General features: G+C 71.6%; 56 protein-coding genes and 1 tRNA gene. 24 read left to right on the top strand and 33 right to left on the bottom strand.

Translation table 11 applies throughout. The annotated features are described in order from the left end of the window. The first annotated feature begins 128 nt into the window (after positions 1 to 128). The gene (locus tag VFC33_15930) at positions 129 to 440 is read left to right on the top strand and encodes an STAS domain-containing protein (GenBank protein HZR14728.1); all 312 of its coding nucleotides are present in this window, start codon (positions 129 to 131) and stop codon (positions 438 to 440) included. A 40-nt stretch (positions 441 to 480) separates the two neighbouring features. Continuing rightward, positions 481 to 1,179: an ANTAR domain-containing protein gene (locus VFC33_15925; GenBank protein ID HZR14727.1), complete on the top strand. Its 699-nt coding sequence runs from the start codon at positions 481 to 483 to the stop codon at positions 1,177 to 1,179. 49 nt (positions 1,180 to 1,228) lie between these two features. Here VFC33_15925 and VFC33_15920 read toward each other — a convergent pair whose 3' ends face one another. Together VFC33_15920 and glnA are read right to left on the bottom strand one after the other, a co-directional pair. Then, positions 1,229 to 1,798, bottom strand: coding sequence for a hypothetical protein (locus VFC33_15920; GenBank protein ID HZR14726.1), 570 nt, complete (start codon positions 1,796 to 1,798; stop codon positions 1,229 to 1,231). A 206-nt stretch (positions 1,799 to 2,004) separates the two neighbouring features. Next, entirely contained in the window at positions 2,005 to 3,456 is a 1,452-nt protein-coding gene (glnA, locus tag VFC33_15915; GenBank protein HZR14725.1) for a type I glutamate--ammonia ligase, read from the bottom strand. Positions 3,457 to 3,691: 235 nt separating this feature from the next. On the opposite strand from glnA, the gene VFC33_15910 reads away from it, so the two are divergent. From VFC33_15910 to VFC33_15900, 3 genes are all read left to right on the top strand, one after another. Continuing rightward, a complete protein-coding gene (locus VFC33_15910) occupies positions 3,692 to 5,017 on the top strand; it encodes a glutamine synthetase family protein (protein HZR14724.1) in 1,326 nt (441 codons plus the stop codon). Positions 5,018 to 5,098: 81 nt separating this feature from the next. Continuing rightward, positions 5,099 to 5,815 carry a response regulator transcription factor gene (locus VFC33_15905; protein ID HZR14723.1) on the top strand — a complete coding sequence of 239 codons (717 nt, stop codon included), beginning with the start codon at positions 5,099 to 5,101 and terminating at the stop codon, positions 5,813 to 5,815. Positions 5,816 to 5,888: 73 nt separating this feature from the next. Then, positions 5,889 to 7,040: a serine/threonine-protein kinase gene (locus VFC33_15900; protein ID HZR14722.1), complete on the top strand. Its 1,152-nt coding sequence runs from the start codon at positions 5,889 to 5,891 to the stop codon at positions 7,038 to 7,040. A gap of 12 nt (positions 7,041 to 7,052) precedes the next feature. Here VFC33_15900 and VFC33_15895 read toward each other — a convergent pair whose 3' ends face one another. The 5 genes from VFC33_15895 to VFC33_15875 all read right to left on the bottom strand — a co-directional run bounded on the left by VFC33_15895 (position 7,053) and on the right by VFC33_15875 (position 10,544). Beyond that, positions 7,053 to 7,196 (bottom strand): hypothetical protein, encoded by a 144-nt coding sequence (locus VFC33_15895; protein HZR14721.1) that lies wholly within the window; start codon positions 7,194 to 7,196, stop codon positions 7,053 to 7,055. Between the two features lie 4 nt (positions 7,197 to 7,200). Then, positions 7,201 to 7,593, bottom strand: a complete 393-nt coding sequence (locus VFC33_15890; GenBank protein ID HZR14720.1) for a Rid family detoxifying hydrolase — start codon at positions 7,591 to 7,593, stop codon at positions 7,201 to 7,203. Then, on the bottom strand, positions 7,590 to 9,320 hold the full coding sequence (locus tag VFC33_15885) for a 2Fe-2S iron-sulfur cluster-binding protein (GenBank protein ID HZR14719.1): 1,731 nt from the start codon (positions 9,318 to 9,320) through the stop codon (positions 7,590 to 7,592). Before VFC33_15885 ends, VFC33_15890 begins: the two co-directional genes overlap by 4 nt. 90 nt (positions 9,321 to 9,410) lie before the next feature. Continuing rightward, a complete protein-coding gene (gene erpA / locus VFC33_15880; GenBank protein HZR14718.1) occupies positions 9,411 to 9,761 on the bottom strand; it encodes an iron-sulfur cluster insertion protein ErpA in 351 nt (116 codons plus the stop codon). Positions 9,762 to 9,785: 24 nt separating this feature from the next. Then, the gene (locus VFC33_15875; protein HZR14717.1) at positions 9,786 to 10,544 is read right to left on the bottom strand and encodes a helix-turn-helix domain-containing protein; all 759 of its coding nucleotides are present in this window, start codon (positions 10,542 to 10,544) and stop codon (positions 9,786 to 9,788) included. A 66-nt stretch (positions 10,545 to 10,610) separates the two neighbouring features. On the opposite strand from VFC33_15875, the gene VFC33_15870 reads away from it, so the two are divergent. Beyond that, a complete protein-coding gene (locus VFC33_15870; GenBank protein HZR14716.1) occupies positions 10,611 to 11,843 on the top strand; it encodes a P-loop NTPase in 1,233 nt (410 codons plus the stop codon). A 2-nt stretch (positions 11,844 to 11,845) separates the two neighbouring features. Here the strand turns inward: VFC33_15870 and VFC33_15865 are convergent, their stop codons facing one another. Beyond that, positions 11,846 to 12,694 carry an MBL fold metallo-hydrolase gene (locus VFC33_15865; protein ID HZR14715.1) on the bottom strand — a complete coding sequence of 283 codons (849 nt, stop codon included), beginning with the start codon at positions 12,692 to 12,694 and terminating at the stop codon, positions 11,846 to 11,848. 138 nt (positions 12,695 to 12,832) lie between these two features. On the opposite strand from VFC33_15865, the gene selA reads away from it, so the two are divergent. Together selA and selB are read left to right on the top strand one after the other, a co-directional pair. After that, positions 12,833 to 14,188 carry an L-seryl-tRNA(Sec) selenium transferase gene (gene selA, locus VFC33_15860; GenBank protein ID HZR14714.1) on the top strand — a complete coding sequence of 452 codons (1,356 nt, stop codon included), beginning with the start codon at positions 12,833 to 12,835 and terminating at the stop codon, positions 14,186 to 14,188. Next, positions 14,185 to 16,002 carry a selenocysteine-specific translation elongation factor gene (selB, locus tag VFC33_15855; protein ID HZR14713.1) on the top strand — a complete coding sequence of 606 codons (1,818 nt, stop codon included), beginning with the start codon at positions 14,185 to 14,187 and terminating at the stop codon, positions 16,000 to 16,002. Before selA ends, selB begins: the two co-directional genes overlap by 4 nt. Positions 16,003 to 16,026: 24 nt before the next feature. Here the strand turns inward: selB and VFC33_15850 are convergent, their stop codons facing one another. Beyond that, entirely contained in the window at positions 16,027 to 16,290 is a 264-nt protein-coding gene (locus VFC33_15850) for a WhiB family transcriptional regulator (GenBank protein ID HZR14712.1), read from the bottom strand. Between the two features lie 112 nt (positions 16,291 to 16,402). Next, positions 16,403 to 17,761, bottom strand: coding sequence for an NfeD family protein (locus VFC33_15845; protein ID HZR14711.1), 1,359 nt, complete (start codon positions 17,759 to 17,761; stop codon positions 16,403 to 16,405). Positions 17,762 to 17,828: 67 nt separating this feature from the next. Between VFC33_15845 and VFC33_15840 the strand changes: the two genes are divergently transcribed. The 4 genes from VFC33_15840 (at position 17,829) to VFC33_15825 (ending at position 20,539) form a co-directional block, all read left to right on the top strand. Then, positions 17,829 to 18,782 carry an ArsA-related P-loop ATPase gene (locus VFC33_15840; GenBank protein ID HZR14710.1) on the top strand — a complete coding sequence of 318 codons (954 nt, stop codon included), beginning with the start codon at positions 17,829 to 17,831 and terminating at the stop codon, positions 18,780 to 18,782. Then, positions 18,779 to 19,984 carry an ArsA family ATPase gene (locus VFC33_15835; protein HZR14709.1) on the top strand — a complete coding sequence of 402 codons (1,206 nt, stop codon included), beginning with the start codon at positions 18,779 to 18,781 and terminating at the stop codon, positions 19,982 to 19,984. Before VFC33_15840 ends, VFC33_15835 begins: the two co-directional genes overlap by 4 nt. A gap of 11 nt (positions 19,985 to 19,995) precedes the next feature. Beyond that, entirely contained in the window at positions 19,996 to 20,454 is a 459-nt protein-coding gene (locus tag VFC33_15830) for a response regulator (GenBank protein HZR14708.1), read from the top strand. Positions 20,455 to 20,461: 7 nt separating this feature from the next. After that, positions 20,462 to 20,539 (top strand) — tRNA-Pro (locus VFC33_15825). A 699-nt stretch (positions 20,540 to 21,238) separates the two neighbouring features. Here VFC33_15825 and VFC33_15820 read toward each other — a convergent pair. Both VFC33_15820 and VFC33_15815 read right to left on the bottom strand, forming a co-directional pair. Continuing rightward, positions 21,239 to 21,919, bottom strand: coding sequence for an O-methyltransferase (locus tag VFC33_15820; GenBank protein HZR14707.1), 681 nt, complete (start codon positions 21,917 to 21,919; stop codon positions 21,239 to 21,241). A gap of 74 nt (positions 21,920 to 21,993) precedes the next feature. Beyond that, positions 21,994 to 23,040, bottom strand: coding sequence for a DUF2804 domain-containing protein (locus VFC33_15815; protein ID HZR14706.1), 1,047 nt, complete (start codon positions 23,038 to 23,040; stop codon positions 21,994 to 21,996). A gap of 83 nt (positions 23,041 to 23,123) precedes the next feature. On the opposite strand from VFC33_15815, the gene VFC33_15810 reads away from it, so the two are divergent. Next, positions 23,124 to 24,158: an alpha/beta fold hydrolase gene (locus tag VFC33_15810; GenBank protein ID HZR14705.1), complete on the top strand. Its 1,035-nt coding sequence runs from the start codon at positions 23,124 to 23,126 to the stop codon at positions 24,156 to 24,158. Between the two features lie 191 nt (positions 24,159 to 24,349). Here the strand turns inward: VFC33_15810 and VFC33_15805 are convergent, their stop codons facing one another. Continuing rightward, positions 24,350 to 24,544 carry a hypothetical protein gene (locus tag VFC33_15805; GenBank protein HZR14704.1) on the bottom strand — a complete coding sequence of 65 codons (195 nt, stop codon included), beginning with the start codon at positions 24,542 to 24,544 and terminating at the stop codon, positions 24,350 to 24,352. 105 nt (positions 24,545 to 24,649) lie between these two features. On the opposite strand from VFC33_15805, the gene VFC33_15800 reads away from it, so the two are divergent. Beyond that, a complete protein-coding gene (locus VFC33_15800) occupies positions 24,650 to 25,108 on the top strand; it encodes a heme-binding domain-containing protein (GenBank protein ID HZR14703.1) in 459 nt (152 codons plus the stop codon). Positions 25,109 to 25,117: 9 nt separating this feature from the next. Here the strand turns inward: VFC33_15800 and VFC33_15795 are convergent, their stop codons facing one another. The 9 genes from VFC33_15795 to VFC33_15755 form a co-directional block, all read right to left on the bottom strand. Further along, positions 25,118 to 25,726, bottom strand: a complete 609-nt coding sequence (locus tag VFC33_15795) for an HPP family protein (protein ID HZR14702.1) — start codon at positions 25,724 to 25,726, stop codon at positions 25,118 to 25,120. A gap of 5 nt (positions 25,727 to 25,731) precedes the next feature. After that, positions 25,732 to 26,025 (bottom strand): hypothetical protein, encoded by a 294-nt coding sequence (locus VFC33_15790; GenBank protein ID HZR14701.1) that lies wholly within the window; start codon positions 26,023 to 26,025, stop codon positions 25,732 to 25,734. After that, positions 26,022 to 26,504 (bottom strand): Rieske (2Fe-2S) protein, encoded by a 483-nt coding sequence (locus tag VFC33_15785; protein HZR14700.1) that lies wholly within the window; start codon positions 26,502 to 26,504, stop codon positions 26,022 to 26,024. Before VFC33_15785 ends, VFC33_15790 begins: the two co-directional genes overlap by 4 nt. Next, positions 26,504 to 27,067: a 4Fe-4S dicluster domain-containing protein gene (locus VFC33_15780; GenBank protein ID HZR14699.1), complete on the bottom strand. Its 564-nt coding sequence runs from the start codon at positions 27,065 to 27,067 to the stop codon at positions 26,504 to 26,506. The genes VFC33_15785 and VFC33_15780 overlap by 1 nt, the downstream gene beginning before the upstream one ends. Continuing rightward, positions 27,064 to 29,343, bottom strand: coding sequence for a molybdopterin oxidoreductase family protein (locus VFC33_15775; GenBank protein HZR14698.1), 2,280 nt, complete (start codon positions 29,341 to 29,343; stop codon positions 27,064 to 27,066). Before VFC33_15775 ends, VFC33_15780 begins: the two co-directional genes overlap by 4 nt. Beyond that, positions 29,340 to 30,350 carry an MFS transporter gene (locus VFC33_15770; protein HZR14697.1) on the bottom strand — a complete coding sequence of 337 codons (1,011 nt, stop codon included), beginning with the start codon at positions 30,348 to 30,350 and terminating at the stop codon, positions 29,340 to 29,342. The genes VFC33_15775 and VFC33_15770 overlap by 4 nt, the downstream gene beginning before the upstream one ends. Positions 30,351 to 30,522: 172 nt before the next feature. Next, positions 30,523 to 30,873 carry an STAS domain-containing protein gene (locus VFC33_15765; GenBank protein HZR14696.1) on the bottom strand — a complete coding sequence of 117 codons (351 nt, stop codon included), beginning with the start codon at positions 30,871 to 30,873 and terminating at the stop codon, positions 30,523 to 30,525. 47 nt (positions 30,874 to 30,920) lie between these two features. Next, on the bottom strand, positions 30,921 to 31,967 hold the full coding sequence (locus tag VFC33_15760; protein HZR14695.1) for an aspartate-semialdehyde dehydrogenase: 1,047 nt from the start codon (positions 31,965 to 31,967) through the stop codon (positions 30,921 to 30,923). Continuing rightward, complete coding sequence (locus VFC33_15755) at positions 31,964 to 33,181, bottom strand: aspartate kinase (GenBank protein ID HZR14694.1); 1,218 nt, start codon at positions 33,179 to 33,181, stop codon at positions 31,964 to 31,966. Before VFC33_15755 ends, VFC33_15760 begins: the two co-directional genes overlap by 4 nt. A gap of 130 nt (positions 33,182 to 33,311) precedes the next feature. Here VFC33_15755 and VFC33_15750 point away from each other — a divergent pair, with 130 nt between their 5' ends. Then, positions 33,312 to 34,028 carry a peptidylprolyl isomerase gene (locus VFC33_15750; protein ID HZR14693.1) on the top strand — a complete coding sequence of 239 codons (717 nt, stop codon included), beginning with the start codon at positions 33,312 to 33,314 and terminating at the stop codon, positions 34,026 to 34,028. Between the two features lie 75 nt (positions 34,029 to 34,103). Here VFC33_15750 and VFC33_15745 read toward each other — a convergent pair whose 3' ends face one another. Next, positions 34,104 to 34,802: a Type 1 glutamine amidotransferase-like domain-containing protein gene (locus tag VFC33_15745; protein HZR14692.1), complete on the bottom strand. Its 699-nt coding sequence runs from the start codon at positions 34,800 to 34,802 to the stop codon at positions 34,104 to 34,106. 116 nt (positions 34,803 to 34,918) lie between these two features. On the opposite strand from VFC33_15745, the gene VFC33_15740 reads away from it, so the two are divergent. The 3 genes from VFC33_15740 to VFC33_15730 are packed head-to-tail and all read left to right on the top strand — an operon-like array spanning position 34,919 to position 38,606. After that, positions 34,919 to 35,773 (top strand): 3-hydroxybutyryl-CoA dehydrogenase, encoded by an 855-nt coding sequence (locus tag VFC33_15740; protein HZR14691.1) that lies wholly within the window; start codon positions 34,919 to 34,921, stop codon positions 35,771 to 35,773. Further along, positions 35,770 to 37,824: a protein meaA gene (locus tag VFC33_15735; GenBank protein ID HZR14690.1), complete on the top strand. Its 2,055-nt coding sequence runs from the start codon at positions 35,770 to 35,772 to the stop codon at positions 37,822 to 37,824. Before VFC33_15740 ends, VFC33_15735 begins: the two co-directional genes overlap by 4 nt. Next, positions 37,824 to 38,606 (top strand): GGDEF domain-containing protein, encoded by a 783-nt coding sequence (locus tag VFC33_15730; protein ID HZR14689.1) that lies wholly within the window; start codon positions 37,824 to 37,826, stop codon positions 38,604 to 38,606. The genes VFC33_15735 and VFC33_15730 overlap by 1 nt, the downstream gene beginning before the upstream one ends. Before the next feature lie 15 nt (positions 38,607 to 38,621). Here the strand turns inward: VFC33_15730 and VFC33_15725 are convergent, their stop codons facing one another. Further along, positions 38,622 to 38,912 (bottom strand): hypothetical protein, encoded by a 291-nt coding sequence (locus VFC33_15725; protein ID HZR14688.1) that lies wholly within the window; start codon positions 38,910 to 38,912, stop codon positions 38,622 to 38,624. Continuing rightward, positions 38,909 to 39,394 carry a MarR family transcriptional regulator gene (locus VFC33_15720; GenBank protein HZR14687.1) on the bottom strand — a complete coding sequence of 162 codons (486 nt, stop codon included), beginning with the start codon at positions 39,392 to 39,394 and terminating at the stop codon, positions 38,909 to 38,911. Before VFC33_15720 ends, VFC33_15725 begins: the two co-directional genes overlap by 4 nt. A gap of 213 nt (positions 39,395 to 39,607) precedes the next feature. Here VFC33_15720 and VFC33_15715 point away from each other — a divergent pair, with 213 nt between their 5' ends. Beyond that, positions 39,608 to 39,847, top strand: a complete 240-nt coding sequence (locus VFC33_15715; protein ID HZR14686.1) for a hypothetical protein — start codon at positions 39,608 to 39,610, stop codon at positions 39,845 to 39,847. Between the two features lie 190 nt (positions 39,848 to 40,037). Here VFC33_15715 and VFC33_15710 read toward each other — a convergent pair whose 3' ends face one another. The 5 genes from VFC33_15710 to VFC33_15690 all read right to left on the bottom strand — a co-directional run bounded on the left by VFC33_15710 (position 40,038) and on the right by VFC33_15690 (position 47,721). Next, the gene (locus VFC33_15710) at positions 40,038 to 41,189 is read right to left on the bottom strand and encodes a CoA transferase (GenBank protein ID HZR14685.1); all 1,152 of its coding nucleotides are present in this window, start codon (positions 41,187 to 41,189) and stop codon (positions 40,038 to 40,040) included. Between the two features lie 23 nt (positions 41,190 to 41,212). Then, positions 41,213 to 44,602, bottom strand: a complete 3,390-nt coding sequence (locus VFC33_15705; GenBank protein HZR14684.1) for an EAL domain-containing protein — start codon at positions 44,600 to 44,602, stop codon at positions 41,213 to 41,215. A 105-nt stretch (positions 44,603 to 44,707) separates the two neighbouring features. Continuing rightward, positions 44,708 to 45,829 (bottom strand): metallophosphoesterase family protein, encoded by a 1,122-nt coding sequence (locus tag VFC33_15700; protein HZR14683.1) that lies wholly within the window; start codon positions 45,827 to 45,829, stop codon positions 44,708 to 44,710. 6 nt (positions 45,830 to 45,835) lie between these two features. Continuing rightward, complete coding sequence (locus tag VFC33_15695; GenBank protein HZR14682.1) at positions 45,836 to 46,093, bottom strand: acyl-CoA carboxylase subunit epsilon; 258 nt, start codon at positions 46,091 to 46,093, stop codon at positions 45,836 to 45,838. After that, positions 46,090 to 47,721 (bottom strand): acyl-CoA carboxylase subunit beta, encoded by a 1,632-nt coding sequence (locus VFC33_15690; protein HZR14681.1) that lies wholly within the window; start codon positions 47,719 to 47,721, stop codon positions 46,090 to 46,092. Before VFC33_15690 ends, VFC33_15695 begins: the two co-directional genes overlap by 4 nt. 76 nt (positions 47,722 to 47,797) lie before the next feature. On the opposite strand from VFC33_15690, the gene VFC33_15685 reads away from it, so the two are divergent. Beyond that, complete coding sequence (locus tag VFC33_15685) at positions 47,798 to 49,153, top strand: glycosyltransferase family 39 protein (GenBank protein HZR14680.1); 1,356 nt, start codon at positions 47,798 to 47,800, stop codon at positions 49,151 to 49,153. Here the strand turns inward: VFC33_15685 and VFC33_15680 are convergent. Next, the gene (locus VFC33_15680) at positions 49,120 to 49,569 is read right to left on the bottom strand and encodes an Hsp20/alpha crystallin family protein (GenBank protein HZR14679.1); all 450 of its coding nucleotides are present in this window, start codon (positions 49,567 to 49,569) and stop codon (positions 49,120 to 49,122) included. The genes VFC33_15685 and VFC33_15680 overlap by 34 nt on opposite strands. Positions 49,570 to 49,679: 110 nt before the next feature. After that, positions 49,680 to 50,084: a methylmalonyl-CoA epimerase gene (mce, locus tag VFC33_15675; protein ID HZR14678.1), complete on the bottom strand. Its 405-nt coding sequence runs from the start codon at positions 50,082 to 50,084 to the stop codon at positions 49,680 to 49,682. Positions 50,085 to 50,293: 209 nt separating this feature from the next. Between mce and VFC33_15670 the strand changes: the two genes are divergently transcribed. After that, complete coding sequence (locus tag VFC33_15670) at positions 50,294 to 50,716, top strand: hypothetical protein (protein ID HZR14677.1); 423 nt, start codon at positions 50,294 to 50,296, stop codon at positions 50,714 to 50,716. Continuing rightward, entirely contained in the window at positions 50,713 to 51,246 is a 534-nt protein-coding gene (locus VFC33_15665) for a PQQ-binding-like beta-propeller repeat protein (protein HZR14676.1), read from the top strand. Before VFC33_15670 ends, VFC33_15665 begins: the two co-directional genes overlap by 4 nt. Positions 51,247 to 51,261: 15 nt before the next feature. Here the strand turns inward: VFC33_15665 and ccrA are convergent, their stop codons facing one another. Beyond that, positions 51,262 to 52,611 carry a crotonyl-CoA carboxylase/reductase gene (gene ccrA, locus VFC33_15660; GenBank protein ID HZR14675.1) on the bottom strand — a complete coding sequence of 450 codons (1,350 nt, stop codon included), beginning with the start codon at positions 52,609 to 52,611 and terminating at the stop codon, positions 51,262 to 51,264. 104 nt (positions 52,612 to 52,715) lie between these two features. Between ccrA and VFC33_15655 the strand changes: the two genes are divergently transcribed. Then, a complete protein-coding gene (locus VFC33_15655; GenBank protein ID HZR14674.1) occupies positions 52,716 to 53,900 on the top strand; it encodes an acetyl-CoA C-acetyltransferase in 1,185 nt (394 codons plus the stop codon). A 61-nt stretch (positions 53,901 to 53,961) separates the two neighbouring features. After that, positions 53,962 to 54,921, top strand: a 960-nt coding sequence (locus tag VFC33_15650; GenBank protein ID HZR14673.1) for a hypothetical protein, incomplete at its 3' end; no start/stop codon positions are given.

Here is a 54,921-nt window from a genome sequence, read left to right as displayed (position 1 = left end):
GCCGCCGACGTTGTCGGGCCGTTGTGATCCACGTGATGCACCCCACCGTTCTCACGTGCCACACTGAGACGGATCCGCGTGATGGTGTCCAGCAGCGGGCGTCGTCCAGTCCCGACCGGAGGTGTCGGATGGAAGCGTTCGCAAACGACTGGCGAGGACCTCACGACACGACCGTCCCCGTCCACGGCGACATCGATCTCGGCACGGTCGACGCGCTCGACGATGCGTTCGGGCGCGCGATCGCCCACCACCCGGCCGTCGTTCGCGTCGACCTGTCAGACGTCGACTTCGCCGACTCGACCGCGCTGAACGCGTTCGTCAGGTGGCACCGCGAAGGACAGCGCTGCGGCTTCCACGTCGTGTTCGTGTCACCGAGCACCCCCGTCGAGCGCCTCCTCGTCCTGACCGGGCTCGACGAGCTCCTGACCGTCGAACGCTGACGCGCGGCGGGTTGCGTTGGGACACGAGGAGAGTCGACCGGTGCAATCCGTGGAGCGCGAGCTGCCGGAGGCGTTCGACCGGATCGCGCGCGTTCTGCTCGCCGAGCGGACGGTCGGCGGGGCACTCGACCGCATCTGCCGGCTCGCGCTGCACACCGTCGACGGCTGCGACCACGCGGGATCGTCGCTCGTCGCGCGCGGCCGGATCAGCACTCCGGCCGGCACGGACGCCGTCGCACACCGGCTCGACAAGGTGCAAGAGCGCGCACGCCGAGGACCGTGTCTCGAGGCGATCAGCGAGCAGCGGATCATCGAGAGCGCGGACCTCGGTCAGGAGTCGCGGTGGCCCGAGTTCACCGGGGAGGCTCTGCGGTTGGGCGTGCACAGCTCGCTGTCGTTCCAGCTCCCCGGCGGCGACGACGAGCACAGCGCGCTGAACCTGTACTCCACGAAGCCGTTCGGGTTCACGGAGCATTCGCGCATCGTCGGCGGGGTCTTCGCCGCACACGCGGGCGTCGCGATCGCAGCCGCGAAGCAGCACGAGCGCTCGTTCAACCTCGAGCAGGCGCTCGCGACACGCGACGTCATCGGCCAGGCCAAGGGCATCATCATGGCCCGCACCGGCGTCGACGCCGACGAGGCGTTCGGCCTGCTGACGCACGCGTCGCAACGACTCAACCGTCGCCTCCGCGACGTCGCCGACGACATCGCGCACGGCCGCGAACCGACCTCGATGTGAGTCGCTCGTAAGCAGTCGCGCGCCATGTGGACTCCGACGACGCGCGAGGTCAGGGCGCGCCTGTCGGGACGGTCGTGGACGTCGTGCTCGTGGACGTCGTCGGCGGCGGCGCCGTAGTCGTCGTGGTCGGCGGCGCGGTCGTCGTTGTCGTGGTCAGCGCAGTGGTCGTCGTGGTCGGTGGCGCGGTCGTCGTCGTGGTGCTCGGCGGCGCGGAGGCCGGCGTCGTCGTGATCACAGCCGGCCGCCCGGACGCGACGGTCGTCACCGACGTGCGTTGTGTCCGCAGGATCGTGTGACGCGCCGCGATCGCAGCGAGGAACGGCAGCGCCGCATCCGGGTTCGGCGGGGACGCGTCGGCCGCGAAGGACGCGGGCGCCGGCACCGCCTGCGCGAGCGGGCGCGACGTCGGCGGCGTCGACGGCGCAGTCGTCGTCGACGGTTCGCGCGCGACGCGCTCGCCCGAGACCTGGACGCCACCGTGATCACCCGCGCGCCACGTCAGCACGGCACCCAGCGCGACCAACGCGAAGATCGCGGCGAGTGCCGATCCGAGGAAGATCCGGTCACCCGTCGCGAGACGAGCGCGCCGTGATCGCCGGCGCGAGCGTCGTGTGCTCACGCTGTCGCTCCCGCGCGTGTACGCGAACGCTGGCGACCCGAATCGGTCGCGTCGTGCATGCCTCGTCCCGCCCGTGCTCAGCTCGTCCCCGCCCCCGGGGCACCCGACCCATACCCTGACGGCGACGCCGCCAATCGTCAGTCATATCCGGACGCTTCGAGGCGCGGCTCGCGAGTGGCACGTCAGCGAGGCTGTCGTCTCCTGAGCTAGATGTCGTAGTAGAGGTAGAACTCCCACGGGTGCGGGCGGAGCTGCACCTGGTCGATCTCGTTCACCCGCTTGTACGTGATCCACGTGTCGATCACGTCCGGCGTGAACACGCCTCCCGCGAGCAGGAACTCGTGGTCGGCCTCGAGCGCGGCGAGGCTCTCGTTCAGCGACCCCGGAACCTGCGGTACCTTCGCGAGCTCCTCGGGCGCGAGGTCGTACAGGTCGCGGTCGACGGGTGTCGGCGGCTCGATGCGGTTCGCGATCCCGTCGAGCCCGGCCATCAGCATCGCGGAGAACGCGAGGTACGGGTTGCACGACGGGTCGGGGCAGCGGAATTCGAGTCGCTTCGCCTTCGGGCTCTTCGAGTAGAGCGGGATGCGGACCGACGCGGACCGGTTCCGCTGCGAGTACACGAGGTTGACTGGCGCCTCGTAACCAGGCACCAACCGCTTGTAGGAGTTCGTCGTCGGGTTCGAGAACGCGAGCACCGACGACGCGTGACGCAGCAGCCCGCCGATGTACCAGCGCGCCATGTCGGACAGGCCCGCGTAGCCCTTCTCGTCGAAGAACAGCGGCTCACCGCCCTTCCACAACGACTGGTGCACGTGCATGCCCGAGCCGTTGTCCATGAAGATCGGCTTCGGCATGAACGTCACCGAGTAGCCGGCCTGACGCGCCACGTTCTTCACCACGTACTTGTAGAGCATCAGCTTGTCGGCCATGACGCCGAGCGTGTCGAAGCGCATGTCGATCTCGGCCTGACCGGCGGTGCCGACCTCGTGGTGCTGCACCTCGATCGCGATGCCGACCTGCTCGAGGACGCGGACCATCTCGGAACGCAGGTCCTGGAACTGGTCCATGGGCGGGACCGGGAAGTAGCCCTCCTTGTAACGGGGCTTGTACGCGAGGTTGGGCGAACCGTCGAGCTCGCGCTCACGACCCGAGTTCCACACGCCCTCGACCGAGTCGACGAAGTAGTAGCCCGAGTACTGGTTCTGGTCGAAGCGCACGGAGTCGAAGATGTAGAACTCCGCCTCGGGCCCGAAGTACGCGGTGTCCGCGAGACCCGTGCCCCGCAAGTAGTCCTCGGCCTTCCGCGCGATGTAGCGCGGGTCGCGGCTGTACGCCTCACCAGTCACGGGGTCGCGCACGTAGCAGTTGATGTTCAGCGTCTTGTGCTGACGGAACGGGTCGATCACCGCGGTGTTCGCGTCGGGAACCAGGAGCATGTCGGACTCCTGGATCTCCTGGAAGCCGCGGATCGACGAGCCGTCGAAGCCGAGCCCGTCCTCGAACACGTCCTCGGTCAGCTCGTGCGCGGGAACGGAGAAGTGCTGCATCAGGCCCGGCAGGTCGCAGAACCGGACGTCGATCACGTCGACGTTCTCGTCCTTCAGCATCTTCACGACGTCGCCGGGTGTGCGCTGCTCCACCGTCGATACCTCCATCCACGGGATCGTCCACGGGTCCGGGACGGCGGGAGCGTAGGCCGGGCCCCACCACCCGTGACGGAGCCAGGGCGCGCCCCGCCGAGGATGAAGCTGGCAGCCGGCGATTTCGCGTCCGTTGCCCCTCGATGAACGCTCTGTTAACGCGCCGGCGCGGGGTCGGGCGGACCGGCGGTGACGCCGATGCCAGGTGCAACACTTCAGGTCGGGCCCCGTGTGATCCGAGGAGCGCGCCATGGAACGCCAGCTCGACTACGTGCTGCGGACCGTCGAGGAACGCGGCGTGCGGTTCGTACGCCTCTGGTTCGCCGACGTCCTCGGCACGATGAAGTCCTTCGCCATCACACCGGCCGAGCTCGAGGTCGCGCTCGAAGAGGGCATGACGTTCGACGGCTCCGCCATCGAGGGATACAGCCGCGTGCAGGAAGCCGACATGCTGGCGCGGCCCGACCCGTCCACGTTCGAGATCGTCCCGTGGCGCGGCGAGGACGCGCCCGTCGCGCGGATGTTCTGCGACATCTGCCATCTCTCGGGTGAACCGTTCGACGGCGACCCCCGCTACGTGCTGAAGCGCAACCTCGATCGCGCGCGCGAGAAGGGCTTCACGTTCTACGCGGGGCCGGAGATGGAGTTCTTCTACTTCCGCTCTCCCGACCAGCCGATCCCGCTCGACCGCGGCGGGTACTTCGAGCTCACCCAGCTCGACATGGTCAGCGAGCTGCGCAAGCAGACGCTCCTGACGCTCGAGGCGCTCGGCATCCCCGTCGAGTACAGCTTCCACGAGCTCGGCCCGAGCCAGCACGAGATCGACCTGCGCTACACCGACGCGTTGACGATGGCGGACAACGTGATGACGTTCCGTCTCGTCGTCAAGGAGGTCGCGCAGGACCTCGGCGTCTACGCGACGTTCATGCCGAAGCCCATCACCGGGTCGTTCGGCTCCGGCATGCACACGCACCTGTCCCTGTTCGAAGGCGACGTCAACGCGTTCCACGACCCCGGCGACGAGCACGGCCTGTCGAAGGTCGGCAAGTGCTTCATCGCCGGACTCCTCCGCCACGCGCGCGAGATCACCGCGGTCACGAACCAGTGGGTGAACTCCTACAAGCGTCTCGTCGTGGGCTACGAGGCGCCCGTCTACATCTGCTGGGCGCGCAACAACCGCTCGGCGCTCGTACGCGTGCCGCTCGCGAAGAAGGGCAAGGAGAGCTCGACGCGCGTCGAGTTCCGCTCGCCCGACCCCGCCTGCAACCCGTACCTCGCGTTCTCCGTCATGCTCGCCGCCGGGCTGAAGGGCATCGACGAGGGCTACGAGCTGCCACCCGAGGCGACGAACAACATCTACGAGATGACCGCCGAAGAAAGGGCCGCGGAGGGCATCGGTGCGCTCCCGCAGTCGCTCAAGGAGGCGGTCGACGTCATGGAGGGTTCGGAGCTCGTGGCGGAAACCCTCGGCGAGCACCTCTTCGACTACATGATCCGCAACAAGCGGGAGGAGTGGGAGGAGTACAAGGCACACGTGACGCCGTTCGAGATCGACCGGTACCTCGGGATCCTCTGAGATGAGCGAGCGAGCCGTCAGACGGACGTCGCCCCGGGAAGCGGCACCGCGCGCGCCGGGAGCGGAGGCATAGTGCCCGACATGGCGACCGGTGCACTGTGCGTCTTCCCGGATCCGGCCCCGCCGTTGCTCGCGCAGACGCTGGACCTGTGCGGGTACCGGTGGAAGGCCATCGCGAACGCCGCGGGCGCGACGCGCTACGAGCCGTCCGACGGTTGGCTGGGCGCGGTCGTGTGCGCGGATGCGTCGCCGGACGACGCGTTCGCGGTGTGTCGTGTGCTGCGCCGGCGCGACACCGCGGTCGAGCCGATCCTCCTGCTCGTCAGCGGCGCGCAGCTCAGCGAGCTCGAGCTGCGCGAAGACCTCTTCGACGACTTCTGCCTGTCACCGTTCCACCCGCAGGAGGTCGAGGCCCGTCTGCGACACCTGTTCTGGCGCGCCGGTCACTCGAGCCGGCCGGAGATCGTCGAGTACGGCGAGCTCGTGCTCAACCTCGAGACCTACCAGGCCGGGCTCGGTGGGCGGCCTCTGGACCTCACGTACATGGAGTACGAGCTGCTGAAGTTCCTCGCGCTGCACCCGGGCAAGGTGTTCACGCGCGAGCAGCTGCTGTCGCGTGTGTGGGGATACGAGTACTACGGCGGTGCGCGCACGGTCGACGTGCACGTCCGACGGTTGCGGGCGAAGCTCGGCGAGGAGCACGCACCGCTGATCCAGACGGTCCGGTCGGTGGGCTACCGGTTCGGCCAGGCGCGCTGGCTCCCGGGCACCGACGCCACGCCCGCCGACGTCTCGTAGCCTGTCACCCCGGGGACACCGGCCCGCGCGTTCGGCCGGCACCGACCGCGGGTACAGCTGGGAGCCGAGCATCATGTCGTCGCCCCCGCCCGTCCTCGCCGGCCGCTACCGCCTGACCGCGCTGCTCGCGCGCGGCGGCATGGCCGACGTCCACCGCGCAATCGACGCGCGCCTCGAGCGCGACGTCGCGGTCAAGATCCTGCGCGAGGACGGTGACCGCGCGCGCTTCGACGGTGAGGTCCAGACCCTCGCCGCGCTCCACCATCCGAACCTCGTACGACTCCTCGACGCGGGAACCGACGAGCACCAGGGCCGCTTCCTCGTGCTCGAGCTCCGCGAGGAGCCGACGCTCGCAGACCGTCTTCGGTCGGGCCCGCTGACGACCGAGCAGACCGCGCGCATCGCGACCGATGTCGCGGACGCGCTCGCATACGTCCACGCGCGCGGCATCGTCCATCGCGACGTGAAGCCGGGCAACATCTTCGTCACCGACGACTCCCACGCGCAGCTCGCCGACTTCGGCATCGCGAAGGTGGGCGACGTCGCGCTGACGTCGACGGGCATGACCGTCGGGACCGCCGCCTATCTCGCACCCGAGCAGGTGGACGGGCGTGCCGCGTCGAGCGCGGTCGACGTCTACGCGCTCGGGCTCGTGATGATCGAGTGTCTCACCGGCCGGCGCGCGTTCGACGGCCCGGCCGGGGAGGTCGCGGTGGCGCGGCTCGTCCGGGACCCCGAGCTCCCCACGAACGTCCCCGAGCGCTGGGCGGCGCTGCTGTGTCGCATGACCGCGCGCGATCCGTCGACGCGGCCCACCGCCGGCGACGTCGCGGGCGAGCTCGCCGCGCTCGGAGCAACGGCGACCGCGCCCGTGACGCTGTCACCGGCGAGCACGACCGCGCCGCTCCCCGTCGTCGGCGAGCGGCGAGGCTCGCGCCGCCGCCGGCGGACGGTCGCGCTGCTCGGCACCGCGGCGCTCGCGGTCGCCGCCCTGACCGGCTCGCTCGTCGCGGCACACGGCGGCGACGCGCCCGCATCACCGCCGCCGCGCACGACGCGCAGCTCGGTGACGACGACGACCACGACGAGCGCTCCGCCGCCGACGACCGTGCAGCCCGTCGTCGTCACGACCTCACCCCGACGCGCGCGCCCCGAGACGAAGCTCCCGCGAGGCCACGACGGCAGCACACACGGGCGGCACGGAGACGGTGGCGGCGGCGACTGACCGCGCGGGCAGCTACGCGGGCTGACCCTCGGCGCGCTCGTCGGCGTCGTCGGCGAGCATCCACCCGATCAGCGCGCTCCACAGCCCGCCGACGAGGAACAGGATGACGGGCATCACGATCACCATCGCGACCACGATCACGACGACGCCGAGCACGCCGTCACCCTAGCCCGTGCGGCACGTACGCCCACACCTCGACCTCCACGCGCGCGCCACCGGGAAGCGCGGCGACCTGCACGGTGCTGCGCGCAGGACGGTGGTCCGCGAAGGCCGCGCCGTAGACGTCGTTGACGGCGGCGAAGTCGCCCAGATCGGTCACGAAGACGGTCGTCTTCGCGACGTCGCGCATCGACGCGCCGCAGTCGCGCAGGACAGCCTCGACGTTGCGCATCGCCTGCTCGGCCTGCGCGCGCGTTCCTTCGGCGAGGCGTCCGGTAGCGGGATCGAGACCGAGCTGGCCAGCGAGCACCAGCCAGTCGCCCGCGCGCACCGCGGGTGCGTAGGGCCCGGCCACGGGCGGCGCGCTCGGGGTGGGCACGGGTTCGACCGTCATCGCGGGCTCCTCGTGTGGACGCGCGTGGTGCGCACCGGGAACGTCTCGGGCCGCGCGCCGTCGGCGCGAGTGATCGCGTTCCAAGTCGCGGCCGCGACGGCCGCGAACGCGGCGTCGGCCACGGCGAGCGGCGGTCCGGGGTCGTCGACGATCTCGACGTCGACGCGCGGCATGTCACGCGCGCGCAGAATGCCGAACGAGCGGATCGTCAGGTCGTGCACGTCGCCGGTGTCCGGGTCCACCGCGATCGCCTCCGACAGCACCCAGCCGAGCGCCATGTGCGCCGCGCCGATCACGTACGAGCGCAACGTGACGGCGTCGAGCGCGTCACCCGCCGCGACCCGCACGGTGACGGCATCGATCGCCGCCGCGTCCCGATCGAGCGAGACGCGCGCGCCGGCGAGCGCACCCGCCCCCGTCGTCACGACCGTGTCGAGCGCGACGTCGGCAGTCCGTCCGTCACCGACGAGCGCAGACGGCTCGACACTCGCCTCTGCGAGCGCTCCCGCGACGAGCACGGCCGACTCCGCGAGACCCACCGCGCGCAACGCGGTTCCGACCGGCGGCCCCACCACCGCGACCTCGTGCCACGAGGCGCGCACGGGCGCGGGGCCGGGGCTGGACGCGCCGAGAGCCTCGAAGGCGGCGCGGCCGCCGCGCGCGACGAGGCCGTCGAGCTCGACGACACCGTCGGTGTAGCGGGCGCGCGCCGCGATCGGCGGGCGCTTGGCGCCGAGACGGACGGCGTCCTCGCGCGAGAGCACGACGCGCACCGCACGCCCGAAGCGATCGGCGAGCGCGCGGGCCGCGGCCGGCGCAACGGAATCTGCCTTCCCGCCGAACGCGCCACCGTTCGCGAGGGGCGACGCGGGATCACCAGCCGGCGCGCACCACGACGCGTCGGGTTCGAGGTACGCGGGCTCGACCCAGCTCGTCGCGAGGCGCACCCCGCCGTCCCAGGGGTCCGGCAGCGCGATCGGCGGTCGCTCCTCGATCGTCGTACGGCGCCCCTGCACCTTTCCCGCGCGGGCGCGCGCCTCGTGCAACGAGTCGGCGACGACCCAGTCCAATCCCTCGGCCTCGATGCCGTCGGCGCCGGAACCGGGCGGCAGCGGGACGGCGACGAGCGCGTCCGCCGGCGCGGTGTCGTCGGCGAAGCCGCCCCGCCCGAGCACGACATCCGTCCCGACGCGTTGCGCGACGCCGCCCTCGAGCGTCGCGCGCGCGCCGGCAGCGTCGAGATCCCGCGCGCGGGCCTCGACGTGGGCGTCGCCACGGCCGACACACTCGACGGCCTCGCGGATCGTCTGCCAGCCCGTGCACCGGCACAGGTGCGCGGCGAGCGCGCGATCGACCTCGGCCGGTGCGCTCCGTCCCTTCGCGACCGCGGCCGCGCACCGGACGACGATTCCCGGCGTGCAGAACCCGCACTGCGAACCACCCGTCGCGACGAACGCGCCCGCGAAGGCGTCGCGCACGCCCGGATCGAGCCCGTCGACCGTCGTGACGCACCGGCCGGCCACCCGGGTCGCGGGCGTCACACACGCGACGCGCGCATCGCCGTCAACGAGTACCGTGCAACACCCGCACTGGCCTTGCGGCGCGCAGCCGTCCTTCACCGAGCGGACGCCGAGCCGTTCGCGCAGCACCGTGAGCAGCGTCTCGCCCGGCTCCACGGGCACGGTCACCGGCCGGCCGTCGCAGGTGAACTCGAGCGTCTCCGACATCTCGCGGGAGGATACGGGGCCCTCCGCGAACGCCGCGAACATCCGCGCGCGGCGGAGCCGGCGCGTCGGCGGGCTGCTGGGCTTGCTCGGCTACGAGAACGACTGACCGCAGCCGCAGCTGCGTGTCGCGTTCGGGTTGTTGATCGCGAAGCCCGCGCCCTGCAGGCCGTCGCGGTAGTCGAGCGTGGCGCCCTGCAGCATCGGCGCGCTGGCGGGATCGATGACGACCTTCACGCCGTTCCACTCCGAGACGGCGTCGTCCGCGGCGACGTCGCTGTCGAAGAACATCTCGTAGCTGAACCCCGAGCAGCCGCCGGGCCGAACGGCGACCCGCAGCGCCAGCGTCTCACCGTTCTCCTCGGCCGCCATGAGGTTCTTCACCTTCTCGGCGGCGGCGTCAGTGAGGCTGAACACGGCTCCGGCGTCGGTGACGGTGAACATCGATGTCGCTCCTCGGGGGACGTCTCAGTCGGATTCAGGATACCCAGGGGCCACGACGACGTGGCACGGCTCGTTGTCGTGCAACGCGCCGAACTCCTCGACTCTTCCCCCGCCGACGGCGCTCACCACGCCTTCGCACAAGCCGCGATGGAGCTGGCACACGAGCTCGGGATAGGCCTCGGCGAGCTCGCGGAACGGGCAGCGGAGGAACTCGATCCGGGTCCCCGCCTCGCCGGGATCGTCGCGGGCGGCGAGCGGGTCGAAGCCGAGGCGCGTCAGCTCGGCCTGCAGCGCCCGGAGGCAGCTGTGGGTGCGCGTCCGCTTGGCCGCCTCGGCGCCCCACGCGAACCCCGTCCGCGCGGCGTCGTCGCCGGCGGCGCCCGCCCGCGTCGCGAGCGCCGCGAGCAGGCCGGCCAGCACCGCGTGGGCGGGTGGGTCGAGCCCGAGCCCGGGCGCGCCCGGCGCCAGCGAGTAGCGGTGCTGGGGCCGCCCGACCGTCCCGCGGTGGACGGCCTCGACCTCGACGAGGCCCGCCTCGCGCAGACGCTCGAGGTGGAGCCGCACGGTGTTCGGGTGCAGACCGAGGCCCTCGGCGAGCTCCTGCGCGGACAGCGGCGAGCTGGCCGACGCCATCACGCGGTACATCGCGTACCGGGTCTCGTCACCGAGCGCCTTCAGGACGTCGATGTCGAGACCGGCGCTCTCGCCGGCTTCGGCGCGATCGTCGCGGCGATCGTCGCGGCGATCGTCGGGCCGATCGTCGCGGCGAACGTCGAGACCCACATCGTGACGGTACCTGCCAGCACCCCCATTTCCAAGCCTTAGACTGTGTTTATTGAGCCGCACGGCATGAGCCCCGACCACGTCGACCCGAACGACCCCGACGCCCCGATCCACCGGACGAGCGCGCCCCCGCCGCCCGCGGACGCCGTCCGGCGGGTCCTGCGCGGCGTGATCGATCCGGAGCTGCGCGCGGACGTCGTGGAGCTCGACATGGTCCGCGACGTCGACGTGGCCGCGGACGGCACGGTGACCGTCACGGTCGCGCTCACGACCGCGGGCTGCCCGTTGCGCGGGCAGATCAAGGCCGAGGTCGAGTCGAAGGTCGGCGCGCTGCCCGGCGTCACCGACGTGCGCGTCGAGTACGGCGAGATGACCGCCGAGCAGAAGCGCGCCGTGATGCAGCGCGCGCGCTGGAACGCGCGCGAGCAGGCGCAGCCCACCGAGGTCCCGGCGACGGCGCGCGTCCTCGCCGTCGCGAGCGGCAAGGGTGGTGTCGGCAAGTCGTCGGTCACCGTCAACCTCGCGGCCGCGCTCGCGGCCGAGGGCCGCACGGTCGGTGTGCTCGACGCCGACATCTGGGGGTTCAGCGTCCCGCGGATGCTCGGCGTCGGCGGACGGCTCGGTGGTGCGGACGGGAAGATCCACCCGCACGAGGTCGAGGTCCCCGGCGACGGCACGAGCGGGCTGCTCAAGGTCGTGTCGATGGGGTTGCTCGTCGACGACGAGGGCACCGCGCTGATGTGGCGGGGCCTGATCCTCGCGAAGGCGGTCGAGGAATTCCTCGTGAAGGTCCGGTGGGGCGACCTCGACTACCTGCTCGTCGACATGCCGCCGGGCACGGGCGACATCCAGATGGCGCTCGCGCGACTGCTCCCGCAGGCCGAGATGCTGGTGGTGACGACACCCGCGCTCGCGGCGCAGAAGGTCGCGGTGCGCGTCGCGGACATGGCGCACCGGTCGTACATGAAGGTCGTGGGCGTCGTCGAGAACATGAGCCGGTTCGTCACGCCGTCGGGCGAGTCGTTCGCGGTGTTCGGCGAGGGCGGCGGCACCGCGCTCGCGACGGAGATCGGCGCACCGCTCGTGGGCGAGATCCCGCTCGAGCCGGCGGTGTCGACGGGTGGCGACCGCGGGCGGCCCGTCGTGCTCGACGCGCCGCAGAGCGCGGCCGCCGACGCGTTCCGCCGGCTGGCGGCACGTGTCAGCGGCGAGCTGCTGCCGCCGATCGAGATGGCGGGTTGCACCGCACGGATCTTCGAGCTGGCGGAGGCGAAGCTCGGCCCGGTGCCCGCGAAGTAGCGCTACGCGAGCTTCCAGATCGAGCGCGTGTCGCGGCCGAGCACGCGACCGTCGGCACGCAGCTTCAGGAGCTGCGCGTACACCTGGTTGCCCGCCATCTCCTGCAGCTCGGGAACGATGTCGGGATACACGCGCTCGACGATGTCGCGGATGCGGGCCGGGCCGTCGGCGAGCACGGCGAGCACCTGCTTCTCGCGCATCGCGCGGTGCTCGAGGTACTCGGTCAGCCGCGCGCGCGGCTCGTCGATGACGTCACCGTGCCCCGGACAGATCCGTGAGATGCGCATCTTGCGGAGCCGCTCGAGCGTCGCGAGATACTGCGCGAGGTCGCCGCCGCGAGACGGGTTCACGACGCTCGTCGTCCCGTCGAGGACGGTGTCGCCCGTGAACAGCACCCGCTCCTCCTCGAGCAGGAAGCACAGGTGGTCGGGCGAGTGACCGGGCGTGTGCAGCACCTCCAGGCCCCACTCGGTGCCCTCGATCACGTCGCCCTCACCGATGGTGCGGTCGACGTGCACCATGACCTCGCCCTCGCCCGCACCGGGCTGCAGGCGATTGCTGTACGCGAGCACCTCGGCGCCCGTCGCCTCGACGACGCGCGTCGCGGCCGGCATGTGGTCGGGGTGCGTGTGCGTGAGAACGACCCAGCGGACGCGCTCGCGCATCGACGCGCCGATGATCGCGTCGACGTGGCGCGCGTCGTCGGGCCCCGGATCGATCACCGCGACCTCGTCGATCCCGACGAGGTACGTGTTGGTGCCCGGCCCCGTCATCGGCCCCGGGTTCGGCGCCACGATCCGCCGAACGAGCGGCGACAACGCGCTCGGGACCCCGGGTGTCATGTCGGGCATCAGGCCACACCTAGGACGACGCTCGGGAGCTGCGACGCCGGTGCGGCACCGCGGGCGTTCACCCCTGGCAGTCTACCGGCCCGGCCGGCATTCCCCGCCGGGCTCGCGCGATCGACGGTGCGTCGTACGCTCGCTGCGATGGCCGAGCCCGACGACCCGCGTCGCGCGCTTCCCCAGGTGGAGCGGGTCGTCGCCGCGCTCGAACCCGACGGGATCCCGCGCACGCTCGTGACCGACGCGGCGCGCGCAGCCGTCGCGGAGGCACGCGAGCGTGTCGGTCGCGGTGACCCGGTCGTGCTCGAGGACGTCGTCGACCGGGCTCGGTCGCTCGCCGGGGAGCGGTCGCGCACGCTGCTGCGGCCCGTTCTCAACGCAACGGGCGTCCTGTTGCACACGAACCTCGGCCGCGCCCCGCTCGGCCAGGACGCGCTCGACGCGGTCGAGGACGTCGCGTCCGGCTACTCGAACCTGGAGTACCGCCTCGCGGACGGACGCCGCGGCTCGCGTCACGACCACGCCGGGGCGCTGCTCGCGCGGGCGGTCGGGGCGGAGGCGGGCGTGGTCGTGAACAACAACGCCGCGGCGGTGCTGCTGTCGCTCGCGGCGCTCGCACGGCACCGCGCCGTCGTGGTCTCACGCGGCGAGCTGGTCGAGATCGGCGGCGGGTTCCGCGTGCCGGACATCATGAACGAGTCGGGCTGCCGCCTCGTCGAGGTCGGGACGACGAACCGCACCCGCGTCGGAGACTACGAGCGGGCGCTGAACGGCGACGTCGCGCTCGTGCTGAAGGTGCACGCGTCGAACTACCGGATGGTCGGCTTCGTCGAGTCGACGCCGGTGCACGACCTCGCCCGGCTCGGACCGCCGGTGTTGTTCGACGCAGGCTCCGGCCTGCTCGACGCGACGACCCCGTGGCTGCCCGCGCGTCCTCCCTGGCTCGGTGACGAGCCCGGTGTACGTCAGGCGATCGACGACGGCGCCGCGCTGGTCACGTTCTCGGGCGACAAGCTGCTCGGCGGCCCGCAGGCCGGTGTCGTCGTCGGTCGCGGCGACCTCGTCGCACGGATCGTCCGTCACCCGCTCGCGCGCGCGTTCCGCGCCGACAAGATGACACTCGCCGCGATGCAGTCCGTCGCGGCCGCGTATCTCGACGGGCGTGGCGACGCGATCCCGTTGTGGCGGATGGCGACCGTGCCGGTGCGCGAGCTGCGAGCGCGCGCGGAGCGCATCGCCGCGGACGTGACGGGGGCGAAGGTCGTCGAGACGAGCGCAGCCGCGGGTGGAGGATCGCTCCCGGGGCTGACCATCCCGTCGGCCGGCGTCGCGGTCGAGTCCGCCAGCGCGGACCACACGTTGCGCGTCCTGCGCGACCTCGACGTCGTCGCGCGCGTCGAGGACGACGCCGTGGTGTGCGACCTGCGCGCGGTGGCGCCTGCGGACGATGCGCGGCTGACGAACGCGCTCCGTGCCGCGCTCGGCGAACGGACGCGATGAGGACCGTCGCGACCGCCGGTCACGTCGACCACGGCAAGTCGTCGCTCGTGCTCGCGCTCACCGGTACGGATCCCGACCGCTTCCCCGAGGAGAAGACGCGCGGCCTCACGATCGATCTCGGCTTCGCGTTCACGACGCTCCCGTCGGGGACCGAGATCGCCTTCGTCGACGTTCCCGGTCACGTCCGCTTCATCAAGAACATGCTCGCCGGTGTGGGCGCGGTCGACGTCGCGGTGCTCGTCGTCGCGGCGAACGAGGGCTGGATGCCGCAGAGCGAGGAGCACGTGCGGATCCTCGAGCTGCTCGGGATCGAGCACGGCGTCGTCGCGCTCACGAAGGCCGACGTCGTGGACGACGAGACGTTCGAGCTCGCGCAGCTCGAGCTCGAGGATCGTCTCGCGTCGACGCCGTTCGCGCGCGCACCGGTCGTCGCGGTCGACTCGCGCTCGGGCCGCGGGCTGGACGACCTGCGCGCCGCGCTCGACGCGGTGCTCGCCGACGCGCCGCCCGTCACGAACCGCGACCGGCCCCGACTGTGGATCGACCGGGTCTTCGCGGCGAAGGGTGCGGGCACGGTCGTGACGGGGACGCTGGTCGGCGGCCCCCTGGCCGTCGACGACGAGGTCGTGGTCGTGCCGGGCGACCGACGCGTGCGGATCCGCGGGATCGAGTCGCGCCACCAGAAGCTCACGCGCATCGGGCCAGGCACTCGTGTCGCGCTCAACCTGGCCGGCGTCGAGCACACGCAGCTCGCGCGAGGTGACGCCGTGGTCCGTGCGGAGCAGTGGCGACCGACGACGGTCGTCGACGTCGCGGTGTCGTTGCTCCCCGACGAGCACCTTCCGCCGCGCGCGCGGTTGCAGGCGTACGCGGGCTCGGGCGAGCACACGGTCGTGTATCGCGCGACGCGCGCCGACGCGCGCTTCGCGCGGCTGAGGCTGCCGTCGGAGCTGCCGCTCGCGCCCGGCGACCGGCTCGTGCTGCGCGACCCCGGGAGCAGCCGGACCGTCGCCGGCGCGGAGGTGCGCGACGTCGCGCCGGTGGGCCGCTGGCGTCACGCCGTCGCTCGCCTCGCGCTCCCCCTCGGTGAGCGCCTCCTCGCGGCGCGTCCGTGGCTACCGCTCGACCAGCTACGCGGCCCGCTGACGGGACTCTCGCCGCACGACGCCGACGTGCTCGTCGAGACGCTCGTCGCCGACGGCATCGCGACGCGCCTCGGCACGAACATCGTCGCGACCGACGAGCTGGCGACGCTGCGCAAGCGAGCCGTCGAGCTCGCCGTCGCGCATCATCGTGAGCATCCGCTCGACCCCGGCCTCGAGCTCAACGCGTTCGCGGCCGCGTTCGGCCTCGACGTCGAGCGCGCGCGGCTCGTCGTGGAGGCCGAGGAGACGCTCAGCCTGGATCGGGGCGCGGTCCGTCACACGAGCCATCGCGGGAGTGCGTCGGACGATCCCGAGGCGCAACGGCTCCTCGCCGCGCTCGATGCCGCCGCGTTCTCGCCGCCGTCCGCCGCCGAGGTCGGGGTCGAGCCCGCGGTCGCCCGAGCGCTCGTCCGCGACGGGCTCGCGGTCGACCTCGACGGTGTCCTCTTCACCAGCGCCGCGCTCGACCGCGCGCGCGAGCTCGTCGTGGACGCGATCGAGCGCCGCGGCGCGATCACGGTCGCGGACGCCCGCGACGTGCTCGGCTCGACGCGCAAGTACGTGCTGCCGCTGCTGAACCGTCTCGACGCGGAGGGCGTCACGCGCCGGCGCGGCGACGAGCGGATCCTCGGGCCCGTCGCGCGGCAGCGGGGCGAGACCAGTCGCTGAGCGTCCGGCTCGGGGCCGCTCGCCTCAGCCGGCCTCGCGAGCCAGCGCCGAGCGGCGCTCCGCCTCGGTCAGGCCGCCCCAGATGCCGTGGAGCTCGCGGATCGACATCGCGTACTCCAGGCACTCCCGGCGCACGCCGCAGTCACGGCAGATCGCCTTGGCGCGCTGCTCGCGCTCGTCGCGCTCGTCCTTGCGCTCCTGATGCGCCGGCGGGAAGAACAGCGGCGCACCCGGCCCGCGGCACGCAGCGCGCACCTGCCACGTCTCGTACGACGACCGGACGCCCACGGACCCCCTTCCGGTTCGCCAGCCGGAGATCCCCACGAGGTGGGGACCGGGCGCAACGTATCCCCTGGTCAACCGGGCGACAAGAGTGAATTTCGGAGGGGCGGCGGCGTGCTCAGCCCTCGCGCTCGTGGCGCCCGTGCCGGTAGTCGCGGGCGCCGCCCGACTCGGGCTCGACCTCGAGGACGAGGCCCTGGACCTCCACCACGCGGACCGCGTCACCGGCGCGAATGGGTGTCGCGCGGTTCGTGCGCGCCCGCCACAGCGCGCCGCGGATGCGGACCACGCCGTCGGGGTCGACGTCGACCTCGGCGTCACCCGTCTCGCCGACCATCCCCTCGCGACCGACCGTCGGCGTCGAGAACCGCGACCGCACCGCCGCGGTCATGCCGGCGAGCATGAACACGGTCGTCCCGGCGCACACGATCAGGACCACCCACCAGCGCGGATCGAGCCGCACGCCACCCACGAGCGTGAGCGAGCCGGCGACGAGCGAGCCGAGACCCGCGAACGTCCAGAACCCCAGTCCGCCCGCCTGGACGTCGATCGCGAACCCGAGCACGCCGACGCACAGCAGCACGATCGCCCACCAGTGCACGGGGAGATGCGAGAACCCGATCAGCGCGCCGACGACCCCGCCCGCACCCGCCAGACCGGCGAGCCCGATGCCGATCGTGAAGAACTCGAACACCATCAGCGAGAGGCCCGCGACGAACAGGAAGTACGCGACCGACGAGCTGCTGAGCGTGTGGATCGCCTGCTGGCCGAGACCGAGCTTGCGGAAGCGCACCGACTGGTTGGGCTCGCGCCGCGGTCCTTCGTGCGTGTGCACGACCTTCGACAGCGAGAGGTGGTGCGCACCCGTCGGCGTCGTGACCGTCCGCCCGTCGAGATCGCCGAGCAGCGCGACGAGTGTCGGCGCGACGTCGTCCACCGCGTGCACGCGCTTGGCCTCGTCGGGTGAGAGGCGCGTGCGCGTCGCGGTCGCGACGCCGGCGGGATCGCGACCGGCTGCACGCGCGAGGTCCGAGAGCCCGCGCTCGACCTCCGGCGGCGACACCGCGCGTGGGTGGTCGAGCGAGACGGGGTAGGCCGGGCCGATGTGCGAGCCGGGCGACACCGCCGCGATCGGCGCGGCCGCGAGGAGCTCGACCGCGCCCCCACGGACGTTCGAACCGGACGGGCCGACCCACACCGCGATCGGCACGCCGGACGCGCGGATGTCGCGCACGACGGGCGCGACGTCGCTGTCGAGGACCCCGCCCGAGTCGAGCTGCACGACGAGCAGGGTCGAGCGGTTCCGGTTCGCCTCGCGGATGACGCCGCGTACCAGCGACACGTTCACGGGGTCGAGCGGGCCGTTCACCTGGACGACGTCGATGCCTCGCAGCCCGGACTGCGTGTCCGCGGCGGACGCGCTCGTCGTGCTCGCGCCCGTCGCCGCGACCGCCACGGCACCGGCCAGGAGGACCACGCCGACCAGCCTGACCAGCACTGTTCGGCGTCGGCGGGCCATCGGGGCTCCCGTAGCATGAGGGGCGATGGAGCTCGCGCAGTTCTGCTCCAGCGCCCGGGCGGTCATCGTGGCGGGCAAGGGCGGCGTCGGGAAGACGACCGTGACGGGCGCGCTCGCGCTCGTCGCGGCACGCGCGGGCATGAGCGTGCTGATCATCGAGGTCGAGGGCAAATCGGGACTGCCCGCGATGTTCGAGTGCGACCAGCTCGAGTACGAGGAGTGTCACGTCGCGCCCGGCGTGCGCGCGCGCACGCTGACGCCGGACCAGGCCTTGCTCGACTACCTGCGCGACCACGGCCTGCGTCGCATCAGCCGCCGACTGTCGAGCTCCGGCGCGCTCGACGTCGTCGCGACCGCGGTGCCCGGCATGAAGGACATCCTCGTGCTCGGCAAGGTGAAGCAGCTGGAACGGGACCGCGTCGCCGATCTCATCCTCATCGACGCGCCCGCCGCCGGCCACGCGGTGTCGTTCCTCCTGTCGCCGCGCGGGCTCCTCGACGCCGTGCGCGTCGGACCGATCCGCAAGCAGGCGGCGGACGTCATCGAGATGCTCTCGGATCCGCAGCGGTGCCAGGTCGTGCTCGTCACGATCCCCGAGGAGACCCCCGTCAACGAGCTCGTCGACACCGCGTTCGCGATCGAGGACCGCGTCGGCGTGAAGCTCGGACCGGTGGTGGTGAACGGTTGCTATCCCGAGCTCGACGTCGATGCGTCACCCGTCGACATCGCCCGCGACGCGGACGCCCTCGACGTGTTCGTGTCCGCGCGTGAGGCCGACGACCTCGCGCGCGCCGCGGAGTTCCGCACCCGGCGTCAGGCGTTGCAGCGAGCCGAAGCGGACCGGCTGGCCGAGCTGCTGCCGCTGCCGCAGCTGCGACTGCCGTTCCTGTTCACGGCGGACCTCGGCCGCGCCGAGCTCGACCTCTTGAGCGCGCACCTCGCGGCCGGGGTCGAGGCGCTCCCGACCGCGCTCGTATGACCGGTCGCGACCACTCGCTCGACGACCTCGTCGAGCACGGTCACATCGTCGTGTGCTGCGGGACCGGTGGTGTCGGCAAGACGACGAGCGCAGCCGTCCTCGCGCTGGAGGGTGCGCGGCGAGGGCGGAACACGGTCGTCGTCACGATCGACCCGGCGAAGCGGCTCGCGAACGCGCTCGGTCTGTCGGAGCTGTCGAACGAGGCACACGAGATCGACCGCGCGGTGTGGGCGCGCGACGGCGATGCCGTCGCGGGCGGGCGGCTGTCGGCGCTCATGCTCGACACGAAGTCGACGTTCGACACGCTCGTCACCCGCTACGCGCAGTCGGACGAGCAGGCAGCTCGCATCCTCGACAACCGCTTCTACCGGAACGTCTCCGGCGCGCTGTCGGGCACGCAGGAGTACATGGCGATGGAGAAGCTCCACGAGCTGCACGAGGACGGCGGCTACGACCTGATCGTCGTCGACACGCCGCCGACGCGGCACGCGCTCGACTTCCTCGACGCACCGCACCGGCTGACGCGCCTCCTCGACAACCGGATCTTCCGGCTGCTGATGATGCCGACGCGCGCATACCTGCGAGTCGCGAGCGTGGCCGTGCAGACGTTCCTGCGCACGATCTCGAAGGTCGTCGGCAGCGAGGTCGTCGAGGACGTCGTCGCGTTCTTCCGCGCGTTCGAGGGCATGGAGCAGGGTTTCCGCGAGCGAGCCGCGAACGTGGTCGCGCTGCTGGCCGACCCGGGGACACGCTTCGTGCTCGTGACGACACCGCGGCGCGACGCCGTCGAAGAGGCGGAGTTCTTCGCCGAGCGCCTCGACGAGATGGGGATCGACGTCGACGTCCTCGTCGTCAACCGCGTGCACCCGCACTTCGGTGACGAGCAACCGGAAGGACTGCGGGCACGGGCCGTCGAGCTCGCGACGCGCGCTGCCGACGGCGCGGACGGAGCCGCGGCGCGGCTCTGCGCCCTGTACGGCAACCTCGCCGACTTCGGCGACATCGCGGAGCGCGAGAGCCGTCACCTGCGCGGCGTGCGAGAACGGGTCGGAACGGCCGCGGTGGCGTACGTGCCGTTCCTCGCCGGCGACGTCCACGACTTCGACGGGCTGCACGAGGTGGGCCGGCTGCTGTTCGACGGCGCGACCGCTTCCGCGGCCGGCGCGCCGAGGGATACCGGGCCGTCGCACGGCGGCGGGTAGCCTGCCCGTCCATGGCCGAGCGTGACGAGACGACGATCCTGGTCGCAGCGGACGCCGACTGGGTCCGGGCACAGGTTCGGGCCGCGTTCGTCGGGCGGGGACAGCGCGTCGTCGAGGTGACGAGCGGGTACGACGTGCGCCCCGCGGTCGCCGCCTCGCCGCCCGACCTCGTCGTGCTCGACATGCAGATCGGCAACATGGGTGGGATCGCGGTCGCGATCGACCTCCACCTCGAGGCCGCGGCCGGCCGTCTCGAGCACGTGCCGATCCTGCTGCTGCTCGATCGCGCGGCCGACACGTTCCTCGCACGGCGCGCCGAGGCGGACGCCGAGCTGGTGAAGCCGGTCGACGCGGGGACGCTGCGCCGCACGGCAAAGCGGCTGCTCGCGGAGGCGGCCGCGTCGGGCACCCGTCGCGACTCGGCGTGGCCGGGCCCGGAGCCTGCCGCGGCAGGATCGCTAGAATCCTGACCCTTCACGGGATGTAGCGCAGTTTGGTTAGCGCGCAGCGTTCGGGACGCTGAGGTCCCGGGTTCAAATCCCGGCATCCCGACCAACCTCACGGTGCGCGCGTCGCGCGCGGTAGCGAGACATTGCTTGCTCCCGTCGCGGAGCGCCTCTCGGCGCCGTCGTACGCCTTCGCCGTGCGTCACGAGCGCCAGAGGCCGGACTGGGAGACCGCGTTGGTCGGCGCCGGCATGGTGCATTCCTCGCCAGTGTCGTGATCCTCGCGGTCGCCCTCGTCACGGGAAGTGGCCGGCTCGTGACACCCGGCCTGGAGCTGTTGGTCGCCTGCGTTGTGTTGGTCCGCGTTGCGAGCGCGTTCGGGCGCTCGATCGCCGACGACCCGCCCGACGAGCACATCATCCGACGGTTCCGGCGGACGCTCCAACGCGACCTCCGTCGCCTCGGTCGGTCGCACTGACGTCGTCACGCGGACCCGATGGCTGGCGGCGGCGTGATGGGCCGTGCAATCGCGCGGCGCGTCGCGGTGAGCCGTGACAACTGTCACGACACAACGGCGCGACGCCGTCGGTTGTGCGTCTTGACGGCTGTTCGAGCGGCGCGCGTCGGGACGACCGATGAGTTGCCGCGCAGTACGTCGTCTGACGTGACGAAGCGCGAGGGGGTTCGGAGGCGGTCATGCGGACGGTGACGAAGAAGATCATCCACGTGCCCGAGGCGTGGATCGCCGTCGGCGGGCTGGTCGTCCTCGCCGTATCGCACGTGCTGTGACGCCTGGCGGGCGACGCAGTTACGAGCGCGCCTGATCGTCGACCACGAGCGCGAGCGCGAAGCCGTCCCAGCCCTTGGTGCCGACGGTCTGAATGGCGGTTGCATCGACGCGCTCGTCACGGGTGAGGACGTCGAAGAGCTCGCGGGTCCCCGTGATCGCGTCGTCGCCGCTGTCCGCGTCCACGACCCGGCCGTTGCGCACGACGTTGTCGCAGACGATCAACGTGCCGGGTCGACCGAGACGGATCGCCCAGTCGAGATAGCGCGCGTTGTTCACCTTGTCCGCGTCGATGAACACCATGTCGAACGGCGCGGCCTCGTTGTCGACGAGCGCCGGCAACGTGTCGAGCGCAGGGCCGACGACCACGTCGACCCGCGCGGAGACATTCGCGCTCTCGAGGTTCATGCGGGCGACGTCGGCATGTCGCGGGTTCGCCTCGAGCGTGACGACGTGTCCGTCGGGCGGGACGCCGCGCGCGAGCCAGATGGTGCTGTAGCCGCCGAGCGTCCCGATCTCGAGGACCGTGCGGACGCGGCCGAGCCGGGCGAGCAGCATCAGCAGCTTGCCCTGGTTCGCCGCGACGTCGATCGGCGGCAGACCGGCCGCGGCGTTGGCGGCGAGCACCTGGGCGAGGACGGGATCCTCGCCGAGCAGCATGTCGCAGAGATACGAGTCGACATCGGTCCACGCGGCGGTCATGGCGACATCTTGGTCTCCATCGCCTTCGTGCTCCTGGAACCTCGCATAGCGAGGTCGTAGGAGCGCAAAGCCGCTCACCAGCGGGAGCGGGATTCCTCGGCGAAGCCTTGGAGCGCGTCGAACGTGAGCGTCTCGCCGTCGTCGGTGACGAACGTGCCGGACCATGTGCCGAACACCTGGTGCGTCTCGGTTCCCAACACCAACGCCTGGATCCTCGTGTGCTTGTCGAACCGTGGCGCGAGTTGGACGGACAGCCGGCCCGCGGGGTCGTCGACGCGCCAGGGTCGCATCGGGTCGTGCCAGTCGTAGTCCCAGCGCAGCTCGCGCCCGAGCTTCGTCAGCCGCCCGTCCACGAGCACGCCGTTCTCGGTGAACCCGGTGCCCTCGGTCCACTTGCCGCCGAGCTGCAAGCCGACGACCGGACCGTGCGCGCCCGCGCGTCCCGCGCCGCCGCCCCAGTTCCAGCGCGTCCGGTAGGGCCACCGACCGCGTCCGACGTCGAGCACGCCCCACGCGTCGACGCCCGAGTCGTCGCCGAACCTCCACATGCGCTCGCCGACGACGAGCTCGCCGCGCGCGGGCCGGGCCTGGTGCTTCGACGTGTACTGGAAGCGGGTCGCGCTCCACGGGATCACGACGTTGAGCGACTCGTGACCGCGCGGGAGCTCGACGGTCGCGTCGAGACGACCGGCCCGGCCGTCGCGCTCGCGCCACGTCGCGTGCAACCGCGTCGTCCCGTCGGCGTCGTCGGTCACGTCGAGAGCGAACCCCCGCCGTCGCGTGCGCAGCGGCGCGCTCGCCGGGACGTCGGGAACGTCGATGCCGCGCGCGACCGGGACCGTGATCACGCGACCGCCCGTCGTCCCGGTCGCGAGATCGACCCACCACACGTCCGCGAGGCCGAGGTAGTCGACGTCCGCGTACACGCTCGACACGACGAGGTCGCCGGCGAGGATCGCCCAGTAGTCCCACCGCTTCGTCCGGCCCCACACGCCGCGGAGGTTCGGCCGGTGCAGCGGGCGGCGCGACCAGCCACGCGCGGCGGGGTTGAGCGAGCGCCCGTCCGGCGTGGCGAGGTCGACCGGTTCGGTGAGCTCAGGCTCGTCGGTCCCAATGGACATCGCGCCCATGTTGTCCGACGGCCCGCACGACCTCCGAACGTCGGCTTCAAGATCTCCTGACGTTCGACGCGGAGGATGGCCGCATGACATTCGCCCGCCCGACCTTCCTCCTCGTGGTCACCGTTGCGGTCGTCGCGATCGTCGCGGTCGCCTGCTCGTCGAGCGCGTCCACGAGCCACGACGCGACCACGACGTCGCAACCGACCGCGCCGCCCGTCGGCAACGGGACCGTGCGCCCCGCGGTGACCCCGAAGGCGAAGACCCTGCACGCGTCGCTGCGCACACCCGACGGCCGCGACCGCACCTACCACGTGTACGTCCCGTCGACCGTCGCGCCCGGCGCGACATCCGGCCCGAAGGTCCCGCTGCTCGTCGCGCTCCACGGTGGCCTCGGCTCCGGGCTGCAGTTCGAGCGCACGTCGGGCTTCGACGGGCTCGCCGAGGCGAATCGCTTCGTCGTCGTGTACCCGGACGGGATCGGAGCCGGTCCGAACGGCGCGGTGATGCGCACGTGGAACGGCGGCGGCTGCTGCGGCGCGGCGGCGCGCAACGACGTCGACGACGTCGGCTTCGTACGCCTGCTCGTCGCGAAGCTGAAGACGCAGTACCCGATCGACGCGGCACGCGTGTACGTCGTGGGGCACTCGAACGGCGGGATGCTCGCGTACCGCGTCGCGTGCGAGCTGTCCGACGAGATCGCGGCGGTCGGCGTGCAGTCGACGTCACTGGAGACGAACGTCTGCCGGCCGACGAAGCCCGTCTCGCTCCTGCACATCCACGGCACCGCGGACCAGAACATCCCGATCGACGGCGGACGGGGGCCGAACGCGATCAGCGGCGTCGACTACGCGCCGCCGATCGACGGCGTGCGCACGATCGCGCAGCTCGATGGCTGCGCCCGGCAGCCCGTCGTCACGAAGGACGTGCACAACCCCGACGTCACCGTGCACCACTGGCAGTCCTGCGCGGACGACGCCGACGTCGTCTTCATGACGGTGAACGGCGCGCCCCACGCCTGGATGGGTCACACCCCGCCGCGGCGCGGCACGGCCGTGTACAAGAACCTCGACTCGAGCCTAACCATCTGGACGTTCCTCGCGTCGCACACGAGGTCGTGAACGAGCTCACGACGACACCGTGGTGAACGTCTCGGTGCGACAGCTCCCGCCGTCCGGCCACGGCGTCACGGGGCTTCGTGAAGCTCGCGGCGCAGACCTGGATGGCGAAGCTCGAGTCCGCGGGACCGTTCCACACGAACCAGCCCTCGGTGTGCGTGGTCGTCGTCAGCGTGGTCGTGCTGTCGTCGTACTCACACGCAGGCGTGTCCGGACTCGGGCTCGCGAATCGCGTACCCGTGCAGAGCTCGGCATAGACGTCGGGTGCTCGTGTCAGTCGCCTGCTCGAACTCGACCATGTAGTCGTTCGAGCCGGGATCGGCGGCGTCCGCCTCGAACAGGAACGGCTTGCCCGGCTGCACCTGGTTCGTGGCCACGTACGTCGCCATGATCGTCGCCACGTCGGGCGGTGGGTTCGACCCCCCCGTAAATGTTGCGTCAAGCGCCGATGCGGAATCGCGGGCCGTCCCGCCGCCCGCGCGTACCGTCACGCCGTGCTGAAATGGATCGTCCGCCTCGTGCTGTTGGCGGCCGTGGCATTCGGGCTGGCGCAGCTGGTGCCATACCGCGTGCACAACCCGAAGACGCGTCACGAACCGCCGTGGAGCTCACCGCAGACGCGTCAGCTCGCGGTCGCCGCGTGCTTCGACTGTCACAGCAACCAGACGCGCGGTACCTGGTACGAGAACATCGCTCCGGTCGCGTGGTGGATCAACCACCACGTCAGCGAGGGACGCGCGCGCCTCAACTTTTCGGAGTGGGCACCGGGCAAGTACGACGGTGACCGCGCCGCGCGCGCTGTGCTGCGGGGCTCCATGCCGCCGCCGTACTACACGTGGTTCGGACTGCACGCGGACGCGAAGCTCACCGCGCAGCAGCGCCAACAGCTCGCAGCCGGCCTGCAGGCGACGCTCGGCCCGGGCAACGACACTGGCCGGTACGAGCGCCAGTAGGTCGTCCGGTCACTCGGGTCCGCGTCCCGCCCACAACGGGTAGTCGACACCGGCGAGCCGGTTGATCACGATCCCCTGCCCGACGAGCAACAGCACCGCGAGCATCAGCTCGCCGAGTTGGGGCAACGTCGTCAGCACCCCGAGGCTGACGATCAACGTGGTCGCGCCCGCGGGCGGGTGCGGCACCTTGAACCACACCATCAGCAGCGCGGTGAGACCGAGTGACAGCGCGGCCGCGCCGACACGCGGACCGCTCACGCCGTGGGCGATCGCGGCCGGCGTGTTCGTCAGGCCGAACACGACCAGCGAGAGGTAGCCCGCGCCCGCGCCGATCAGGTGGCCACAGATGGTGTTGCGCGGCCATGCCGACGGGATGTGCGGCGTGTAGAAGAGCAGGAACGCGGTCGGGCCGAGCGACGGGAACACCAGCGGTTCCTGCGTCGCGAACGCGGCCAGCGACATCAGCCCGATCGAGATCAAACCGTTGACGCCGGCGAAGATGCCGAGCACGAGCGTCGAGCTGTGGCGTTGCTCGAGCGCGGGAAGGCGCAACCGCCGCGCCACGCCGAGCACGACGTCGGACATGCGACCGCCGATCGGGTACCGCGGCCCGGCCATGCGGACTACCTCTCGTGCCCGAAGTACCAGAGCGCGAGCGCGACGACGAACGATGCAGCCTGGAACGCGAGGATCAGCCACACCTCGCGCATGCGGTGCTGGTACCACGCGTCGAGCTCGACGGTGAGCGCCCAGAGCTGACCGACGACGACGGTCGCGACGACGACGATGCGCGCGTTGAGGATCGCGGCCCGGCCCGGATCGCGGTCGAACCCCGCGCCGGGGCCGGGTCCGGTCGACGGTGGGGCCTGTCGCGCCTCGCGCAGCTCCGAACGGCTCGGAACAGGCACCTCGCTCACGAGACGCTCCCCACGGCCCAGATGCCGTCGTGGCGCTCCTCGACCCTGATCTTGGGGAGCGGGCGGGGCGGCGGACCGGCGAGCACGCGGCCGGTGCGCGCGTCGAACCGTCCGTCGTGGCACGGGCAGCGCAGGTCACCGGTCGCCTCGCGCCACAGCACCGCGCACGACAGGTGGGTGCACACCGACGAGTACGCGACGACCTCTCCCGAGCTCAGCCGCATCGCGATCGCGGGATCGTGCTCGGTCGGATACGTGAACGCGACGGCCTGCCCGCGGGCGAGCGATCGCGTGATCCGCTTCTCGCGTCCCTTGTGCGCGGTGCGGCGCGGGAACACGCCGGCCGCGACGACGCCGCTCCCGACGAGCAGGCCACCCGACACCGTGACGAGGATGCGCAGGTAGTCGCGCCGCGTGACGCGCGCGTCCTCGCGGATGCGGTCGAGCAGTGCACCGACAGAGGCGTCGTCGCGCGCCATCAACATCCTCCCGGGACGTTCGCCGCGAACTCCTTGGGCACGACGATGGCGCACCCCGTCCGCACGGTGGCGTCGCCGAAGCTCACGACGTCGACGGCCGTCGCGCCGGGCCGGTCACGCTCGAGCTCTTCGAGCGTCCCGTAGAACAACGCGTCGGTCGGGCACACCGTCGCGCACATCGGCCCGAGCCCGCGTGACGTGCGGTCGTAGCAGAGGTTGCACTTGTACTGGAGCTTCTCGACGATGTCGATCTTCGGGACGCCGAAGGGGCACGCATGGACGCAGTTCGCGCAGGCGATGCAGCGTTCCTTCGCAGCCTCCTGCACGACACCGTCCGCGGTGACGAGGATCGCGTCGGCGGGACACACTTCGGCGCACGGCGCGATCGGGTCCTCGCAGTGCATGCACACGGTCGGCATCGCGGCCGTCGTGTGGCCGACGTCGATGTAGTCGAGATGGATCATCGACTTGCCGCGGTGCGAGTCGCACTCGCGGCAGCCGGCGACGCAGGCCTGGCACCCGATGCAGCGACCGGGGTCGACGAACAGCGTGCGCTGCATCATGACTCGGACGTCCCCCGGCCCTGCGGCATCGTCGGCGGCGCCGTCTCGGACAGTGGCGTGGTCTCGGCCGGGTATGCGTGCGCACCCGGCGGGACCGGTGGCGCGGGGACGGGATCGATCGCGTCGCCGTGCTCGACGCGACACGCGCACACCTTGTACTCGGGGATCTTGGAGATCGGGTCGAGCGCGTCGATCGTCAGGATGTTCGCGGCGACGGGCGCGGGCCAGTGGTACGGGACGAATGCGGTGTCCGGCCGGATCGTCTCGGTGACGAGCGCGGGGTAGGTCGCGCTCCCCCGGCGCGTGACGACGCGCACGGGCTCGCCGTTCGCGAACCCCAGTGACGGGTGCACCTCGACCCACGGCCGCGGTGTCTGCTCCACGAGCGCGGGGAGACGGCGCGTCTGGTTGCCCGACAGGTAGTGCGCGACGGTGCGACCGGTCGTGAGACGCATCGGGTACTCGTCGTCCGGCGGCTCGGCCGGTTCGTGCCACTCCACCGCGACGAAGTGCGCGCGGCCGTCGTCAGTGGGGAAGTCGTGCTCGAAGAGGCGGGGCGTGCCCGGGTGGTCGAGCGTCGGGCACGGCCAGAACACTCCGCCCGTCTCTTCGATCTTCTCGTACGTGATGCCGTAGTAGTCGGCCTTGCCGCCGCTGCTGACGACGCGCAGCTCGTCCCAGATCGCGCGCGGCGTGTCGAACGCGAACTTGTCGCCGACGCCGAGGCGGCGCGCGATCTCGCACAGGACCCACCAGTCGGGGCGCGCGTCACCGGGCGGCTCGGTCGCCTTGTTGATCTTGACGACCCGACCTTCCGCGTTGGTCGTCGTCCCCTCGTCCTCGGCCCACGCGGTCGTCGGGAGGACGACGTGCGCACGCTGGCACGTCTCGGACAGGAAGAAGTCGAGCTGCACGTGGAAGTCGAGCGCCTCGTACGCCGCGAACGTCGCCGCGCGGTTCGGCAGCGCGACGAGCGGGTTGTTGCACAGGCCGAGGACGCCGCGGATCTCGCCCGTTCGCATCTGGCCCATCATCTCGACGAACGACGTTCCCTTGTGCGGGAGGTCGCGCTCGTCGATCCCCCACCGCTCGCACACGACGGCTCGGTGCTCGAGGTTCTCGATGTCGCGCAGGCCCGGGAGCATGTCGGACTTCTGGCCGTGCTCGCGGCCGCCCTGCCCGTTGCCCTGACCCGTCAGCGTGCCGTACCCCGCGCCGGGGCGGCCGATCTGGCCTGTCGCGAGCACGAGGTTGATGATCGACGTGCAGTTGTCGACGCCCTGCACGTGGTGCTCGATGCCGCGCGCGTGGAATGCCATCGCGCGCTCAGCCCGTCCCCAGATGAGCGCGACCTGCTCGACGAGCGCGGGGTCGACGCCGCAGATCTCACCGACGCGCTCGGGCGTGTACCCCTTCACCGTGTCGCGGACCGCTTCCCAGCCCGTCGTGCGCGTCGCGACGAACTCCTCGTCGACGAGGCCCTCGCGCACGACGACGTGCAGCACGCCGTTGAAGAACGCGGCGTCGGTGCCCGACTTCACGGGTACGTGCACGTCCGCCGTTCGCGCGAGCGGTGTGCGGCGCGGGTCGACGGTGATCAGCTTCGCGCCGCGGTCGCGCGCGCCCCAGAAGTACTGCGTCGCGACCGGGAAGCATTCACCGACGTTCGCGCCCGCGACGATGATCGCCTGCGTGAGGAGCATGTCGGACCACGGGTTCGCGGACCGGTCGGTGCCGAAGGCACGCTTGTTCGCCGCCGCGGCCGACACCATGCAGAGCCGTCCGTTGTAGTCGACGTGACGTGACCGCAACGCGACTCGCGCGAACTTGCCGGCGAGGTACGTCTTCTCCGTCGTGAGGCTGGCGCCGGAGATGACGCCGAACGCGTCACGCCCGTGCTCGTGCTGGATGCGGCCGATCGCGTCGACGACGCGGTCGAGCGCGACGTCCCAGCTCGCGGCGCGGAACGTCTCGTCGCGCCGGTCGCGCACGAGCGGCGCGGTCAGCCGGTCGGGATGGTTCACCTGCTGGTAGGCGACCACGCCCTTCGGGCACAGTCGGAGGTGGTTGATCTCGTGGTTGCGCGGCTCGACGCCGAAGACACGCCCGCGCTCGTCGACGCGCAGGTACATCCCGCACTGCACGCCGCAGAACGCGCAGTGAGTCGCAACTTGGCGCTCGGCGCCCTCGGGCGCCTCCCAGCCGGCCGCGGGCTCCGCGCCCGCCTCACGGAAGTCGCCGACGCCGGGCGGCAGGATCGGGAACGAGTGCGTCACTCGAAGCCCGCTTTCACGCGCTGCAGGTAGGCGGCGCCGCGCTCGACGCGCTTGCACCGCGGGCAGGTCTCGATCCACTCGTCGAAGTCGAGCCCGAGCTCGCGCATCGTCGCCTCGAGATCGTGCACGTACTCGGTCGCCTCGAGCGGCGCACCGCACCGCCGGCACGTGAACACCCCCTCGCGCTCGACGGCCGCGTGCTTGTAGACCTCGACACCGACGCTCGCCGGCCGCTGGATCACGTGGAAGAACTTCCCGAACGGGATGAACACGAGCGTCAGCACGACGCACGTCATGTGCAGCACCGCGAGGAACTCGTAGCCGCGTCCACCGAGGAGCGAGCTCGAGAACGTGAGCTCGAGACCCGTGACGGAGATGGCGATCAGCGCGGCGAGCGGGACGAAGTCGTACCCGAGCCGCTGCCCGGTCGACGCCTCGCGGTCGTGGAACCGGCGCCACAGGAAGTAGAGGCAGCCCGCGATGACGAGGACCGCGGTGATGTCGAGCGCGTGGAAGATCAGCCATCCTCCCACGCTGAGCGCGTCGAACGTGCCGAACCTGATCCCCCAGACGTGCATCACGTACCGAGGCCCGGTCGCGCTCTCCGAGCGGAAGTAGATCCAGCCGAACGTGAGCGGGAACGTGATGAGCGTCGCGCCGATCACACCCCAGAAGATCGCCTGGTGCGCGAGCCAGCGCGTCACACCGCGGCGCGCCATGAACGTCTGGAACGAGAGGTACGACACGAGCGAGCGCGGGACGAGCGTCGGGAAGCGCCGGAACGCGCGGAACGAGAAGAACGACTGCCAGCCGCGCACGAGATAGCGGCGAGCGGGCGGGCTCTTGACCCAGACGACGTACCGGTACACGGCGCCGAACGCGAGAAAGACCGTCGCGGTCGCGTAGCCGATCAGCGCGGAGTCGAAGTTCCGGAGGTTGCGGCTCCCGAGGACGATCAGGACCGCGAGGACGACGGCCGCGATCGCGCCGGCGATGCTCGCCGACACGTCGACGTGGCGTCCGTGAGGCGGGTGCGCAGGGGCCGCGACTCGCCCGGCGTGATCCGTCGCGTCCGGGCGGACGTCTGACCCGGTGCCGCGTGCGCGGGCGTCGTCCACCGAGGCCCGACCGTAGCCCCGCGCACCGCGATCCCCACGAACCGGGCGACGCGCGCGTGCGTCAACGCAGGGGCGGGAGCCCGAACATCCCGTCGAGCCCTGACACCTCGAGGACACGCCGGCATTGCGGCGACGCCGCGGCGACCCGGAACGGGAGACCGCGCGCGGTCGCCTCCTGCTTCGCCACGACCAGCGCGCGCACACCGGCCGAGTCGAAGAACCCGACGCCGCTCAGATCGATCACCACGTCGCCCACGCCCCTGCGCGCGATGAGATCGACGACGCGACGCTCGATCGACGGGCTCGTCAGCATGTCGACGTCGCCGGAAACGCTGATCTCGAGCTCGCGGCCGGTCCGCGAGGACACCACCTGCCCGCCCCGCGCGGGATCGCCGCCGTGAGCTCCCGTCACCTGGCTGCCGATACCCCTGGATGCGCACCGCCATGCGCGGCGGCGGCTCAGGTCTTCGCGAGGACCTCTGCCATCTGGACCGCGTTCAGCGCCGCGCCCTTGCGCAGGTTGTCGCCGGTCACCCAGAGATCGATCGCACCCGGCTGCGACGGGTCCTCGCGGACCCGGCCGACCAGGACGGGGTCGATCCCGGCGCTGTCGAGGGGCGTCGGGAACCCGTCGCCGTCGTCGACCACCGTCACCCCGGGCGCGTCCCTCAGGAGCTCGACCACCTCGCGGCGCGAGACGGCCCGCCGGAACTGCAGGTTCGCGGTCATCGCGTGCCCGACGTAGACGGGCACGCGGACGCACGTCGCCGTGATGCGCATCGTGTCGTCGTGGAGGATCTTGCGCGTCTCCCGGAGGAGCTTCCACTCCTCGGACGTGTAGCCCCCCTCCTTGGGCGACCCGGCCAGGGGGATGACGTTGCCGGCGATCGGCTTGGGCCAGACGTCACCCGGCTCGACGACGTCGCCGAGCGCGGCGGCGCGGCGCAGGCGCTCGGACTGGCCGTCGTACTTGGCCCACTGGCCGTCGAGCTCGTGCATCCCGGGCTGCCCGGCACCGGAGACGGACTGGTACGTCGAAACGACCATGCGGTCGATGCCCGCGGCGCGCTGCAGCGGCGCGAGCGCGGTGACGAGCACCATCGTGGTGCAGTTCGGGCACGACGCGATCCCCTTCGGGAGCGTGCGCAGGTCGTCGGGATTGACCTCGGCGACGACGAGGGGAACGTCGTCGTCCATGCGGAAGGCGGCCGAGTTGTCGACGACCTTCGCGCCCGCGGCCGCGGCCTTCGGCGCCCACTCGGCCGCCAGCGGGTCGTCGACGTCGACGACCACGAGGTCGAGCCCGTCGAAGCAGCCGTCGCGCAGGACCTCGCACGCGACCTCGCGACCCGCGAACGGCAGCTTGCGACCCTCCGAGCGGGGTGACGCGTACACACGCAGCTCGCGGACCGGGAACGCGCGCTCCTCGAGGACGCGCAGCATCTCGCCGCCCACCAGTCCCGTCGCGCCCACCACGCCGACGTTCATCCCGGTCGCCCTGCTCACGGGGCGTCCTCCAGGCCGAACGCGCTGTGCAGCGCGCGGACCGCACGTTCGACGTCGACGTCGGGAACGACACACGACACCCGGATCGACGACGTGGAGATCATCTCGATGTTCACGTTCTCGCCCGCGAGGACCTCGAACATCTTCGCGGCGACACCGGGGTTGCTCTTCATCCCCGCCCCGATCAGCGACACGCGGCCGACCGCGGTGTCGTGCCGGAAGCCGGTCGCCTCGGTCTCGGCGACGATCGTCTCCATCACCTTCAGCGCGCGCGCGAGGTCGTCGCGCGGGACGGTGAACGAGATGTCGGTGTGGCCGTGCACGGACACGTTCTGCACGATCATGTCGACGTTCACCGCTTCGTCGGCGAGGGCCCGGAACATCTTGGCGGCGATGCCGGGCCGGTCGGGGACGTTCTCGATCGTCACCTTCGCCTCGGACGTGTCGTGCGTGACCGCCGAGATGATCGCCTGCTCCATCATCGGGTCTTCCTCCCGGACCCAGGTCCCCGGCTCCCACGTGAAGCTCGACCGCACGTGGATCGGGACGTTGTATCGGCGCGCGAACTCGACGGACCGCAGCGCCAGCACCTTGCCGCCCGTCGCGGCGGCGTCGAGCATCTCCTCGTACGAGATGCGCGCCAGCCGGCGTGCCTCCGGGACGACGCGGGGGTCGGCGGTGTACACGCCGGCGACGTCCGTGTAGATCTCGCACGCGTCGGCCTTGAGCACCGCGGCGAGCGCGACGGCGGTCGTGTCGGACCCGCCGCGACCGAGCGTCGTGATGTCCTTCGACGTCGACACGCCCTGGAACCCGGCGACGACGGCGATGCTGCCCGCGGCGATCGCGTCGCGGATCCGGTCGCCCTTCACCTCGACGATCTTCGCCTTGCCGTGCGTCGTGTCGGTGACGATCCCGGCTTGCGACCCGGTGAAGGAGACCGCGTGCTCACCCCGGTCGATGATCGCCATGCAGAGCAGCGCCATCGAGATGCGCTCGCCGGCGGTGAGGAGCATGTCGAGCTCGCGCAACGCCGGCGTCTCCGAGACGTCGTACGCGAGACGGACGAGCTCGTCGGTCGTCTTGCCCATCGCCGAGACGACGACCACGACGTCGTCACCGTCGCGCCGCGTCCGCACGACGTGGTCCGCGACGGCACGGATCCGATCGGGGTCGGCGACGGACGTCCCGCCGAACTTCTGGACGATCAGCATGCGCGGTTCGGCGCGACGGGCCGGCTCACGACGCTCAATCGTACCGGCGGGGCGGAGCGCTCCCGACCCAGCTTTTCCGGGGGACGCGTGGCTCCGGAGCCGCGCGCGGCCGTCGGTAGACTCCCGCGCCGTGTCGAAGGCCTCGAAGCGGGAGCGTCAGCGCATCAACCGGGAGGCCGCACGCGCACGCGACCTCGCGGTCGCACGCCGCCGGCAGCGGACGAAGACCGCTCGCAACGTGATCATCGCGGCGGTGGTCGTCGTCGGCATCGCGTTCGCGTTCAGCGCGACGCGTGGCGGCAGCAAGAAGAGCAGCAAGAAGAGCGCGACCAAGTCGGCAGCCGCGCTGTCGATCGACGTCAACAAGACGTACACCGCGACGATCGACACCAACGAAGGCGTGATGACCGTACGGCTCGACGCCAAGAACGCACCGAAGGCCACGGACAATTTCGTGCGGCTCGCGCGGGCCGGGAAGTACGACGGCTGGACGTTCCACCGGATCGTGCCCGACTTCGTCATCCAGGCCGGCAGCCCGACCGGTGTGAACCCGGGTCGCAGCGTCGTCGGCGAGCTCCCGAAGGACCACTACCCCGTCGGGTCGCTCGCGGCCGCCAAGACGCAGGACGAGCCCGCCGGCACGTTCTCGTCGGACTGGTTCATCGTGACGGGCTCGCAGGGCGCGACCTTGCCGAACGACTACGCGCGCTTCGGGATGGTCACGAGCGGCCTCGACGTCGCGAAGAAGATCGCGTCGCTCGTTCCCGCGGGCCAGACCGTCGCCGGTTACGACGGGCCGCCCTCGGCGACCGTCACCGTGACCAAGGTGACGATCGCCGAGTCCTGACGCGCAACGGCCTTTTGGGAAGGGAAGCGGCCATCACGTGGCCGTTGCGCTTCACACAACGTGTGGGCGCTTGAATCAGCGGTCGAGCGTGAGGGGTTCGCCGGCGCGGACGACCTCCGGTGCGCCGTCGCCGTACACGGTGACCGCTCCGGCGCCGGAGACACGCCACGAACGTTCGGCGTCGCGGATCAGCGCGGTGTGCTCGTCGATGCCGACCAGGAGCGCGGTGCGCGGGAGCAGCTCGACGGACCGCTGCCGAAGGTGGTCGGCGGCGGTGCCGTGGTACGGGAAGACGGCGAGGTTGGCGACGAGGCCCAGCCCGACCGTGTACGCGCCGCCACGCGGGTCGACCATCGGGTCGCACAGCAGCGTCGCGCCCGCACCCGACGCGGCCACGACCGCACCGCGCTCGTATGCCGCGCGGAGTGCGTCGTACAACGGCGAGCCCTTGAGCACCGAGCGCAGGTGCAACGGCGAGCCGTCGGCGAAGTAGACGAACGTCGCCGCGCGCAGGATCTCCGCGTTCGCGGCGTCCTCGGCCTCGGGTCGATGGAGGACCCCGAGCGGTCTGACAGTCGCGCCGAGGCCGGCGAAGTGCTTCGCAGCCCGCTCGACCACCCGGTCCGCGTGCTCGTACGCCGCTGCCGTCGGGAGGACGACGACCTCGGTGCTGCCGCTCGCGGCGAGCAGCTCGGCGTCGAACGACGCGCACTCGTCGCAGAACTCGCCGCCGCCGACGAGGGCGAGCGTGCCGGTCGAGCGCTTCGTCGGCATCGCGTCGCAGCCTAACGGCCGCAAATGGAGCGCCCGGCTACCCGCCGGTAACCTGGCCCGTCCTCGTCCGCGGTCGACCGGCCGCGGTCGCGCTCGCGTCGGTCGGGAGGCTCGTCATGACGGTCAAGCGCGTCGGCATCGTCGGTTCCGGGATCATGGGTGCCGGGATCGCGGAGGTCGCGGCGAAGTCGGGTTTCGAGGTCGTCCTGCGCAGCCGCGCGCAGTCGAGCGCCGACGCGATGGTCGCAGGGCTCGAGAAGTCGCTCGCCCGGCAGGTCGAGAAGGGCCGGCTCGAGGAGGCCGAGCGCGACGCGACGCTCGCACGGGTCCGCGCCGTCGTCGACCTGGGCGAGCTGTCGGAGTGCGACCTCGTGATCGAGTCGATCGTCGAGGACCTCGCGACCAAGAAGCATCTCTTCAGCGAGCTCGACCGCATCTGCGGCGACGGCGCGATCCTCGCGACGAACACGTCGACGCTGCCCGTCGTCGAGCTGGCGATGGAGACCGGTCGTCCCGAGCGCGTGTGCGGCGTGCACTTCTTCAACCCCGCGCCGGCGATGCCGCTCGTCGAGGTCGTGCGGTCGATCACGACGAGCGACGAGACCGTCGAGGCCGCCCGGGCCTTCGCCGAGGCGTGCGGCAAGACACCCGTGCTCGTGAAGGACCAGGCCGGGTTCATCGTCAACGCACTCCTGTTCCCGTACCTGAACAACGCGGTGAAGCTGCTCGACGCCGGCGTCGCGACCCGCGAGGACATCGACGCCGCGATGAAGGGCGGCTGCAACTTCCCCATGGGGCCGCTCGAGCTGCTCGACCTCGTCGGTCTCGACACGAGCCTCGCGATCCTCGAGGCGCTCTACGCCGAGTTCCGCGACCCGAACTACGCGCCGGCGCCGTTGCTCAAGCGGATGGTCGCGGCGGAGCGTCTCGGCCGGAAGACCCGCCAGGGGTTCTACGACTACCGGAAGTGATCACCCGGAGCCGGGGGGAGAATGCACGTATGACGCAGCGTGACCGTCCCTGGCTGATCCGCACGTACTCGGGCCACTCCTCCGCCCGCGCGTCGAACGCGCTGTACCGGTCGAACCTCGCGAAGGGCCAGACGGGACTGTCGGTCGCGTTCGACCTGCCGACGCAGACCGGCTACGACCCCGACGACCCGCTCGCCAAGGGCGAGGTCGGGAAGGTCGGCGTGCCCGTCCCGCACATGGGCGAGATGCACGCCCTGTTCGACGGCATCCCGCTCGGCGAGATGAACACGTCGATGACGATCAACGCGACCGCGATGTGGTTGCTGGCGATGTACGTCGCGCTCGCGGAGCAGCAGGGCGTCGACCCCGCGGCACTCCAGGGGACGACGCAGAACGACATCGTCAAGGAGTACCTGTCCCGCGGGACCTACATCTTCGGGCCCGAGCCGTCGAAGCGGCTGACCGTCGACGTGATCGCCCACGCGGTGACGCACATCCCGAGGTGGAACCCGATCAACGTCTGCCCGTACCACCTGCAGGAGGCCGGCGCGACCCCGGTGCAGGAGCTCGCGTACGGGCTCGCGACCGCGGTCACGGTGCTCGACGCGGTGCGCGAGTCGGGCCAGGTGCCGGCCGAGGACTTCCCGGCCGTCGTCGGGCGCATCTCGTTCTTCGTCGACGCGGGGATCCGCTTCGTCGAGGAGATGTGCAAGATGCGGGCGTTCACGCGCCTGTGGGACCGCATCTGCCTCGAGCGCTACGGCGTCCGTGACGAGAAGCTGCGCCGCTTCCGGTACGGCGTCCAGGTGAACTCGCTCGGGCTCACCGAGAGCCAGCCCGAGAACAACGTGCAGCGCATCGTGCTCGAGATGCTCGGCGTGACGCTGTCCAAGGACGCTCGGGCGCGGGCGATCCAGCTCCCGTGCTGGAACGAAGCGCTCGGACTCCCGCGCCCGTGGGACCAGCAGTGGTCGCTGCGCATCCAGCAGGTCCTCGCCTACGAGTCCGACCTGCTCGAGTACGGCGACCTGTTCGACGGGTCGAAGGTCGTGGAGGCGAAGGTCGGCGACCTGTGCGAGGCCGCGTGGGCGGAGCTCGAATGGGTGCTCGACGGCGGTGGCGCGTTCGCCATGATCGACGAGGTCAAGGGCAGGCTCGTGCAGTCGAACGCCGAGCGGGTGCGCGAGATCGAGACCGGTGAGCACCCGGTCGTGGGCGTGAACGTCTTCACCGAGACGGAGCCGTCGCCGCTCGTCGCCAGCCTCGGCGGCGAGGCCGCGATCCTGACGCCCGACGAGCGCGCCGAGCAGGAGCAGATCGACGCGATCCGGCAGTGGCGCGAGCAGCGCGACACCGAGGCGGTGGCGCGCGCGCTCGATGAGGTCCGTCGGGTCGCCGCGACGAGCGAGAACCTCTTCCCCGCGACGCTCGCGCTGGCGCGCGCTGGCGGCACCGTCGGCGAGTGGGCCGGCGCGCTGCGCGAGGTGTTCGGCGAGTACCGCGCGCCGACCGGCGTGGGCGCGGTCGCGGCCGCGCCCGTCGGCGGGATGGTCGAGGTACGCGACCGGGTCCAGGCGGCCGCGAAGGAGCTCGGCGGCCCGGTGCGGCTCCTCGTCGGCAAGCCCGGCCTCGACGGCCACTCGAACGGCGCCGAGCAGATCGCGGTCGCCGCGCGCGACGCAGGCATGGAGGTGGTGTACCAGGGGATCCGGCTGACCCCGGCGCAGATCGCGGCCGCGGCGCGCGACGAGGACGTCGACGTCGTGGGCCTGTCCGTCCTCTCGGGCTCGCACCTCGAGCTGGTGCCCGAGACGATCCGGCTCCTGCGCGACGCCGGCGTCGACGCGCCCGTGGTCGTCGGCGGGATCATCCCCGAGGCCGACCAGCCCCGCCTCGGCCAGGCCGGCGTGGCCCGCGTCTACACCCCCAAGGACTTCCGCCTCGTCGACATCGTCGGGGACCTGGCCCAGCTCGCCATCGACCACCGCCGCGAGGAACATCGCCGCGATTCGTCAATTCCGGGCGGCACCCGGCCGATGGAAAGGGCGTGATGGATCGCCGGCTGGTGATCTCGGTCTGCGCGGCCGTCGCCGCCCTCGCGGCGGGCGTCGCCGCGGCCGTGGTCGACGCACCCGTGCTCGGGATCGTCGCGGGCATCGCGGGGATCGTGAGCGGGGTCGCCGCGGCAGCGTTGGCGGTGCGGCTGCGGTCCTCCGAGGACCAGCTCGTGTCGGTCGGCAAGGACCTCCAGCGCCTGCGCCGCGAGCTGGACACGCTCGCGGCGATCTTCGCCGAGGAGGCGACTCGCCGGCAGGCGGACGACGCCGCCGCGGCGGGCGCGAGCGCCGCCAACCCCGCGGCTGACGTCTTCGACGCGGTCTCGGGGCTCCTCGACGAGCGGTTCTTCGCGGTGACGGTCCAGCAGCGCGTCGCCGCGGCGCGCCGGCAGCTGCAACCGGTCTCGGTGGTGCTGTTCGAGCTCGACGGGTTGGACGGCGCGGGCGACGAGGCTCGCGACCAGGCGGTCGCGGTCCTCGGCGACGTCGTCCGGCGGACCCTGCGCGAGTGCGACGTCGTGTGCCGACTCGGCGAGGTGCTCGCCGGCGTCGTGCTCGAGGACACCGCCGAGGCGGGCGCGGTGTGGGCGGCCGAGCGGGTGCGGGGGACGTTGCACGCCAGCGCCGCGGGCGGGACGCTCACGATCTCGGCCGGGATCGCGTGCTACCCGTCGCACGCGCTCGGCGCCGCCGAGCTCGTCGCGATGGCCGGCAACGCGCTCGGCTCCGCCCGCGCCCGGGGCCGGGATCACGTCGAGGTGGCGCAGGCCGAGTAGGTCGGCGCGGTCACGTCAGGTCGACGCGCGGGACCGAGCCCTCGCGATGGCGACGCGGCGGCGAGCGGCGTCGAAGCGGTCGCGGGCGACGACGAGACGGCGGTGCGCGACCAGCTCGGCCCGGGCCAGCTCGTGGTAGCGGTCCAGTTGCGCCGCACCCCACGCCTCCCGGCCCCGCCGCCGGACCAGGCCGGCGAGCTCGCGGTGGATCGCGTCGAGCTCGCCCAGCAACGCGCACAACCGGTCGCCCGCCGCGGCGACCGCCAGCTCCGCCGGTTCGCCCCGGCCGTCGTCCTCGCCGGTCACGCCACCGACCAACCGGCCAGCCACGCGTGGTCGCCGCCGGCGTCTGCCACACGGGTGAACGCGCGCAGGGCCCGGACCATCGCCCGACGCTGGGTGGACGGCAGCTTCTCGACGATCGCGGCGATCTCCTCGCGGCGCCGGCGGGTCACCGTGTTGACGAGCTGCCGGCCGGCGGGCGTCAACGTGACGACCTGCTCGCGGCGGTCGTGGTGGGCGGACCGGCGGGCGACGAGCTTCTTGGCGACGAGCCGCCGCGACATGCGTGTCGCGGTCGACGCGTGGACACGGAGCTCCTCGGCGAGCTCACCGACGCTGCACGGGCCCCGCGCGTCGACGGCGGCGAGGGCTCGGAACTGGGGCAGCGTGAGGTCCGCGGCGACCTCCTCGAGCGTCGCGGTGGCGATCCCGACGAACACGCGGGACGCGGCCAGGACGGCGTCGACCACGTCGACGAGGTCGGCGTCACCGTCGGGCGGATTCATCTGCACATCGCATCCGTTCCCGCGGGCGACATCGCCCATTCATCCTGGTGATGCCCTCATGAACTGGATCGCCGTGCCGATCGCGCGATAGTGAACGTTGCAGGGTGCAACTGTAGCCACGATCGGCCGCCGGGAGCCGCACCGTCCCGGACGAGCCGGGACGAGAGCCCGGACGCGACACCAGCGGGGAGCACGAGCAGGGAGGAAGGGCTCTTGCACATCGAGCAGACCACCGAGCGGTACCGGTTCGCCTGCCGTGCGTGCGGCGCGCACTGGGCGTGGGACTACGACGTCCGCCGCCACGAGTACCCGGGTGACACCGTCGTCGAGGCCTACTCGCGTGACGGGCGGTCGGTCGTCCCGCCGACGTGCGAGCCGCGCTGCCCGTCGTGCGGCGGGGTCCAGGCGTCGGTCGTCGGGGTGACGACGCTGTCCACGACCGCGCCCGCCTGACCGTCGCGGCGCCGCGACGACGCGACCGCCGCGGCGCTGTCCACAGCGCGTCCACAGGCGAAGGGGCCGCGTCCACACGTGGTCCACAAGTGGTCCACAGGGTGCTCTGGAAAAGCTCGGGACGATCGGCCAGAATGACCGTCACACGTCCCGAGGAGGTCGTTGGGGCCGGCCGGGAGACCGGCGTTCTCTACTCCGACCCTCCTCGGGACGGTTCGCGTCCGAGACCGAGCTCGTCGAGCACCTCGTCGGTGTCCGCGCCGAGCGCGCGTCCCGCGTGACGCACCTCGGGCGGCGTGCGCGACATCCGCGCGACGGGCGCCTGCATGAGCACCCCGTCCACCTCGACGAGCGCCTGCCGCTCGCGCACGTGGGGGTCGGCGACGACGTCGGCCATCGAGTAGACGGGCGCGATCGCGGCCTCGGCGCGCTCGAAGGCGTCGAGAACCTCCGCGGACGGCCGGCGCGCGATCCACTCGCGCACGAGACGCTCGAGATCGTCGCGGTGCTCGACGCGACGCGCGAACGTCGCGAACCGGTCGTCCCGGCCGACTCCGAGCAACTCCGCGACGCGACACGCGACCGAGTCGGTCGACGTCGACACCGCGACCCACACACCGTCCGCGCAGCGGTAGGTGCCACGCGGCGTGCTGTACGGGATCCCCGACCCGAGACGCGGTTGCAGGTACCCGAAGGACGCGTACGCGGCGGGGAGCGCGCCCATCATCTGCAGCATGGTCTCCAACAGGTTGACGTCGACGACCTGACCCTCACCGGTCCGGTCGCGATGTCGCAACGCGACCATGACCGCGAACGCGCCCGCGAGCGCGGTGATCTCGTCGGTCAGCGCGATCGGTGGGAGCAGCGGCGCGCCATCCGGTTCGCCGCTCAGTCCCGCGAACCCGCTCATCGCCTCCGCGATCGTCGCGAAGCCCGGGCGTCGCGCGTACGGGCCGTCTTGACCGAAGCCGCTGACGCGCAAGACGACGAGGCGCCGGTTGCGCGCGAGCAACGTGTCCGGCGCGAGGCCGAGACGTTCGAGCGTCCCCGGTCGCATGTTCTCGACGAGCACGTCCACGCTGTCGACGAGACGCAGCAACGCGTCCATGCCGCGCTCGGTCTTCAGGTCGAGCACCACCGCGCGCTTGTTGCGGGCGACGATCTTCCAGATCAGCGACGCACCGTCACGCGGATCGGCCCAGCCCATGTGGCGGGCCGTCTCACCGGCGGGTGGCTCCACCTTCACGACGTCGGCGCCGTAGTCGGCCAGGTGCCGAGCCGCGCCCGGTGCGGCCAGCACGCTCGCCATGTCGATCACCCTGAGCCCGTCCAGTGCCTGCATCGAGGCGCAGGATACGGGCGGAGCTACCAGGCCGGACGGCCCCGGATCAGCTCCGTGACCTCGTCGGCCGGGCGGGGCTTGGCGAAGTGGTAGCCCTGCGCGAGGTCACAGCCGAGGACGCGCAACAGCTCGAGCTGCTCCTCCGTCTCGACACCCTCGGCGATCGTCGTGAGGTCGAGCGTGTGGCCGAGCTCGACGACCGCCGACACGATCGCCTGGTCCTGCGGCCGGGCGTCGAGCTCGCGCACGAACGAGCGGTCGACCTTGACGACGTCGACGGGGAAGTTCCGCAGGTACGTCAACGACGAGTAGCCCGTGCCGAAGTCGTCGATCCCGAGACGGATGCCACGCGACTTCAGCGCCTCGAGGTTGTCCATCACCGAGTTCACGGCGTCCATGAACACCGTCTCGGTCATCTCGAGACAGAGCTGCTCGGCCGGGACACCGGACTCGTCGAGCGCGCGCTGCACCTGGTAGGCGAGCGACGGGTGCGCGAGCTGGCGACCGGACACGTTCACGGCCATGTGGAGCTCCTGCAGCTCCTCGGGCAACATCGTGCGCCAGCGCGCGAGCTGCCGGCACGCCTCCTCGAGCACCCAACGGCCGATCGCACCGATGAGACCGCTCTCCTCCGCGACCGCGATGAACTCGTCGGGTCCGATCAGACCGCGAGTCGGGTGCTCGAGACGCAACAGCGCCTCGACGCCGATGATCGTTCCGTGCTCGAGGCTCACGATCGGCTGGTAGTGCAACCGGAACCGGTCGTGCGCAAGCGCTTCGCGCAGCTCCGACTCCATCTCGACGCGCGCGGTCGTCTGCCTACGCAACCGCTCGTCGTACATCTCGAAGCACGCGCGTCCGCGACCCTTCGCGCGGTACATCGCGGTGTCGGCGCGCCGCAGCACCTCGACCGGGTCGTCGTCCGCGGAGCACGTCAACGCGACGCCGATGCTCGGCGACACCGAGAGGTTGCGGCCCGCGAGCGACACCGGCTCCGAGATCGCGTCGAGCAGCCGCTCGGCGATGCCGATCGCGTCGCGCTCGTCGCCGAGGCCGCCGCACACGACGACGAACTCGTCGCCACCCAGGCGGGCGACGGTGTCCGGTGGACGGACGACGGTCTCGATGCGCCGGCTCACCTCGATGAGCAGCTGGTCGCCGGCCTCGTGCCCGAGGTCGTCGTTGACCCGCTTGAACCGGTCCAGATCCAGGTAGAAGACGGCGACCGCGGTGTCGCGCCGGCTCAGGTCGTCGAGCTCGTGCTGCAGCCGGTCCATCAGGACGCGCCGGTTGGACAGGCCCGTGAGCGGATCGTGGAGCGCCTGCGCGACGAGCCGCTCCTCCGCCGCGCGCCGGGCCGTGACGTCGGCCATCTGCAGGATCGCGTAGTGCGGGCGGCCGTCGAGGTCGGGCACGGCGCGCATCGTGAGGTGGACCCAGACGACCTCGCCGTGCGCGTGCACGATCGGCTGCTCGTGCTGGTGGGACGCAGTCTCTCCGCTGATCAGCCGCGCGAGCGCGTCGACCTCCTCCTGACGCTCGGACGCCTCGGTGAGCTCGTAGGGCGCGCGCCCGATGAGCTCGACCTCCGAGTAGCCGGTGAGGTTCGAGTAGGCCTTGTTCACGTGGACGATCCGGCCGGGCTCCTCGCCCGCCAGGTCGACGAGCGCCATCCCGATCGGGGCGTCCTCGAACGCGACGCGGAAGCGTTCCTCGCTGAGCTCGAGCGCGGCCTGCGTCGCGACCCTTCCCGCGTACTCGTGCGCGAACGCGAGCGCGGTCGCGGCGCGGTCGGCGATGTCGCGCGCGAACGGCAGGTCACGACGCGCGAACCGGCGGTGCGAGTCGCGTGTGGCCACGAGCGTCAGGGCCCCGATCGTCCGGCCGCGCGTGACGAGCGGGACGATCACGCACGACCGCACCTCCGCAGCGCGGAGCAGCTCGAGATGCCGGTCGTCGACGGCGAGCTCCTCGAGACGCTCGCGGTCGACATCTGTCACGACGCGCGCGATCCCGGAGCGCAGGTGCTCGTCCGGGAGCGTCCCGTCGGGACCGACTACGTAGCGCCAGTACAGCTCGTACAGGACGGGCAGCTCGTGCTCGTCGCGGTGTGCGAGACCGACGCGGGCGGCACCGGTGTCGTCGACGACGTACACGGACGCCCAGTCCGCGACCTCCGGCACGAGCAGTCGCGGCAGCAGCTCGACGATCGTCTCGTAGTCCTGCGACTCGATGCGTTCCGAGAGCTCCGACACGAACCGCTCGCGGTCGCGCGCGACGCGCTCGGCCTCCTCGGCCTGCGTCCGTTCGATCGCGACCGCGATGCGCTCGGCGGCGAGGCGGAGCAGCTCGACGTCGCTCTCGTGGAACCGATCGGGCGTCACGCTGCTCACGTGGAGCACACCGACGAGACGATCGTTCACGAGCAGCGGGACACCGACGATGCTGCGGATCCCCTTCGCGCGCAGCGACGCCGCGATGTCGCCGGGATCGACGTCGCCCGCGATCGCGGGCTCGCGCGTCTGCGCGATGTGACCGGCGAAGCCCTCGCCGATGTCGAGGACCTCGTCGTCCTCCGCGCGCTCGACGCCGATCGTCGTGCCGACCGCGAGCCGGTCGTCGTCGGTGACGAGCCGGATGCGCGCGCTGTCGGCGTCGAGCACGCGCGCGAGTCGCTCGAGGAGCGCGTGCAGCAGCTCGTCGAGGTTGAGCCGCGCGATCGCGACGTCCGTGATCTCCTGGAGCTGCCGCAAGCGGCGCGTGGTCTCGACGTTGGCGGCGTACACACGGGCGTTGTCGATCGCGAGCGCCGCCCGGTCGGCGACGTCGCGGACGAGGTTGAGCTCGTCGCGGGTGTAGGCCGGGGCGTCGGCCGCACGCGCGGTTGCCACCGAGCCGAACGTCTCGCCGCGCGCCGTCAGCGGCACGATGATCAACGACGACAGCGGGAACCCGGAGACGAGGTCGCGATGGCGCGGGTCCACGTTGGCCTCGAGCACCTGGGGCGAGACGTGCGGCACGAAGATCGTCTCGCCCGACAGCACCGCTCCGGCCCAGCCCGTGTCGAGATCCGGTGCCGCGCTCGAGTACGCGTGTCGCAGCGCGCGAGCCGCCCGGACCCCGGGGACGTCCATCCCGACCGGGGTGAGCCTGCCGTCGTCGCCCACCAGCGACACGACGCAGGCGTCGCCGACCATCAGCCGGACCCGCTCCGCGACCACCTGCGCCGACGCGTGGAGGTCCTCGAGCGACGCGCTGAGCTGCTGCGTGAAGTCCGCGATCAGCTCGGCCCGCGCGGCCTGCTCGCGCAGATCGTCGGGTTCGGGCCGGTCTGCGGGCTGACGCGGCGATGGCCGACCGCGGCCGTCCCGATTCGCACGACGGTGGCGGCCGAGCGGTCGCACCACGGGCACGTTCCCCTTCGACTCGACCTGCCCCCGATCTTGCTGCAACGTACCCCGCGACGCGGGGATATCCAACAAATAGTGTTCGCGCGAACGCGATGCGCGCGCAGCCGGTCAGAATCGGTGTGTAAAGCAGCGCGCGTCGAGCGGACCGAGGGCGTAGTCGCGGTACAGGCCCGCGAACATCGGCCGCGTGCGCTCGGTCCACACGAGCGCCTCCGGCGACGAGATGCGCCGGACGACCTGCGTGTAGCCGCCCTCGTGCACGCGGTACTCGGCCCAGCAGCCCGGATAGTCCTTCGTCGCCCCGATCTCGACGAAGGGCACCGCGCCTGAACGCGCGAAGCGCCGCACCCGGTTCCGGTGGGTGTGGCCGGCGAAGTACCCGACCACGTTGGGCCGGCGGGCAACGACGTCCACCAGCGCGTCGCTGTCGTCGGGGTGGATGCCGAAGTAGGTGGGGTTGCGGTCGTGACTCTCGACGTTCCAGCAGTGGTGGTGCCCGAACACGAGGACGGGGCCGCTTGTCGCGGCGACCACGTCGTCGAGCCACGCGAGCTGGTCGCGGCCCAGCCGCCCGCGCTCGATCCCCGGGATGACGGTGTCGAGCACGGCGAGCGTCACGCCCGGGAGCTCGACGGCGTAAGGCGCACCCTCGACAGCGAGCGTCGGGTCGATCATCCCGTCGTGGTTGCCCCGCACGTGATGGGCGTGCGGGCCGAGTCGCCCGTACGCGTCGAGGAACTGCGCGTACTCGTCCTCGGTGCCCAGGTTCGTGAGGTCGCCCTTGACGACGACCGCGTCGGGGCCGAGCGCGCCGATCTCCGCGATCGCGGCGCGGTTCATCGTCTGCGGATAGGGCTCCTCGCCGGGCTCGGAGCGCAGCACCGGCCCGAGCTCGGCGGGGTCGACGTCACCGATGCGCCCGCACTCGACCTCGCCGAAGTGCACGTCGTTGACCGTCGCGACCGTCGCGACGAGACGGCCGGCGGGCCGGGCGAGCGTCGTCACCTCGCGCGGGAGATGGGCATCGTGACGCGCGCCTTCGACGTCGACCGCGTACCGGGTCGCGGGCTCGAGACCGTCGACGCGCGCCACGTGATGCGGGCCCGTCGTACGGACCTCGCGGTCGCCGACGCGTGTGGTGACCTCGACGCCGGGATCGGTGACGAACGTGACGACGACCTCGTCCGGGCCGACGGTCATCACCTCGGCGTCGCGGACGGCGGGGGCCACGGACGGTCAGGCGCGACGACGGCGACCGAGCCGGCCGTACAGCCGCCACGATCCGCGCTGCAGCGACGCGCGCCGTGAGCTGAGGCGCGAGACGTGCACCCAGGCGTCGAGCCGGTCGGGGTCGTCCGGGCCTGACGTGTCGACGACCGCGACGGGCTGCGTCAACGACCCGACCGCGGCGACGATCGCGGCGACCTCGTCCGGCGTCGCGGACGGCGACACGACGCGGAGGACGGGTCGCGACGAGTTGTCGTGCGTCGTCACAGCGGCATGTTCCCGTGCTTGCGCTGCGGCAGCTTCTCCTTCTTGCTGCGCAGCATCTCGAGCGAGCGCACGAGCACGGCGCGCGTGTCGCGCGGGTCGATGACGTCGTCGACGTAGCCGCGCTCGGCCGCGCTGTACGGGTTCGAGAACCGCTCGGTGTACTCGTCGATGAGCTGCGCGCGTCGCGCGTCGCTGTCCTCGGCCGCCTCGATCTCCTTGCGGAAGATGATGTTGACCGCACCCTGCGAGCCCATCACCGCGATCTCGCCGGAGGGCCACGCGAACGCGAGGTCGGCGCCGATCGACTTCGAGTTCATGACGACGTACGCACCGCCGTAGCCCTTGCGCGTGATCACCTGGACGCGCGGAACCGTCGACTCGCAGTACGCGTACAGCAGCTTGGCGCCGTGGCGGATGATCCCGCCGTACTCCTGGTCGGTCCCCGGCAGGAACCCGGGCACGTCGACGAACGTGACGAGCGGGATGTTGAACGCGTCGCACGTCCGCACGAAGCGCGCCGCCTTCTCGGACGCGTCGATGTCGAGACAGCCCGCGAGCACCTGTGGCTGGTTGCCGACGATGCCGATGGCGCGGCCGTTCAGGCGTCCGAACCCGCAGATGATGTTCATCGCCCAGTACGGCTGGACCTCGAGGAACTCGCCGTCGTCGACGATCTCGGCGATCACCTTCTTCATGTCGTACGGCTTGTTGGGCGCGTCGGGGATGAGATCGAGGATCGCGTCGCATCGCCGCTCGGGGTCGTCCTCGGGCTCGAACGCGGGCGGGTCCTCGAGGTTGTTCGACGGCAGGAACGACAGCAGGTAGCGCACCTGCTCCAGGCAGGTCTGCTCGTCGTCGTAGACGAACGTCGCGACGCCCGACTTCGACGCGTGCGTCATCGCACCGCCGAGCTCCTCCTGCGTGACGTCCTCACCGGTCACCGTCTTCACGACGTCGGGCCCCGTGATGAACATGTGGGAGGTGCCCTTGGTCATGAAGATGAAGTCGGTCATCGCGGGCGAGTAGACCGCGCCGCCGGCACAGGGGCCGAGGATCACGCTGATCTGCGGCACGACACCCGACGCCTTGACGTTGCGGAAGAAGATCCCGCCGTAGGACGCGAGCGAGACCACGCCCTCCTGGATCCGCGCGCCCGCGCCGTCGTTCAGGCCGATCATCGGCGCGCCGACCGACTCCGCGAGGTCCATCACCTTGTGGATCTTCTCGGCGAACACCTCGCCGAGCGCCCCTCCGAAGACGGTGAAGTCCTGCGAGAACACGAACACCTTCCGGCCGTCGATCGTCCCCCAGCCGGTGACGACCCCGTCGGTGAGTGGTCGCGTGTTCTCGATGCCGAACCCGTGGGCGCGGTGGCGGGCGAGCATGTCGAGCTCGACGAACGACCCCGGGTCGAGCAGCAGCTCGAGACGCTCGCGCGCGGTCAGCTTCCCGCGCTGGTGCTGGCGCTCGATCGCCTTCTCGCTCCCCGCGTGGAGCGCCTGCTCCTTCAGCTGCGAGAGCTGCTCGAGACGCTCGTGGATCGGGTGGACGGGCGGCGCGACGGCGGGACCTCCGGCCCCTTCGCCCTCGGCACTCGCGACTTCGATGTCGGTCTCCTCGACGGCCATGCGGACAAGCCTACGTTCCGGCCCGTTCGTGTGATCCCGCCGGGCACGTGCCGCCCCCGCGCCGTAGTGTGCGCCGGTGGCCGAGGACACGACGGCCGGCGACCTCGGTGTGCGCGCCTTCCTCGTGCGCGTCGCGCCCATCGCGCTCGCCGGGCTCGCGATCCGCGTCGTCTACGTGCTCGTGTTCCGCATGCACACGAAGCTCAGCGGCGACGAGGTCTTCTACTCGTACCAGGCGAATGCGCTCGCCGACGGCAAGGGCTTCAACTCGCCGTTCACGGGGAAGCCCGCCGCCGACCACCCGCCGCTCACCGCGATCGTCCTGACGCCGGCGTCGTGGATCTGGCACCACAGCGTGCTCGCGCAGCGGCTGACCATGGCGCTCGTCGGCACGATCCTCGTCGTCGTCATCGGGCTGCTCGCGCGCGAGATCGCGGGGAACCGGGCCGGGCTGATCGCCGCCGCGCTCGCCGCGGTCTACCCGGGCTTCGTCGTCGCCGACGGCGTCGGCATGTCGGAGCCGATTGCGGCGGTGTTCGTCGCCGCCACACTCTTGTTCCTCTACCGGCTCCTGCGGCGCGACGACGGGCGCCCGCTCGTCGACGCCGCGCTCGCCGGCGTCGCGCTCGGGCTCGCGGTGCTGACGCGCGCCGAGCTCGCCCTCCTCCTCGTCCTCGCGGTCGTGCCGGTGGTCTGGATGTGCCGGGGCACCGTGAAGCGACGCCTCGTGCTCGGGAGCGCGGCAGTCGTGGCGTTGCTCGTCGTGCTGGCGCCCTGGGTCGCGTTCAACCTCGCCCGGTTCGAGAAGCCGGTGTACGTGTCGTCGAACGACGGGCTCACGCTCGTCGGCGCCAACTGCCCGGCGACCTACTCGGGCCCGACCCTCGGCGCCTGGGACCTCGCGTGCGCGAACCCGCAGCCGGACGTGGCCGACCAGTCGGTCGCCGACGGCATCTACCGCCGGCGCGCGTACCACTACGTGCGCACGCACTTCGACCGATTGCCGGTCGTCGTCGCGGCACGCTTCGGGCGCGCGTGGAGCCTGTTCCGCCCCTTCCAGACGGCCCGCTTCGCACAGGAGGAAGGGCGGCCGCTACGCGCGTCCGAGCTCGGGGTGCTGGCGTTCTACCCGCTGGTGGCCGTCGCGGTCGTCGGCGCCTGGGTGCTCCACCGCCGCCGCGTGACCCTCGTCCCGCTGCTCGCGACCGTGGTCGCGGTGACGATCGTCGCGGTCGGCTTCTACGGGTCGATCCGCGACCGCGAGCCCGCGGAGGTCGCGTTCGTCGTGCTCGCCGCCGTCGCGATCGACGCGCTCCTGTCACGCGCCCGCGAACGCGACGTGGCCCCGCCGCACGAACGACGGGACCACGGTGAGCGTACGGGAGCGGGGGAAGCGGCTCAGGCGGAGGCGGGTACCTCGACGGTCTCCTGACCGGGGAGCGCCTGCGTCTGGCCGACGTGGATCTCGACCTTGCGCGGCTTCGCCTGCTCGGCCACGGGGATCGTCACGCGCAGCACACCGTGCTCGTAGTTGGCCTGGACCCGGTCGCCGTCTAGCGCGTCGCCGAGGAGCAGCTGGCGGGAGAACCGGCCCTGGGGCCGCTCGCGGACCAGGATCTCGTCGCCCTCCGCCGGCCACCACGACCGCTCCGCCGTGACGGTCAGCACGTTCCGCTCGACCGTGACGTCGATCGACTCCGGCGCGACACCGGGCAGGTCGAAGCGGGCCTCGACCGTGTCACCGTGGCGCACGGCGTCCATCGGGACCCAGGGCGCACGGGTGGGGCTGCCGAAGAGCTGGTCGGTGAAGCGGTCCAGCTCGCGGAACGGGTCGTAGCGCATCAGCATCTCGCGTACCTCCTGACGGACCGGACCGCTCCTCGCGGCCGGTGCTCGTGACACCGTCAGTATAGGAAAAGCTGAGTGCAACGCCAATAGGTTTTGTGATGGCGGAAGGGTCACCCCTCCTGGACGAGCTCGATGAGCGTGCCGAACGCCGTCTTCGGGTGCACGAAGGCGACGGTCGTGCCCCGGCTGCCGGGCCGGGGCTGCTCGTCGATGACCCGGAAGCCGTGCTCCTTCACCGAGTCCAGCGCCGCGGCCACCGAGTCGACCCGGTACCCGACGTGGTGGATCCCCTCCCCTTTCGACTGGAGGTACTTGGCCACCGTCGAGTCGTCTCGCACCGGTGTCAGCAGCTGGATGTAGGAGTCGGCCACCTTCAGCAGCGCCTCCTCGACGCCGTCCTTCTCGACGACCTCGCGGTGCGCGACCTCGCAGCCGTAGGTGTCGCGGTAGTACGCGATGGCGGCCTCGAGGTCGTTGACCGCGATCGCGACGTGGTCGATCTCCGTCAGCAGCATGCGCGGAAGTGTACGAGCCGGTCTCGACGCGCGGTTGAGCCCACGGGGGACCGGTCGTACCGTGTCCGACGGTCAGGCGCCGGCGTCGTGGGAGGGGCGCCCGTGCGCACGCGACTCACGGCCGGACTCGCCGCGGCGGCACTGGCGGTCGCACTCGCGGGTGCTGGACGCAACCCGGCGCCGACGCGCACCGTGACGCGTCGCTGATCGTGTCGCCGGGGATCGACACGTCGAACGTCGCGTCGCTCACGTCCGCGTGGACACACCAGCTGACGGCGAGCCCGGCGAACGATCCGATCGTCGTGCCGAACCGCGTGTACGTCACGGACGGCGTGACCGCGTACGCGCTCGACCTCGGGGGCGGTGCCGAGGCCTGGCACCAGACCGTCGCGGTACCGCCGACGCAGGACCCGTACAGCCACATCAGCGACGTCACGCTGCACGGCAACCAACCGCTCGTCCCGTTCAACGCCTTCAACGGCGGCGGCATCCACGCGTACGACGTGAACGGCGGCTCACCGCTCGCAGACGTGAGCGGACGTCCGCCGCCGTCGGGACCTCGGAGCTCGCGCTCGGCGAGAAGAGCACGCTGCTCGCCTTCCCGGTCACGGACCCGACGTGCAGCACCGTGAACGGCAACACGGTGTGCGACCCCTCGTGGAGCGCGTCGCTCGACTCGACCGCACGCTTCCCGGTGCTGTCGAGCGACGAGTCCACGGTCTACGTCACGACCGCGAACGGCACGCTGTACGCGATCGACGCCACGAACGGGAACGTCCTCTGGCACGCAGCCGTCGGCGCGAGCAGCCCGCCGGCCCTCAGCGGCGGCACGGTCTTCGTCGGGACGAGCGCGGGCACGCTCGTCGCGCTCGACGGCGCGGGCTGCGGCCAGACGACGTGCACGCCGCTGTGGTCGGGGACGACGAGCGCGACGACGCGCGTGCAGCCGGCCGTCGCGGGCGGGGTCGTCTCCACGGGTTCGGACGACGGCTCGCTGCACGCGTTCTCGGCCGCGGGATGCGGCAACGCGACGTGCACCGCGCTGTGGACGTACCAGACGGGCAGCAAGGTCACGGGCGCGCCCGTCCTCGGCGCGAACCATCTCGTCGTCGGCACCGCAGACGGCAACGTGCGCGCGTTCGCGGTGCGCTCAGGGAGCTGAGCGCGTCCCCTCCGCCTACGCGTCGTGACGGCGGAACAGCGTGATCTGCGGCAGCAGCCGCTCACGCATCTCAGGATCCGTCACGCCGAGGCCCTCGTCGGGGGCGAGCACGAGGATGCCGAGCTTGCCCTCGTGCAGGTTGTGGTGCACCTCGTACGCGGCCTCACCGGTCTCGTCGAGGCTGAACGTGCGTGACAGCGTCGGGAACACCTTGCCCTCGCAGATCGCGCGGTTGGCCTCCCACGCCTCGCGGTAGTTCGCGAAGTGACACCCCTTGATGGTCTTCAGCATCATCCAGAGGTAGCGGTTGTCGTACTCGATCATGAACCCCGACGTCGCGGCGCACGTGATCACCATCCCGCCGCGCTTGCAGACGAACACCGACGCACCCATCGTCTGACGGCCCGGGTGCTCGAACACGATGTCGGGGTCGCGCCCGATCCGATCGCGGATGGCCTTCCCGAGGCGGCGCCACTCCGACGGGTCCTGCGTGTGCTCGTCGCTCCAGAACCGGAAGCCCTCAGCCTTGCGGTCGATGACGTGCTCGACACCCATCTCGTGCAGGAGCGCGGCGCGCTCGGGTGACGACACGATGCCGACGGGCGTGCCGCCGCCGTTCAGCACGTACTGACACGCATAGGCGCCGATGCCGCCGCTCGCGCCCCAGATCAGCACGGCCTGGCCCTGCGTCATCTGCGCGCCGTTCGGGCTGACGATCATGCGGTAGCTCGTCGAGTTCGTCAGCGCGTTGACCGCGGCCTCCTCCCAGGTGAGGTGCGCGGGCTTGGGCATCAGCTGGTTCGCCTTCACGAGCGCGATCTCCGCGAGGCCCCCGTAGTTCGTCTCGAAGCCCCAGATGCGCTGGTTCGCGGCGAGCATCGAGTCGTCGTGCGCCGTCGGGTCCTGGTCGTCGACGTGGTTGCAGTGCACGGTGACGCGGTCGCCCGGCTTCCAGTTGCGGACCGCGGAGCCGACCCGCAGGACCACACCGGACGCGTCGCTGCCCATGATGTGGAACGGCTGGTCGTGCCGCTTCCCCCAGACGCTCTCCTTGCCGAGGCGCTTGAGGAACCCGAACGTGGGCAGCGGCTCGAAGATCGACGTCCACACCGTGTTGAAGTTGATCGCGCTCGCCATCACCGCGACGTACGCCTCGTCGGGCGCGAGCTCGGGGATCGCGATGTCGTCGACGTGGGTCGACTTGCGCGGGTCCTTCTCGTCGGACGGGACGCCGGCGAACATCTCCTGCTCGTCGGCCCGGACGACCGCGGCCCGGAAGCTCTCCGGCAGCGGGAGCGCGCCCAGCTCGTCGCCGGGGGCCTCGTCGAGGATGGCGGTGCGAATCGCGTCGATCTCGGTAGCCATGGCGCGTGAACCTACCCGCCCCGGACCGGCGCGACGACCTGGGGCTACCATCCGGTAACTCGGGTACAACGCTCGTCGCGCACCCGCGTCTCCTGGGAGGACAGATGCCCGGCTCCGTGATCGTCTCGTCGGCCCGTACCCCGATCGGCAAGCTGTCCGGTGCACTCGCGTCGTTCACCGCCATGGACCTCGGCGGGTTCGCGATCAAGGCCGCGCTCGAGCGGGCCGGGATCTCGGGCGACCAGGTCGACTACGTCCTCATGGGCCAGGTGCTCCAGGCCGGGCAGGGCCAGATCACCGCGCGGCAGGCCGCCGCGAAGGCCGGCATCCCGATGACGGTGTCCGCGATGACGGTCAACAAGGTGTGCCTGAGCGGGATCGACGCCATCTACCTCGCCGACCAGATGATCCAGGCCGGCGACGCGCAGGTCGTCGTGGCGGGCGGCATGGAGTCGATGACGAACGCGCCCTACCTGCTCCCGGGCGCCCGGGCGGGATACCGCATGGGCAACGGGGAGCTCATCGACTCGATGATCAACGACGGGCTGTGGTGCGCGTTCGACGCCGTCCACATGGGCGCGGGCACCGAGCAGTACTGCGGGAAGGTGGGCGGCATCAGCCGCGAGCTGCAGGACGAGGTCGCCGCGAAGAGCCACGAGCGCGCCGCCGCCGCGGTCAAGGACGGGCGCTTCACCGAGGAGATCACGCCGGTCAGCATCCCGCAGCGCAAGGGCGACCCCGTGCTCGTCGAGAACGACGAGGGCATCCGACCCGGGACGACGACGGAGAGCCTCGCCGCGTTGAGGCCGGCGTTCTCGAAGGACGGGTCGATCACCGCCGGCAACGCGTCGCAGATCTCCGACGGCGGCGCGGCTGTCGTCGTCATGAGCAAGGAGAAGGCCCAGCAGCTCGGCATCACGCCGCTCGCCGAGCTCGTCGGCTTCGGCATGACCGCGGGCCCCGACCCGTCGCTGCTCCACCAGCCGTCCGGCGCGATCAAGAACGCGCTCCAGCGTGCCGACCTGTCCCTGAATGACGTCGACCTGTTCGAGCTCAACGAGGCGTTCGCGGCGGTCGGCATCGCGTCGATGCAGGACCTCGGCATCGGCGACGACGTCGTCAACGTCAACGGCGGCGCGATCTCGCTCGGCCACCCCGTCGGCATGTCGGGTACCCGTGTGGTGCTCACGCTCGTCAACGAGCTCCGCCGCCGCGGCGGCGGCACCGGCGCGGCCGCGCTGTGCGGCGGCGGCGGCCAGGGCGAAGCGGCCATCGTCAGGACGCTCTGAGCACGCTCGTCGTGTGACCCGCCGGCGCGTCGCCCGCCGGCAAGCGGGTTAGGTTTCGTCGATGGATCCCGCGGCGTTGCGTCCGCTGGGTGTCGGCGAGGTGCTGGACGCGGCGATCCGCGTCTACCGCCAGAAGTTCCTCACGATGGTCAAGGCGGTCGCGATCGTCGTCGTGCCCGTTCAGGTCCTCAACGTGCTCGTCCGGTTGTCGCTCCCGACCGGGACGACGACCACCACGACGTCGTTCAACGGCAGCACGACGACGCAGGTGAACGGCGGCGACGCGGCGACAGTCGTCGCCGGCGTGCTCGTGCTCTTCGTCGTCGGCGTCGTGTCGGCCACGCTCGCGCAGGCCGCGTGCTTCAAGACGGTCGGTGACACGTATCTCGGTACCGAGTCGGACTGGCGGGGGTCGCTGCGCTTCGGCTTCTCCCGCTTCTGGTCCCTGCTGTGGCTGCTCGTGCTGCACGGGGTGCTGCTGCTCGTCGCGTTCGCCGCGTGCATCATCCCCGGGGTGTGGCTGTACGCGGCGTGGTCGGTCGCGATCCCGGTGCTCCTGATCGAGCACACCGGCGGGTTCCGTGCGCTGACGCGGTCGTACGACCTGGTGAAGGGTCGGTGGTGGCCGACGGCGGGCTCGCTGCTGCTCGCGAACATCCTGGCCTCGTTCGTTGCCGCCGTGTTCGGCGTCCTGGTCGTCCCCGCGCTCGTCGCCGGAGGCGGGCGCGCGACGACGACCGTCGCGGTCGTCAGTGGGATCACGAGCGCGATCGGGTCCGTGCTGACGACGCCATTCGTCGCCGCGGTGGTCACGGTCATCTACTTCGACCTGCGCGTCCGCAAGGAGGGGTTCGACCTCCAGCTGATGGCCTGGCGGATGGGTGTCGCGCCGCCTGCGGGCGGGTTCGTCCCGACCGGGATGCCGTGGACCCCCCAGACGGGCTGGCAGGGCTGGGGGCAGGGGAGCGGGACGTGGGGCGGGTCACCCGGTCCCGCGCCGACGCCCGGCTCCGCGTGGTCA

It is taken from the genome of Acidimicrobiia bacterium (genome assembly GCA_035651955.1).
GTDB lineage: Bacteria > Actinomycetota > Acidimicrobiia > IMCC26256 > JAMXLJ01 > JAMXLJ01.
This window is presented reverse-complemented; position numbering and strand designations above follow the sequence as displayed.

Excerpts from the sequence above, each read along its gene's own strand:
- VFC33_15930 (HZR14728.1), top strand. The coding sequence starts at position 129 with ATGGAAGCGTTCGCAAACGACTGGCGAGGACCTCACGACACGACCGTC.
- glnA (HZR14725.1), bottom strand. The coding sequence starts at position 3,456 with ATGGAGGTATCGACGGTGGAGCAGCGCACACCCGGCGACGTCGTGAAG.
- VFC33_15910 (HZR14724.1), top strand. The coding sequence starts at position 3,692 with ATGGAACGCCAGCTCGACTACGTGCTGCGGACCGTCGAGGAACGCGGC.
- VFC33_15905 (HZR14723.1), top strand. The coding sequence starts at position 5,099 with ATGGCGACCGGTGCACTGTGCGTCTTCCCGGATCCGGCCCCGCCGTTG.
- VFC33_15900 (HZR14722.1), top strand. The coding sequence starts at position 5,889 with ATGTCGTCGCCCCCGCCCGTCCTCGCCGGCCGCTACCGCCTGACCGCG.
- VFC33_15890 (HZR14720.1), bottom strand. The coding sequence starts at position 7,593 with ATGACGGTCGAACCCGTGCCCACCCCGAGCGCGCCGCCCGTGGCCGGG.
- VFC33_15885 (HZR14719.1), bottom strand. The coding sequence starts at position 9,320 with ATGTCGGAGACGCTCGAGTTCACCTGCGACGGCCGGCCGGTGACCGTG.
- erpA (HZR14718.1), bottom strand. The coding sequence starts at position 9,761 with ATGTTCACCGTCACCGACGCCGGAGCCGTGTTCAGCCTCACTGACGCC.
- VFC33_15870 (HZR14716.1), top strand. The coding sequence starts at position 10,611 with ATGAGCCCCGACCACGTCGACCCGAACGACCCCGACGCCCCGATCCAC.
- VFC33_15865 (HZR14715.1), bottom strand. The coding sequence starts at position 12,694 with ATGCCCGACATGACACCCGGGGTCCCGAGCGCGTTGTCGCCGCTCGTT.
- selA (HZR14714.1), top strand. The coding sequence starts at position 12,833 with ATGGCCGAGCCCGACGACCCGCGTCGCGCGCTTCCCCAGGTGGAGCGG.
- selB (HZR14713.1), top strand. The coding sequence starts at position 14,185 with ATGAGGACCGTCGCGACCGCCGGTCACGTCGACCACGGCAAGTCGTCG.
- VFC33_15840 (HZR14710.1), top strand. The coding sequence starts at position 17,829 with ATGGAGCTCGCGCAGTTCTGCTCCAGCGCCCGGGCGGTCATCGTGGCG.
- VFC33_15835 (HZR14709.1), top strand. The coding sequence starts at position 18,779 with ATGACCGGTCGCGACCACTCGCTCGACGACCTCGTCGAGCACGGTCAC.
- VFC33_15830 (HZR14708.1), top strand. The coding sequence starts at position 19,996 with ATGGCCGAGCGTGACGAGACGACGATCCTGGTCGCAGCGGACGCCGAC.
- VFC33_15820 (HZR14707.1), bottom strand. The coding sequence starts at position 21,919 with ATGACCGCCGCGTGGACCGATGTCGACTCGTATCTCTGCGACATGCTG.
- VFC33_15815 (HZR14706.1), bottom strand. The coding sequence starts at position 23,040 with ATGTCCATTGGGACCGACGAGCCTGAGCTCACCGAACCGGTCGACCTC.
- VFC33_15810 (HZR14705.1), top strand. The coding sequence starts at position 23,124 with ATGACATTCGCCCGCCCGACCTTCCTCCTCGTGGTCACCGTTGCGGTC.
- VFC33_15805 (HZR14704.1), bottom strand. The coding sequence starts at position 24,544 with ATGGCGACGTACGTGGCCACGAACCAGGTGCAGCCGGGCAAGCCGTTC.
- VFC33_15795 (HZR14702.1), bottom strand. The coding sequence starts at position 25,726 with ATGGCCGGGCCGCGGTACCCGATCGGCGGTCGCATGTCCGACGTCGTG.
- VFC33_15785 (HZR14700.1), bottom strand. The coding sequence starts at position 26,504 with ATGGCGCGCGACGACGCCTCTGTCGGTGCACTGCTCGACCGCATCCGC.
- VFC33_15780 (HZR14699.1), bottom strand. The coding sequence starts at position 27,067 with ATGATGCAGCGCACGCTGTTCGTCGACCCCGGTCGCTGCATCGGGTGC.
- VFC33_15755 (HZR14694.1), bottom strand. The coding sequence starts at position 33,181 with ATGCTGATCGTCCAGAAGTTCGGCGGGACGTCCGTCGCCGACCCCGAT.
- VFC33_15745 (HZR14692.1), bottom strand. The coding sequence starts at position 34,802 with ATGCCGACGAAGCGCTCGACCGGCACGCTCGCCCTCGTCGGCGGCGGC.
- VFC33_15740 (HZR14691.1), top strand. The coding sequence starts at position 34,919 with ATGACGGTCAAGCGCGTCGGCATCGTCGGTTCCGGGATCATGGGTGCC.
- VFC33_15730 (HZR14689.1), top strand. The coding sequence starts at position 37,824 with ATGGATCGCCGGCTGGTGATCTCGGTCTGCGCGGCCGTCGCCGCCCTC.
- VFC33_15720 (HZR14687.1), bottom strand. The coding sequence starts at position 39,394 with ATGAATCCGCCCGACGGTGACGCCGACCTCGTCGACGTGGTCGACGCC.
- VFC33_15710 (HZR14685.1), bottom strand. The coding sequence starts at position 41,189 with ATGCAGGCACTGGACGGGCTCAGGGTGATCGACATGGCGAGCGTGCTG.
- VFC33_15690 (HZR14681.1), bottom strand. The coding sequence starts at position 47,721 with ATGGCCGTCGAGGAGACCGACATCGAAGTCGCGAGTGCCGAGGGCGAA.
- VFC33_15680 (HZR14679.1), bottom strand. The coding sequence starts at position 49,569 with ATGCTGATGCGCTACGACCCGTTCCGCGAGCTGGACCGCTTCACCGAC.
- mce (HZR14678.1), bottom strand. The coding sequence starts at position 50,084 with ATGCTGCTGACGGAGATCGACCACGTCGCGATCGCGGTCAACGACCTC.
- ccrA (HZR14675.1), bottom strand. The coding sequence starts at position 52,611 with ATGGCTACCGAGATCGACGCGATTCGCACCGCCATCCTCGACGAGGCC.
- VFC33_15655 (HZR14674.1), top strand. The coding sequence starts at position 52,716 with ATGCCCGGCTCCGTGATCGTCTCGTCGGCCCGTACCCCGATCGGCAAG.